This window comes from Gemmata algarum (assembly GCF_034097035.1).
Classification (GTDB): Bacteria; Planctomycetota; Planctomycetia; order Gemmatales; family Gemmataceae; genus Gemmata; species Gemmata algarum.
On sequence record NZ_JAXBLV010000213.1, the window covers coordinates 1 to 45,347 of the forward strand.

General features: G+C 69.4%; 28 protein-coding genes. 9 read left to right on the top strand and 19 right to left on the bottom strand.

Features of this window, described 5'->3' with window-relative positions; all coding sequences use genetic code 11:
- Window positions 1–920 precede the first annotated feature (920 nt).
- On the bottom strand, window positions 921–1,796 hold the full coding sequence (locus R5W23_RS25340; RefSeq protein ID WP_320688760.1) for a WD40 repeat domain-containing protein: 876 nt from the start codon (window positions 1,794–1,796) through the stop codon (window positions 921–923).
- Window positions 1,797–2,084: 288 nt separating this feature from the next.
- Here R5W23_RS25340 and R5W23_RS25345 point away from each other — a divergent pair, with 288 nt between their 5' ends.
- From R5W23_RS25345 to R5W23_RS25355, 3 genes are all read left to right on the top strand, one after another.
- On the top strand, window positions 2,085–6,251 hold the full coding sequence (locus R5W23_RS25345; protein ID WP_320688761.1) for a PAS domain S-box protein: 4,167 nt from the start codon (window positions 2,085–2,087) through the stop codon (window positions 6,249–6,251).
- 72 nt (window positions 6,252–6,323) lie between these two features.
- Window positions 6,324–6,962: a peroxiredoxin family protein gene (locus R5W23_RS25350; protein ID WP_261189704.1), complete on the top strand. Its 639-nt coding sequence runs from the start codon at window positions 6,324–6,326 to the stop codon at window positions 6,960–6,962.
- Between the two features lie 25 nt (window positions 6,963–6,987).
- Window positions 6,988–8,958 (top strand): protein kinase domain-containing protein, encoded by a 1,971-nt coding sequence (locus tag R5W23_RS25355; RefSeq protein ID WP_320688762.1) that lies wholly within the window; start codon window positions 6,988–6,990, stop codon window positions 8,956–8,958.
- Window positions 8,959–8,976: 18 nt separating this feature from the next.
- Here the strand turns inward: R5W23_RS25355 and R5W23_RS25360 are convergent, their stop codons facing one another.
- From R5W23_RS25360 to R5W23_RS25390, 7 genes are all read right to left on the bottom strand, one after another.
- A complete protein-coding gene (locus R5W23_RS25360) occupies window positions 8,977–9,984 on the bottom strand; it encodes a DUF3592 domain-containing protein (RefSeq protein ID WP_320688764.1) in 1,008 nt (335 codons plus the stop codon).
- Window positions 9,981–11,426 (bottom strand): sulfatase family protein, encoded by a 1,446-nt coding sequence (locus R5W23_RS25365; protein WP_320688766.1) that lies wholly within the window; start codon window positions 11,424–11,426, stop codon window positions 9,981–9,983. The genes R5W23_RS25360 and R5W23_RS25365 overlap by 4 nt, the downstream gene beginning before the upstream one ends.
- A gap of 71 nt (window positions 11,427–11,497) precedes the next feature.
- A complete protein-coding gene (locus R5W23_RS25370) occupies window positions 11,498–11,983 on the bottom strand; it encodes a hypothetical protein (RefSeq protein WP_261189708.1) in 486 nt (161 codons plus the stop codon).
- Window positions 11,980–12,519, bottom strand: a complete 540-nt coding sequence (locus R5W23_RS25375) for a PepSY-associated TM helix domain-containing protein (RefSeq protein ID WP_320688767.1) — start codon at window positions 12,517–12,519, stop codon at window positions 11,980–11,982. The genes R5W23_RS25370 and R5W23_RS25375 overlap by 4 nt, the downstream gene beginning before the upstream one ends.
- Before the next feature lie 15 nt (window positions 12,520–12,534).
- On the bottom strand, window positions 12,535–14,034 hold the full coding sequence (locus tag R5W23_RS25380; RefSeq protein ID WP_261189710.1) for a sulfatase family protein: 1,500 nt from the start codon (window positions 14,032–14,034) through the stop codon (window positions 12,535–12,537).
- Window positions 14,035–14,374: 340 nt separating this feature from the next.
- Window positions 14,375–19,027 carry a DUF4347 domain-containing protein gene (locus tag R5W23_RS25385; RefSeq protein ID WP_320688769.1) on the bottom strand — a complete coding sequence of 1,551 codons (4,653 nt, stop codon included), beginning with the start codon at window positions 19,025–19,027 and terminating at the stop codon, window positions 14,375–14,377.
- Between the two features lie 478 nt (window positions 19,028–19,505).
- The gene (locus tag R5W23_RS25390; protein WP_320688772.1) at window positions 19,506–22,028 is read right to left on the bottom strand and encodes a DUF1549 and DUF1553 domain-containing protein; all 2,523 of its coding nucleotides are present in this window, start codon (window positions 22,026–22,028) and stop codon (window positions 19,506–19,508) included.
- Between the two features lie 160 nt (window positions 22,029–22,188).
- Between R5W23_RS25390 and R5W23_RS25395 the strand changes: the two genes are divergently transcribed.
- Together R5W23_RS25395 and R5W23_RS25400 are read left to right on the top strand one after the other, a co-directional pair.
- Window positions 22,189–22,506 carry a hypothetical protein gene (locus tag R5W23_RS25395; RefSeq protein WP_261189713.1) on the top strand — a complete coding sequence of 106 codons (318 nt, stop codon included), beginning with the start codon at window positions 22,189–22,191 and terminating at the stop codon, window positions 22,504–22,506.
- An 86-nt stretch (window positions 22,507–22,592) separates the two neighbouring features.
- The gene (locus tag R5W23_RS25400) at window positions 22,593–24,695 is read left to right on the top strand and encodes a bifunctional serine/threonine-protein kinase/formylglycine-generating enzyme family protein (protein ID WP_320688773.1); all 2,103 of its coding nucleotides are present in this window, start codon (window positions 22,593–22,595) and stop codon (window positions 24,693–24,695) included.
- A gap of 14 nt (window positions 24,696–24,709) precedes the next feature.
- Here the strand turns inward: R5W23_RS25400 and R5W23_RS25405 are convergent, their stop codons facing one another.
- Window positions 24,710–26,170: a DMP19 family protein gene (locus R5W23_RS25405; RefSeq protein WP_320688775.1), complete on the bottom strand. Its 1,461-nt coding sequence runs from the start codon at window positions 26,168–26,170 to the stop codon at window positions 24,710–24,712.
- Between the two features lie 205 nt (window positions 26,171–26,375).
- Here R5W23_RS25405 and R5W23_RS25410 point away from each other — a divergent pair, with 205 nt between their 5' ends.
- Both R5W23_RS25410 and R5W23_RS25415 read left to right on the top strand, forming a co-directional pair.
- The gene (locus R5W23_RS25410; protein ID WP_320688776.1) at window positions 26,376–27,521 is read left to right on the top strand and encodes a serine/threonine-protein kinase; all 1,146 of its coding nucleotides are present in this window, start codon (window positions 26,376–26,378) and stop codon (window positions 27,519–27,521) included.
- A gap of 124 nt (window positions 27,522–27,645) precedes the next feature.
- Entirely contained in the window at window positions 27,646–29,124 is a 1,479-nt protein-coding gene (locus tag R5W23_RS25415) for a serine/threonine-protein kinase (protein WP_320688777.1), read from the top strand.
- 19 nt (window positions 29,125–29,143) lie between these two features.
- Here the strand turns inward: R5W23_RS25415 and R5W23_RS25420 are convergent, their stop codons facing one another.
- Window positions 29,144–31,036 carry a UbiD family decarboxylase gene (locus R5W23_RS25420; protein ID WP_320688778.1) on the bottom strand — a complete coding sequence of 631 codons (1,893 nt, stop codon included), beginning with the start codon at window positions 31,034–31,036 and terminating at the stop codon, window positions 29,144–29,146.
- Between the two features lie 318 nt (window positions 31,037–31,354).
- Between R5W23_RS25420 and R5W23_RS25425 the strand changes: the two genes are divergently transcribed.
- Window positions 31,355–34,252 (top strand): hybrid sensor histidine kinase/response regulator, encoded by a 2,898-nt coding sequence (locus R5W23_RS25425; RefSeq protein WP_320688779.1) that lies wholly within the window; start codon window positions 31,355–31,357, stop codon window positions 34,250–34,252.
- A gap of 13 nt (window positions 34,253–34,265) precedes the next feature.
- Here the strand turns inward: R5W23_RS25425 and R5W23_RS25430 are convergent, their stop codons facing one another.
- The 8 genes from R5W23_RS25430 to R5W23_RS25465 form a co-directional block, all read right to left on the bottom strand.
- The gene (locus tag R5W23_RS25430) at window positions 34,266–35,168 is read right to left on the bottom strand and encodes a glycosyltransferase family 2 protein (RefSeq protein WP_320688780.1); all 903 of its coding nucleotides are present in this window, start codon (window positions 35,166–35,168) and stop codon (window positions 34,266–34,268) included.
- Between the two features lie 64 nt (window positions 35,169–35,232).
- A complete protein-coding gene (locus R5W23_RS25435; RefSeq protein ID WP_320688781.1) occupies window positions 35,233–36,321 on the bottom strand; it encodes a glycosyltransferase family 2 protein in 1,089 nt (362 codons plus the stop codon).
- 148 nt (window positions 36,322–36,469) lie between these two features.
- Window positions 36,470–37,102 carry a Uma2 family endonuclease gene (locus R5W23_RS25440; RefSeq protein WP_320688782.1) on the bottom strand — a complete coding sequence of 211 codons (633 nt, stop codon included), beginning with the start codon at window positions 37,100–37,102 and terminating at the stop codon, window positions 36,470–36,472.
- 87 nt (window positions 37,103–37,189) lie between these two features.
- Complete coding sequence (locus tag R5W23_RS25445) at window positions 37,190–37,873, bottom strand: hypothetical protein (RefSeq protein WP_320688783.1); 684 nt, start codon at window positions 37,871–37,873, stop codon at window positions 37,190–37,192.
- Window positions 37,874–37,881: 8 nt separating this feature from the next.
- Window positions 37,882–38,601, bottom strand: a complete 720-nt coding sequence (locus tag R5W23_RS25450; protein WP_320688784.1) for a hypothetical protein — start codon at window positions 38,599–38,601, stop codon at window positions 37,882–37,884.
- A 124-nt stretch (window positions 38,602–38,725) separates the two neighbouring features.
- Window positions 38,726–39,844: a flotillin-like protein FloA gene (floA, locus tag R5W23_RS25455; protein ID WP_314733584.1), complete on the bottom strand. Its 1,119-nt coding sequence runs from the start codon at window positions 39,842–39,844 to the stop codon at window positions 38,726–38,728.
- An 81-nt stretch (window positions 39,845–39,925) separates the two neighbouring features.
- Window positions 39,926–40,561, bottom strand: a complete 636-nt coding sequence (locus R5W23_RS25460; protein WP_320688785.1) for an NfeD family protein — start codon at window positions 40,559–40,561, stop codon at window positions 39,926–39,928.
- Window positions 40,562–40,684: 123 nt separating this feature from the next.
- Entirely contained in the window at window positions 40,685–42,871 is a 2,187-nt protein-coding gene (locus tag R5W23_RS25465) for an NfeD family protein (RefSeq protein WP_320688786.1), read from the bottom strand.
- Between the two features lie 429 nt (window positions 42,872–43,300).
- On the opposite strand from R5W23_RS25465, the gene R5W23_RS25470 reads away from it, so the two are divergent.
- Window positions 43,301–44,593, top strand: a complete 1,293-nt coding sequence (locus tag R5W23_RS25470) for a beta-ketoacyl-[acyl-carrier-protein] synthase family protein (protein ID WP_261188998.1) — start codon at window positions 43,301–43,303, stop codon at window positions 44,591–44,593.
- Between the two features lie 227 nt (window positions 44,594–44,820).
- Here the strand turns inward: R5W23_RS25470 and R5W23_RS25475 are convergent, their stop codons facing one another.
- Window positions 44,821–45,093: a hypothetical protein gene (locus R5W23_RS25475; RefSeq protein ID WP_261188997.1), complete on the bottom strand. Its 273-nt coding sequence runs from the start codon at window positions 45,091–45,093 to the stop codon at window positions 44,821–44,823.
- Window positions 45,094–45,347 lie beyond the last annotated feature (254 nt).

A 45,347-nucleotide genomic window follows, 5' to 3' on the forward strand; every position in this document is an offset into this window, starting at 1 on the left:
AGTACAGGTCCTCGACCGGCACTTCACGAGCCCGACGTACACGCGGTTCTCGGTTCTGTTGGTCGGGGCGCGGGTGACTACCGGGCGGCGCACCGCGGCGAACCTGCTGCGCACGCTCCGACTTCTGGCACCGGGGCACCCCACCGAGTACCAGCGGGTGTACTCACTCGCGCCCGGGTCTGGGTCCGGGTGCGCGTTCGTGCGATTCGTGCTCGACCACCTGTCCCCCAATGGGCCGGTGATGCGGGTCGGTGATGACACGGTGGACGGGCACAACGGGCCACACGTGTACGGCCCGGCACCGGGACCCGGTGCGCACGTCTCACTCAGACACCGCGCTCCGATACGGCCACACGTGGGTCGTGTTGGCGGTGCTGGTGAAGTGCCCGTTCGGCACTCGCCCGTGGACCCGACCGGCGCTCATCGACTGGTACCGATCAGCGAGGACGACCAGAAGCGGAACCGATGGCATCGCACCCCGGCCCGGATCCTGTGCGGGCGGCTGCGCCGGCTGTTGATCCGGTTCCCGGACCGAACGTTCGTATTCGCCGGGGATTCGGGGTACGGAACCCACGAGGTCACGCGGTTCTGCTACCGCCACCGCGCGCGGCTGACGTTGGTCAGCACGTTGCACCCCGACGCCAACCGGTTCGAACCGCCCCCGCCGTGTGCGGCTACGGGGCGGCCTCGAGTGAAGAGGGCCGCCCGACCCCAGCCGCGCCACGCCGTCGCCACCGCCAAGACCTTCGACCGGTTGGAGGTCGGATGGTACGGGGAGCGGGAAGCGGACGGTTCCGGCCCCCGACGGCACTGGTCACGGGTACAAGACCAGTCGCGGGCGGGTGCCGCTGCGGTGGGTGTTCGTGCGATACACTACCGGTACCCATCGGGACGAGTACGTCTTCACCACCGACACGAGCCTAGGGCCGACGGCCGTGATCGGCCACGACCGCGGTCGTTGGAACATCGAGACCACGCCCCAAGAGAGGCGCGCGGAGCTGGGCCTGGAGCCCCCCGTGGTGGCGCGAGAAGACCGTGTTGCGGGCCGCCCCTGCCCCGCAGGCGGGGACCCTCTGTTCGGGTTGTACACCGTGGTGGCGACCCTGTTCCACGCACGGCCCGGGGCGAAACGAACCGGGAGCGTGGAATGGATCGGCAAAACCGTCACTACGTTCTCCGATGCGCGGGTGGCGGTCCGCCGGTGGCTCTGGGTCGAAGCACTTTTGCCACAGGCCGGAGCGGACGCGGCTCTCGATCAACTCCCGCCGCGCGTGCGAGAGCGACTGCTCACCACGCTCGCACCGGCCGCGTGATCGCGCAGAGAATCGGCACCAGTCGAGCTGAGCCCCACCGATCGCGAGCACCGAGCCGTCGGCCGAAAGAGCCGCGCTGCATTCGCGGCTGTGGGCACGCGCGGTGACCTTGGCCAGCACATTGCCGCTGCCGGCGTCCCACACGATGACCGCGTCGTGCGTCGCCTGGAGGCCGCGCTTCCCATCGGCGGAGAACGCGACGAATGTGCCGGGCGGCTGCTCCTGGAGCGTGCCGACGGTCGCGCCGGTGGCCGGGTCGAGGAGTCGGAATCTGCCGAGCGAACTGGCCAAGTAGAGGGTTTTGGCGTCCGAGGAGGGGACCGGGGCCGCGTACGAGTTGCTCCGGAGCCGAACCGTGCCGAGGCGGCCCGTCGCGCCGCGCGGCAGGGGATCGCCGTACCGATCCTCGTCCGCCGCGGGGCCGGTCAGGGCCGGGGCCAGTGAGAGCCGCGCGGCCGCGAATCTTGGAAAGTGCCTACTCATGGTGCTCCTGCGCGGTGAGGGACGGCGAGGTGGGGGGACCCGCGACGGGGTCGCGTCCACGCACGCGCGGCCCGCCCGGAACGTCGGCGCCCGTCGGCGTTGAGCGCCGGTGCGATCTTGGGAGCACCGGGCAGAGTTCGTCCTAGGATTCATGGCGGGCGCCGGCGCGCCCGGCCGCGCGAAGTGGGCCAGGGCTCGGAAGCGGCTTCCGCCCCGGACGGGTGGCGTCTAGGATAACTTATTGCGTGACCACTCCCTCCCCGGTCCGCACGCTTATGGAGGCCCGAGATGGGCCAAAACGCACCCCTTCGGACCGCTCACCGGGCGTCGCCCGCGCGCGTCGCGGGAGTGTACCTGCTGTTCGGCCTGCTGTGGGTCTGGCTGTCCGATCGCGTCCTCTTGGCCCTGGAGCCGGGGGCCGGTGACGTGTTTTGGGCCGCGGCGCTCAAGGGGACCGCGTTCATCGCGCTGTCGGCCGGGCTGATGTACTGGCTGGTCCGGCGCGAGGTGCGCACCCTCGCGCGCGCCCTGGACCTGCTCCGGGCCGTCGCCGACGGCACCACAGACGCGGTGTTCGTGAAGGACCGGACCGGCAAGTACCTGCTCATCAACCGGGCGGGGGCCGAGTGCTTCGGGCGCCCGGTCGCGGAGGTGGTCGGGCGCGACGACTTCGAGCTGCTCGACCGCCCCAGCGCCGAACTGCTGCGCGCCCGGGACGCGCTCGTCATGCAGGCCCGGCGCCCGCACACGGCCGAAGAGGAGGTGACCGCCGCCGGGGTGACCCGCACCTACCTGGCCAACAAGGCTCCGTATCGGGACGCGGGGGGGGCCGTGTGCGGGGTCGTCGGGGTGTCCCGCGACGTGACCGCCCGCAAGCGCGCCGAGGAGGCGCTGCGGGCGGGCCAGCAGCGGTACGAGCAACTGGTCGCCTCGGTCGGCGGCATCGTGTGGGAGGTGGACCCGCAGACGTTCCGCTTCACCTTCGTGAGCGAGTGGGCGGAGCGGCTCCTCGGGTACCCGGTCGCGCAGTGGTCCGAGCCCGACTTCTGGGTGCGCCACCTGCACCCGGACGACCGGGACTGGGCGACGGCCTTCTGCCTCGTGGCCACCCGCGAGCACCGGAGCCACGACTTCGAGTACCGGATTCTGGCGGCCGACGGGCGGGTGGTGTGGGTGCGCGACCTGGTGACGGTGGTGGTCGAGGGCGGGGTCGTCGCGAGCCTCCGCGGGGTGATGGTGGACGTGACCGCGCAGAAGCGGGCCGAAGCGTTCCTGGCGCGGCAGAACCGCGCGCTGGAGCGGATCGCCACCGCGAGCCCGTTGGCCGACGTGCTGGCCGAGGTGACAGCCCTGGTCGAACACGAGCTGACCGGAACGCTCGCCTCGGTGCTGCTGCTCGACCGCGACGGCACACGGCTCCGGCACGGGGCCGCCCCGCGCCTGCCGCCCGAGTACTGTGCGGCCATCGACGGCGTTGTCATCGGCCCGGCGGTCGGGTCGTGCGGCACCGCCGCGTTCACCCGCGAGCCCGCGCTGGTGGCCGACATCGCGACCGACCCGCGGTGGGCCGACTACAAGGAGCTGGCGCTGGCCCACGGGCTGCGGGCGTGTTGGTCCGTTCCGATCCTGGGCACCCAGCGGGGCACCGCGGCGCGGCCGGTGCTCGGCACGTTCGCGGTGTACGCCCGTGAGCCCGGCGTGTCGCCGGCCCGGCTCGCCGAGGTGGTGGCGCGGGCCGAGCAACTGGCCCGGGTGGCGATCGAGAGCGACCGCGCGGACCGCGAGCTGCGCGAGAGCGAGGGGCGGTACCGGGCGCTGGTGGAGTCCAGCAGCGACGGCATCGCCGTGAGCCGCGCCGGGCGCATCACTTTCGCCAACGCGGCGCTGGCCCGGATGCTCGGGGCCGGGTCCCCGGAGCGGCTCGTGGGGCTGGCCCCGTCCGACCTGATCCACCCGGGCCACCACGCGGCGTTCCGGGCCGCGCTGGACGAACTGGCCGCCGGCCGCCCGGTGCCCCTGTCCGAGCGCCGGTTCGTCCGGTTCGACGGGGGCGTGGTGGACACCGAGGTGAGCGCGGTCGCGTGCGAGGACCGGGGCGCGCCGGCGGTCCAGGTGACCGTGCGCGACGTGACGGACCGGGTGCGGGCCGCACAGGCGCTGCGGGAGCAGGCCGTGTTCATTCAAGCCGTCCTGGACTCGATGACCGCGTACATCGCCGTCCTCGACCGGTCCGGCACCATCGTCGCGGTCAACGCGGCGTGGCGCGCGATGGCCGAGGGGAACCGGCTGCCCGACGGCCGCGTCCCGGACGCCGGCGTCGGCACCAACTATTTGGACGTGTGCGGGCGGAGCGCGCCGGCGTGCCCGGACGCGGCCGCGGCGGCCGCCGCGATCCGACAGGTGTTCGAGGGGACCGCCGACCGGGTCAGCTTTGGGTATGCGTGCCACTCGCCGACGGAGCGGCGGTGGTTCCAGATGAACGTGACCCCGCTCCGCCGTGGCCGGGGCGAGGTGGTGGTGGCGCACACCAACATCACCGACCAGCGGTTGGTCGAGGAGAGCCTGCTGGAGAGCGAGGAGCGGTACCGGGAGACGGTGGAGGCCGCGCCGGACGCGATCGTCACGACGGACCGGCGGGGCACCATTCTGGGGTGGAACCGCGGGGCCGAGCGGCTCTTCGGGTGGACCGCCCGGGAGGCCGTCGGGCGCGACGTGGGGCTGGTGGTACCCGCGCGGCACGCGGGCGAGCACCGCAACGCCTTGGCCGCCTTCGACCCGGCGGCCCCGTCCCGCGTGCGGGGCCGGGTCATCGAGGCGCCGGGGGCGCGCAAGGACGGCGCCGAGGTCCCGGTCGAGATCGCGCTGGCCCACTGGGGGGACGGGGCGGACCGGCGGTTCACGGCCATCATCCGCGACGTGACCGCGCGGCACCGCGCGGAGCAGGAGCTGCGCGAGCGCGAGGGGCAGCTGCGGCTGTTCGTGGACCACGGGTGGGCCGCGGTCGCGCTGGTCGACCGGGACATGCGGTACGTACGCACCAGCCGCCGGTGGCTCACGGACTACAACCTCGGCGACCGGGACCTCACCGGGCTGAGCCACTACGACCTGTTCCCGGACACCCCGGAGCGGTTGCGGGAGGTCCACCGGCGGTGCCTGGCGGGGGGCGAGGGCCGGTGCGACGAGGACCGGTTCGACCGGGCCGACGGGACCGCGCAGTGGGTCCGCTGGGAGGTCCGCCCGTGGCGCCGGGCCGACGGCGCGGTCGCCGGGCTGGTCATGTACACCGAGGACGTGACCGCCCGCAAGCGGATGGAGGCCCACTACCAGCAGGCCCTCAAGATGGAGGCGGTGGGGCGGCTGGCGGGCGGCATCGCGCACGACTTCAACAACCTGCTCACCGTCATCAACGGGTTCAGCGACCTGCTCCTGCGGGACGTGCCGGCGGACGACCCGCGCCGCGGGCCGCTGGGCGAGATCGGCGCCGCCGGGGAGCGCGCCGCGCGGCTCACCCAGCAGCTCCTGGCGTACAGCCGCAAGGCGATGATCGAGCCGACCGTGTTCGACCTCAGCGAGCTGGTGGCCGAGACCGCCAAGCTGATCCGGCTGGTCGGCGAGGACGTGCTCGTCACCCAGCTCCTCGACCCGGAGCCGGCCCGGGTGCGGGCCGACCGCGGGCAGCTCGAACAGGTGCTCCTGAACCTGGTGGTGAACGCCCGCGACGCCATGCCCACCGGCGGCCGGCTCACGATCGAGACGCGGGCCGTGGCGCTCGGCCCGGACGAGCTGCCGGACGACCCGGACCTGCGCCCGGGGCGGTACGTGCGGCTCACGGTCGCGGATACCGGATGCGGGATGTCGGACGCGGTACAGGCCCGGCTGTTCGAGCCGTTCTTCACCACCAAGGGCGTGGGGAAGGGCACCGGCCTGGGGCTGGCCGTGGTCCACGGCGCAGTGAAGCAGAACGGGGGGCACATCAGCGTGACCAGCGCGGCCGGCGCCGGGAGCACGTTCACGCTGCTGTTCCCGGCGGCGGTCGGGCCGGCGGGGGCGGCGGCCGAGGCCCCGGTCCTGCCGGCCCGCGGCGCCGAGACGGTGCTGCTCGTCGAGGACGAGGACGCGGTCCGCGCGGTCACCCGGCGGGCGCTCGAGGGGTGCGGGTACACGGTCTTGGCGGCCGGCGGCGCGGAGGCCGCGTTGGCGCTGTCCGACCAGCACCCGGGTGGGATCGATCTGCTGGTGACCGACGTGGTGATGCCGCACACCGGGGGGCGGGAACTGGCCGACGCGCTCCGCGACCGGCGGCCCGGGCTCCGGGTCCTGTTCATCAGCGGGTACACCAACGAAGTGGTGCTGCGCCACGGCCTCTCCGACGCCGCCGACGCGTTCCTGCAGAAGCCGTACACGCCCGCCGTGCTGGCCCGCAAGGTGCGCGAGATGATGGACCGCGCGGAGTGAGCCGCGGGAATCCGCGGGGGACCGGCCGGCGTATAAACTAACCGGCACCGGACCGCTCTCGACGGAGCTCTCATGCGTCGCGTCCCCGCCGCCGGACTGTGTGCCCTCCTCGCCGCGCTCGCCGGGTGCGGGGCGTCGGCCCCCACGCCCCTACCGCAGGAACGCCTGGACGCGGTGGCCGCCGCGTTCCACGACCGGGAGGCGAACCGCGCCGTCGCCCCGGACCAGATCCCGCTCAAGTTCCTCGATATGGAAGGCAAAACGGTCGATCTGACCTCGTTCCGCGGGACGTCGAACGTTCTGCTAGTGGTGGTGAAGGGGCTGCCCAAGTTCCCGGGCGGGAGGTTCTGCCCCGGGTGCCTGGCGCAGGTGAACGCGCTGGCGGCGAACCACGCCGAGTTCAAGAGCCGGCAGACCGAGGTCGTGATGGTGTTCCCGGGGCCGGCGGACCGCGTGCCCGACTTCCTCGCCCAGGGGCGGGTGGGGGGCGCGTCGGGGACCGAGCGGCTCCCGTTCCCCCTGCTCCGCGACGCCGACCTGAAGGCGGTGACCGCGCTGGGGATCGCCGGGGACTGGGCCCGGCCGTCGACGTACATTTTGGACAAGAGCGGCAACGCGGTGTTCGCGTTCGTCGGGGAGGGCACCACGGACCGGCCCTCGGTCTCGTCGCTCCTGGCCCGGCTGGACAAGTTGAACGCGGCGGGGCCGTGACCGGGGACCGGCGGGTACGTCACACATGAGCCACCCAGAGGACACGGCCCGCGGGCCGGACGCGCACGCCACCCCACGCGACTGGTTCGTTCGGCCGGAGGCCGGTGAGCCAGAGGGGCCGCTCCCCGCGGCCGAACTCCGCGCCCGCGCCGCGGACGGGCGGCTCGGGCCGGCGGACCGCGTCAGCGCGGACGGCGCCCGCTGGGTTCCGGCCGCGTCCGTCGCGTGGCTCGCGTTCCCGGCCGTACCGGCGCGCCGGTTGGTCGAAACCGTGGCCGCCGTGAGCCCCGGCCTGTCGGACCCCGTGGCGTCTGTTCCGGCGCCCGGTGCGGTGCCGCCGTCCGCCTCGTTTTCGCCGCTTGAATCGGTCCCTGGGTACGAGCTGACCGGCGTCCTCGGCACCGGCGCGTGCGGGGTCGTGTTTCGCGCCATTCAGACCCGCCTCAATCGGGTCGTCGCGCTGAAGACCGTTCGGGTCGCGGACCGCACGGCCCCGGACACGCTCGCCCGGTTCGACCAGGAGGCGGTCGCCCTCGCCCGGCTCCAGCACCCGAACATCGTGACCGTGTACGACTGCGGGCACACCCGCGGGCGCGCGTTCTTCGCAATGGAGTTGCTCGACGGCGAGGACCTCGCCCAGCGGCTCCAGCGGGACGGGCCGCTTCCGGAGCGGGCCGCGTGGCTCCTGGCGCGGCAGACGGCCGCGGCGCTGGACCACGCGGCGCGGGCGGGCGTGATCCACCGCGACGTGAAGCCCGCGAACCTGTTTCTGGTGGCCCCGCCGACCGGGTTCCCGCTCCCGCCCGGCGTGCCGATGGTGAAGGTGACCGACTTCGGGCTGGCCCTCACGCTCCGCGGCCCGGGCGACACGGACCCGGCCCAGACCGCGGCCGGGGTGTTCCTGGGCACCCCAGTGTACATGGCGCCGGAGCAGTTCCGCGGCACCGTGGACCGCCGCGCCGACATCTACAGCCTCGGCGCGACGGTGTTCCAGGCGCTGACCGGCCGGTTCCCGTTCGGCGGCCGAACCGTTCCCGAGGTGATGCGCCAGAAGGCGGAGCCGCCGCGGCTCTCGCTGCCCTCTTCTACCGACACGGCCGACCTCGTGGCCGCGATGATGGCCGCGGACCCGGCCGACCGGCCGCAGGACTATGCCGAACTGATTGCCCGGATTGATGCCTTGCCGTGTCTGGCCGGAGCGTTCACGAGCGCCGGGCTGCCGCTCGCCGTGGAGCAACCCGTTCGGCCCGCGCCGGACGCGCCCGGCGACCGCACACCGGACCCGCAGGTGTTGGGGCTTGTGGCGTCGCGCCGGAGGCGGTGGGGGTACGCGCTCGCCGCGGCGGCGGTGGTTGCGCTGACGGTCGGTGCGGCCGCGCTCGGAGGTGCGTTCGGGCGCCCGACGCCGACGGCGCCATCGGTGCCGGTGAAGCCGACGGTGTACGTGGCCCGAACGCAGATCGGGCTGTTCGACGGCAAGAGCGTGTTGCCCTGGACCGGGCGCAACCTCGACTTGGCGCAGGACGACGAGAAGAAGCCGGTGCTGGTCGGGTGGGGCGTGCTCGCCCGGCGCCTGGACGCGCCGAAGCACTTTCGTGTGACCCTCGCCCTCGATTCGTACAAGGCGCTGAACGTCACGGCTGTTTTGGCAACGAGCGAACCTGTTGCTGGGAGCGCGCCGGAGTGGGTGGTGGAGCTGAATCGCGCCGCGGGAACCGCGACGTTCGGGAGACGCGCGACACCAGCGGCGGTGCCGGAGCCGTTGGGCTCACCGGTGCCGGTGCCGACCGCCGCGGCCCGCGCCGCCGAGGGCTTACCGCCGTACCTGGAACTGAGGTACGAGCGGGCCGGCGGAACGTTGTCGGTCTGGTTCAACCACCGCCCGCTCGGGAGCGCCCCGGATGCGGGGATGCGTACCGCCGAGGTGCGTCTGCTCACCGACGGAGCGGTTCGGATCGAGGCCGGGTTGCTCGAAGAACTGGTGCCGCACGAGTAGGCGCCCGAGGTCGCAAACTCATTTTGCCTTCGGCTGCTCGGGGTGCCCCACTTCGCCGCGGAGCCACATCGCCAACCCCTCGGCCGAAGCCGGCTCGTTGTAGGTCGCGATTCGTACCCACGAGTCTTCGTTCGTGTTGGTGTGTCGAAGCTCGCAGTGGTACTTGTGATCCTTTCCGTCTGCCGCATCGGAGTCGAGCGTCTCTTCGTGCAGGATTCGGATTTCCCGAACGGCCTCGAACGGAACTACGACCGGCTTCCGTCCGGTGACGATTTGCACCACGCGCTCAAGCTGGTTCACTTCGAGTACAGGGGTGACGTGACGGATCGCGACCCAGACCGCGAACGCGATCGCAGCGAGGTACCCGTACCCGCTGAGCAACAGCGGCGGGTTGAAACCGCACCCGCATCCCCACACAAAGGAACCGACGAAAGAGATTCCCAACAAGGTGCCCGCGAACGCGCCTGTGCGGTTCAGACCGGGCAGGCGCGTTCGCACGCCATTCGGTGTGACCGTGAACACATGTGGGCCGAACGCCGGTCGCTCACCTCGGGCCAGAATGAGCCAGCCGGCCAACATGACGATGTTGAACGGCGTGAAGAACCAGATCAGTACGGTGTGGGGCTCGAACAGTCCGGGGCGGAGGACGGCGTCTGACGGGTCCGCCGGATCGTACGCGACGAGTACGCGCGCACCGACCGGTAGTTCGTCACAGGCCCGCTGCCAGTTGGAAGAATTGGATACGCCCCCGTACCAGTACCGTGTACCGGTGTAGATTTGCCCGTTCACTTCGTACGAGTAGGCAATATTGAGCCGAGAGGACTCGCCCTGCTCGACGGTGCTCTGCGTGATCGTTCCCTCGGCACGCGGGAACCCCTCGGCGCGCGCCTGCCGGTAGAGTACGCGGCCGAATTTACCATCAGCCGTCAGAACCGTCCCGGTCCAGCAGAGTACGAAGACGACGAGGAAAACGTGGGCGCAGCCGCGGGGCAAGGGACTTTGTTCGCGGACTGGGGTGTCGGTCATGGCACCGGCGGGGTTTTCGGGTGGAGCTTCACGCGCTGGTCGTACTCGACCGCGAGCACGTCGCGCACGACGCCCCGTTTGATGAGTTCCTTTTCCGGTACTTCGCCCAGATCCTTCGTGTCTTTGATCCACCTGTCGAGCGCGGCCGACATCTCTTGGCGAACCGCCCGGAGTTCTGCGTTCGGGCTCCCGGCCAGATTCTTGATCTCGTGCGGGTCGGTTTCGAGGTCGTACAGCTCCTCCTTCGGCTTGGTGCGGCTCATGAACAGCTTTTGCGTGGGGTCGAGCTTGTCCTCAAAGGCCAGACGGCGCCACTCCCGCATGATCGGCATCTCGTCCATGTAGTTGCAGTACTGGAAGTACGGCAGGTCCGGCTCGAAGTTGCGGATGTACCGGTACCGCTCGCCGCGCACGGTGCGGATGCGGTCGTAGGTCTCGTCCATGCGGTCCCGTGCGCCGAACACGTACTTGGGGGCCTGCTGCGCCTTCTCGCCGAGCATCACCCGCCCCTGCATGCGCGCGGGCACTTCCGCCCCCGCGAGGGCCAGCACGGTGGGGGCGATGTCGAGGAAGCACACGAGGTCGTCGCGGACGCTGCCGGGCTTCACGCGCCCGGGCCATCGCACGATGAACGGCACGCGCAGCCCGCTGTCGTAGGGCCAGCGCTTGCCCCGGCTCAGCCCCCACCCGTGGTCGCCGTAGAACACGACGACCGTGTCGTCCGCGAGTTTCCGGTCCTCGAGCAGTTTGAGCACGTCGCCGGCCAGGTAATCCATTGCGGTGACGTTGTCGTGGTAGGTCGCCACGCAGTCCCGCACCGGGACCGTGTCGGGGTAGTACGGCGGGAACTGCACCTTCGCCGGGTCGCGGCGCTCGGCGGGCTTGAGCCGGGCGGTGTTCTTCGCGTACTGGAAGCGGGTCGCGCGGGCCTGGCTCTCGTGGGTGACGGTGATGTTGTACACTGCGAAGAACGGCGGCTTCAGCAGCTCGGGCCTCTTGGTCCAGTCGGCGGTCACATCGACCCAGCCCTTGGGCACGTCGAAGTTGAAGTCCGTTTTGCCGATCCCGCCGCCGCCCGCGGTGGGCCAGCACACGGTGTACCCGGCCTTCCGCAGGTCGTCCGTGAACAGCGGGGGCGTTCGGGTCAGTTTCGACCGCATGTGGTGCGAGCCGAGCGTCGTCGGGTACTGCCCGGTGATGATCCCGCTGCGGCTCGGCGCGCACACCGGGGCGTGGGTGAACGCGCGCGTGAACCGCGCGCCCTCTTTCGCGAGTCGATCGAGGTTGGGCGTGATCGCGTCCGGGTCGCCGTAGCAGCTCAGGTTGGGCGAGATGTCCTCGCAGGTGATGAACACGAAGTTCGGCCTCGCGGCGGCTGCGGCGCGTGAGGCGCACGTCCCTTGCGCCGTGAGCACAACGAGAGCGGAGAGGGTGAGGCGCACGGCTTGAACCCCGTTGGAATGGGACAAGTTGCTGACCGGATCAACCGGACCGGCCGGAGGAGGGAAGGGGCTCACGCCCTCGCTTCGGGCAGAACGCGCTCCGCGTCTTCCGCGCGCCACGCCCGGAGCGTGAGCCACGCGAACAGCAGGCACGCGGCCCACTGTACGGTACTGGTCCACAGGTACACGCGGTGCGTCGGGTAGAACGGCGGGATCACCATCACCGCCCGGCGGTCCGGGTCCATGTAGGATTCCAGCACCGCGTGCAGGTAAAAGAGGCCGCCCTGGCACACCGCGGCGAGCACCCACAGCGCCCACCGCGACAGCGCCCGGCGCCGGGACGGGTCGGAGGTCAGTAGCAGGTCCAGCGCCAGTGCGGCGAGCGCGACCACGCCGACCGCGTTGAGCGCGTCGGTGACGCGGGCGGTGATCGAGCCTTGCCCGACCTTTCCCAGGAGTTCGGTCCCCACCGGTACGACCGCCGACGTGTAGAACAGGAACCCGCCCTGCCACACCATCAGGAGCTGAACGACGACGAATCGGCGGAGTGAGGTCATTTCGGCCCCGGCGCGTCGGGCGCGGGTCTCTTGCGCCGCCAGCACACCGCGAGCGGCAGAACGAACAGGTACATCCCGGTGGCCCAGAGCGTCACGACCACCAGCGCCACCGGGAAGAACACGTACACCTTGAACGAGTCGTGAAAAAAGCTGCCGTCGTGCAAGCTCTCGATGAGGTCCGAGCGCCGGTACTCGACCTGGAGCACCTGGGCGGTCTGGAAATCGACCTGCACCTCGTACCGGTTCTTGCACTGCACCTTCACGACGCCGTCTTTGGGCCGCACGTCCATGCGCTCGATGTCGGCCCAGCCGTGCACGCGCGCTTCGGGCACACCTTTCACGGCCGTAAGGACGGCGTCGAAGGGTGCCGTCGGCTCGTTCCCGGTGCCTTTTTTGGTGGGCGGTTGGACCCACGCGATTTCCTTCTTGAGTTGTAGCAGGCAGCCCGTGACGAGGACGAGCAGGAAGGGCGCCGCCGCGACGACGGCGCCCCACCGGTGGACCTTGCGGAAGAAGACGCGGGGGTTCAACGGCATCGGGGCGCCTTCGGCTTACGGCCGGGAGGTCGGGTTCTCTTGAACCGACTTCAGCAGTGCGGCGAGTTCTTTCACCACCTCCGGCTTGTCGGCGGCGAGGTTCTTTTGTTCGGTCGGATCGGCGGCGAGGTTGAACAGCTCCGGCCCGACTTTCTTTTTCCCTTCGTTGGGGATGAGCTTCCACTCACCTTTGCGGATCGCGAGGGCGTTCGGGTTGCCGCTCTGGTGAATCAGTGTCGATCGGCACGGCTTCGTCGGCCGGTCGGCCGTGAGGGTCGGGAAGATGTCGACGCTGTCCGGCCCGGCACCGCTCGGGAGCGTCTTTCCGAGGATCCCTGCACAGGTCCTGAGGAGATCGACGTGACAGACCAGCCCGTCTGACACTTTCCCGGCCGCGACGTGCACGGGCCATTTCGCGATAAACGGAACGCGGTGCCCGCCCTCGTACAGCCCGCCCTTGAAGCCGCGTAGCGCCCCGTTACACGTGTGACCGCTCGTGTCGGTTGCGGTGCCGTCGACGTAGCCGTCATCCATGACGCCGCCGTTGTCGCTGGTGAAGACGACGAGCGTGTTGTCGGTGAGCTTGTGCTTGTCGAGCGCCGCGATGACCTCGCCGACGCACCAGTCGAGTTCCTCGATGCAGTCGCCGCGCAGCCCGTGCCCGCTCTTGCCTTTGAACCGCGGGTGCGGCACGCGGGGGACGTGCGCGTCGTGCGTGGCAAAGTACAGGAAGAACGGCTTGTCCTTGGATTTGCCGATGAACTCGACCGCTTTCTTGGTGATGTCGTCGGCGATGTCTTCGTCCTTCCAGCGGGCCGCTTTGCCGCCGGTCATCCAGCCGATGCGGCTGATCCCGTTCACGATGGTCATGTCGTGACCGAGGCTCGGCTTCTGGACGGTGAGGAGTTCCGGGTTCTCCTTCCCGGTCGGCTCGGTGCCCACCTTTTTCGTGTAGCTGACGGTGATCGGGTCTTTGGGGTCGTAGTTCACGACGCGCCCGTTCTCGACGAACACGCACGGCGTGCGGTCGCCGGTCGCGGGGATGAGGAACGAGTAATCGAACCCGACCTCGCGCGCCCCCGGCTTGATCTCGCCGTTGTAATCCGTTTCCTTGTCGCCCAGGCCCAGGTGCCACTTTCCGACTGCGGCAGTGGTGTAGCCGTTTTGTTTCAGGAACGCGGGTACGGTGAGCGTGTCGGGCTTGATGCTGAGCGGGGCGACGCCGCTGAGGATGCGCGACCCGGGCGCGTGGCGCCACGCGTACTGACCCGTGAGGAGCGCGTACCGGGTGGGCGTGCAGACGGCGGCGGGGCTGTGCGCGTCGGTGAGCCGCGTGCCCTGCTTCGCGAGGGTGTCGAGGTTCGGCGTGCGCACCTTGGTGGAGCCGTAGCACCCGAGGTCGCCGTACCCGACATCGTCGGCGAGGATGAACACGATGTTCGGGGGCTTCGGATCGGCCGCCGCGCCAGGAAGCGCGAGTGCAGCAACCGCAACGAACGCGGAGAGGGAACGCATACGATCCTCCGGAAGCGACAGCGGTGATTGTCGGTGCGGAACGTCCACAGGTCAACGTTCGCGCCGCAGGATCGCAGTGGACGGCACCGGTTGATTTTCCGCATAACGCAGTTCACTGTGCGGCCGGCCCTGCAAGCGGGCGTTGACCGCACCTCGTGGACGAGCATCGGTGAGATCGTAAAGACGTGCGATCAGCGTGAGGGGCGACTCGGAGAACGCGCCTACCGGCTTGCCAAACACGTGCTCGGGCAGTCGAGGTCGGGTTGCGAGCGCGCGGGCCGCTCGCAACAGCGTGAATGGTTTACCGGGTACCACCTCCGTGCGGTGAGCGCGTCCCTACTCATGAGGAAAAGTAACTCTGGATGATTTCGCCCGTCAGCGTGTCGAAGGCTTTTACGTGGGTGCGGCCGGTGACGGTGGCTTCCGTTATGATGTCCGGCAACCCGTCCGCGTTGACATCGCGAATCGAGACCCGGACGCCGCCGAAGAAGTTCCTGTCGTACGCGAAGAAGCTCATCAGCTCCTCGCCGAACCGGCCCGAGAACACTTTGACGTGGGGCGCGGTGCCCGGCCCGGCGGCCGTAACGATGTCTGCAAACCCGTCGCGCGTCACGTCTCCGACCGCGACCGACACGCCGCCCCGGAACCGGCTGTCGTAGGCGAAGAAACTGGCCCGCTCGGCCCCGGTCACGCCGTCGAACACCTTCACGTGCGGGCCGGCACCGGGGCCGGCGCCGATGATGAAGTCGGCGACGCCGTCTCCCGTCACGTCCCCGCAGGCCACCGAAACCCCTCCGATGAACCTGGCGGAGAACGGAGACCACGTGAGCAACTCGGCGCCGGTCGCGCCGTCGAAGATCCCGACACGGGAGCCGATCCCCGATCCCGCCCCGACGAGCAGGTCGTCGATCCCGTCGCCGTTACGGTCCGGCACGATCGCGACCTGGAACGAGCCGTAACCGGCCGGCGGGGCGACCGTGCGAACCAGTTGCCCGGCCGAGTTCTGGAAGCCGATTCGTCCGTCGGCGAACCGTACGGGGGTTAGCCCGTTCCGCGGCACCGCCCGGTCGGCGCCGCCCACCTCAACTCCCAAACTGATCGTCTGATCGCGGGCGGTGCCGTTTGAACCTGTGGTGCGCACGATCAGGTTGTACGCTCCCGGGTTCTGGCTGCCGAACACCGCTCCGGGCGCGACGGTGATCCGGCCGCTCGAATCGATCGTAAACAGCCCGTTGGCGCTGCTCACCAGGGCGTACCCGACCGTGGCCCCCGCGTCGGCGATCGGAGCGGCCACCTGGCCCACGACCGTCCCGGCTACGGCGTTCAGCGGGACCGTGCCCCCGGCAACGAGAACGGCTGCCCCGGGGGCGTCGGCGGCCCCCTGGATCGTGACGGTCACCTGGGCGGTCACGGTGAGCCCACCCAGGTCGGCCGCGGTGTACGTGAACGTGTCCGTTACGGAATCACCGGCCCGCAGGGCCTGAACGGACGCGCTGGCGTTATCGACCGTGTAGACGAACGTGCCATCCGCGCGGACCGTGAGCGAGCCGTACGCGCCGGCCACCGGTGAGCCGACCGCGCCCGCCGCCGAACCCGCGACGCCGGCGGCGACCCCGGTGACGGTGAAGGTGTCGCCGCTGTCTACGTCCGAAATGTTCGTGAACACGGTGCCGGTCGGGTTCAGGCCGGGAGTCAGGTTGTCGAGCCCACCGGCTTCGGCCGCGGTCGCCGCGACCGCGCCACCGGTCGGGGTGTCGTTGGCGCCGTGGATGCTGACCGTCAGTTGTGCGGTGCTCGTGAGCCCGCCCCCGTCGGTGAGGGTGTACGTGAACGTGTCGGTCAGTGTGTCGCTCGACGTGCGGAGTGCCTGAACGGCCGCGTTGGCGTTGTTGACGGTGTAGGTGAACGAGCCGCCCTCGTTAATCACGACGGAACCGTAGGTGCCAGCTACGGCTACGCCCACGCTGCCCGACGCGCTGCCCGCGTCGCCCGCCACCACTCCGGAGACGACCTTCGTATCGCCGGGGTCCGGGTCCGTGTCGTTGGTGAGGACGTTGCCCTGCGGGTTGGTCCCCGGGGTGCCGTTGCTCGATCCGCCCGCTTCGACCGCGGTCGCGCTGTCCGCGACCGCCACGGGCGCACCATTGACGGCGCGGTTCGTGCCGAATTCGGACGTGTTGCCGCTCCCGTCGGTGGCGGTCGCCGTGAGGCTGTCGGCGGCCGTCAGGCCGAGCCCGGCCACGCTCAGGGACCCGCTGAAGTTGCCGCTCGCGTCGGTCGTCAGGAAGCCGATGTACGTCCGGCCGCTTCCGTTGGCGGAACTGGTGTCGCTGATGAACACCTCGACACGGTTGTTCGAGAAGGTTGCCTGCCCGGCCGCACTGCCGACGTAACCGGCGACGGTGAGCGTGCTCCCGACCAAATTCGCGGTGGTGAATACCGGGAAATCGGTGAGCAGGTTCGGCTGCCCAGCGGACACCGCGCCGTCGTTCGTCACAGTGTTGCCAAGATTGATGCCCAGGGAGGTGTTGCCATAAATACTGTTTTGGAGGATCGATTGCCCCGATCCCGATTCGATGATGACCCCGCTGCCGTTGTTGAAGGCAATCACGTTGCCGGCCCCGGGCGCCGCACCACCGACCGTGTTGTTCGTGCCGTTCAACCAGACCCCGTGGCTCCCGTTGCCGAAGCCCGGGGCGGACGAGCCGGCGCCGTCCGTGCCGATGTAGTTGCCCTGAATGACGTTACCGGACGTAGTCGCGCTGAACACGCGGAACCCCTCGTTGAGGTTCCCGCTGATGACGTTTCGTGCGAGGGCCGTGGTCCCGCCGATGGTGTTGTTCGACGCGCTCGCGAGTATGATGCCGCCCCCGTTGGGCAACGTGGCGGTGCCGGCGGCGTTCAGACCGATGATGTTACCCGCGATGAGGGTGTTGTCGGCTTGCAACAGTATGGCGCTGGAGGTGTTGCCTGAGATGAGGTTCCCGGCACCGGCGGTGGTGCCGCCGATTGTGAGTCCGGTCGACCGCGCGCCGGAAGACGTGTCGATGCTGATTCCCATTCCCACGTTACCGACTGCGGCGTTGCCCGCAGCGTTGGTGCCGATGTAGTTGCCCTGAATGCGCGTGCCCGACACCCCGTCACCGTCGGAGCCGATCCCGTTCTGCGAGTTTCCGCTGATGACGTTCCCTTCTCCGGCGGCGGAGCCGCCGATGACGGTGTTGGGAGCGTTGATTAACGTGACCCCTTGCGAGTTGGGCAGTGCGACTGTTCCCGAACCGTCTAAGCCGATGATGTTTCCGAGTAACGTGTTGCCGGCGGCGCCGTTCAGGTCCACCCCCGTGTCCAAGTTACCGGAGATGACGTTACCCGCCCCGGCGGCCGCCCCGCCCAGTGTGTTACCCGACGCGCCGTTGCTCAAGCGGATGCCGAGGATGTTACCGAACCCGGTGGCCGCGGAACCGAGCGTGTCGGTTCCGATGTAGTTGCCCAAAAGCACGTTCCCGGTTGCCCCGCTGGTTTGCAGGTGGACGCCGGCACCGCCGTTCCCGCTGATGACGTTCCGCGCGGCCGTCCCGCCGATGGTGTTGTTCGCCGACGAGACGAGAACGCCACCAATGTGGTTACCCGAGGTCGCCGAGACGCTCCCGTCCCCGAAGAGGCCGATTACGTTGCCCTTGACGGTCGTGTTGTCCGCCTCGATCCGGACCCCGTACTCCGCGTTACCGGAAATGAGGTTGCCCGCCCCGGGGGCGGTCCCGCCGACCGTTGTGCCCGTCGCGCCGTTTGTTGTGAGGACGCCGCTGTAGCTGTTACCGATCGCCGTTACGCCGGCGGGATCGAGCCCGATGTAGTTGCCCAGGATCGTGTTTCCGGTTGCCATCGCGCCCGAAACGGAAACGCCATCCTCCCCGTTACCGGAAATCACGTTCCGGTCTGCCGCGGTGGCGCCGCCCACTGTGTTCCCACTGGCGTTGTCCAGTAACACTCCGGTCGTGTTGGCCGCCGCGGCTGTTCCGCTGGCGTTCAACCCGATCCAGTTGCCCTGGACGAAGTTGTTCGCGCTGGCGATGTGAACGCCCGCGCCGGAAAAGCCGTTGATGACGAGGCCCCGAACTGTACTGCCGGAGGAACCGATCCCCAGATCGATGCCGTTGCTGTTGATGCCGCTGCCGTTCACGACGACGAGCGGTGCCCCGGCGTAACCGGTCTGTGTGCGTCCGTCGATCGTCACCTGTTCGGTGACCACATCCAGCGCCGAAGCGAGCGTGATCGTCCACTTGCCGGTCATGGCGTTGAAATTGGGATCGGCATTGGACAAGTTGAACTCGATTGTGTCCGCCTCGTCGGCCGCGTTGGCGTCCGCAATCGCCTGTCGCAACGAGCCGGCGCCGCTGTCGCCGGTGTTCGTCACTGTGAACGTGGCAAACGTCCCCGCGTACGCGCCTTGCTCCGCGGCGGTAAGAGGTGAGCCGGTTTCGATCGCACCGCGCTGGTACTCGAGCACCCAGTCCCCGCCGAGCGCGGCGGCCCCGGTGACGTTCGTACTCGCGGCCACGTCCGCACCGGTCCACGCGCGGAAGTCGTCCAGAAGAGACCGCCCCGCGCTCCCGCCGGCGAGACCGCACTCATAAAAGAGCAGGTCCGCACCCGAGGCGAGGGACCCGCGCCACTGCCGGACCTCGTCCGCGTACGACCCGATCCGGGCGCGGTCGATTTGCGATCCGCCGAGCTGGAACCCGTCGGCGCTACCGTGCGAGAAGAAGTGAACCCCGGTCCAATCTGAGCCGGCCGCCAGCGCGGCGCCCACCTGGGCGATGCCGTCTTGTTCGGCGTTCAGAACGAGAACCGTGCGCCCTTGGGCCTTCGCGCTGGCGGCCAGAAACTGCCAGTCGGCAACGTGGGGATCGACCACCACCAGTTCGTGCCGGGTAGCAACACGTTCCGAAGGGGCCGGCGCGAAGTGCGAGGTGATGCCGCCGGCGTGGCTCAAAACCGTTCGGGCCTCGAGCACCTCGATGCGAGACGAGAGAAGGGGGACGCTTTGCGACCGCGACGACCCGCCCCCGTGGGCGCATGCGCGAACCAAAGACGTCAGCCCCCGCAGCCACAATCGTTGTTTCGACACGGTTAGCGCCCTTATGTCAGGATCTCGTTCGCGCATCAAAAAACGGTCCGCTCCTGTAAAGGATCGCTACCACTTAACACTTTTTGCGTGCTCGCTTTGCGTCGCGATGATGTGGTCTCAATTCGGCTTGCTGATTGCTTGCGGACTTGTGCGTGACTGAACGTGCGGTTCGTGTATCGGTTACGGTTTTGTGGCGGGACCGCAAAAGGTAGCGGCATATTCATCAGTTGTTTGGCGGAATGTTGCGGCAACGTTCCGTTTCATGCAGCTCGTGCGGGCGAAACGAAAATGCCCGCGGGTTTCGGCCCGCGGGCACAATGAGGGCTCGACAACGCTCCGGGCACTACTGGTTGAACCAGAACTCCTTGGTGTTCACCAGCGCCCAGAGGATGTTCTCGTAAGCGGTCTTCTTGCCGGCCGCTCCGCTCTTCGCCTCCAACTTCTTGATGTGCTCGATCGCCGTCGCGAGGTCGTCCGCCGTTGGCTTCCGTGAGAACGCCGACAGGAACAGTTCCGTCACCTTCTCCTCGTCGAGGCGCTTGTCATCGGCCTTCGCGAGCCGGTCCGCGCGACCGCCGCCGCGGCTGATCTTGCCCTGCACCTCGTCGCTGTTGAGCATGTGCAGCACGGCCGCTAGGTTCGCCTCGCTCACCCGCTCGCACTCGCACGCGCTGATCCGCTGCGGGCGTCCGTTCACGTCCAAGAAGTACGACTGGAACGACTCGTCCGGCAGCATGATCGCGCGGTTCGGGGCGTTCTTGTCGGCCGGCAGCCCGTTGTACCGCGACGGGCTGTCGGTCACTTGGCACAGCGCGTCCAGCAGCACTTCCGCCTGGAGCCGCCGCGGGTAGTACCGGGCGTAGGCCTGCTTGTCGTGCTTGTTGAACTCGTTCGGCGCGCTCGACAACTGGTACGTCCGGCTCTTGCAGATCGTCTTGATGAGCGCCTTCAGGCTGTACTTGTTGTCGATCACGCTCTGCGTGAGTGCGTCGAGCAGCTCCGGGTTGCTCGGCGGGTTGGTGATCCGCATGTCGTCGAGCGGGTCCACGATGCCCCGGCCGAAGAAGTGCGCCCAGTACCGGTTCGCGACTGTCTTCGCGAAGAACGGGTTCTTGGGAGACACCATCCAGTCCACCAGCTTCTGGCGCGGGTCCTCGTCCACGGGGATGGTCATCGGGTCGCCGTCGAGCGGCTTCGCCTCGGCCGGCTTCTGGGTCCGCTTGTTGGTCACGTTCCCTATGGTGCGGATGTAGACCGTCTGAACGCGGTTGTCTTGTCGGTTCGGGTCCGCGCTCGGGAGCCGCGCCTCTTTCCGCCCCACGCGGGCGTAGAACGCCGCCAGACTCCAGTAATCGTCCTGCGACCACTTCTCGTAGGGGTGGTGGTGGCAGTTCGCGCACGACAGCCGCTGGCCCAGGAACACTTGGCTCACGTCGTCCACGAACTGCTCGGCCTTGTCGATTTCCTTGTACCACACGGTCGGCGGGGACTTCCGCTCGTCGCCGGTGCTGGCGACGATGGCCCGGACGAACTCGCTGTACGGCGTGTCCGCGGCGACCTGCTCGCGGATCCACTCGTGGAACGCGAACGTGCCCTGCGCCCGGTTTAGCTCCTGGCGCCGCTTCACGCGGAGGATGTCGGCCCACTTGTTCGCGAAGTAGTACGCGTACTCCGGGGTCTCCACCAGCGCGTCCACGAGCTTGTCACGCTTCGCCGGGTCCTTGTCCGCAACGAAGTCGGTGACCTGCTTCGCCGTGGGGAACGTCCCCGTGATGTCGATGAACACGCGGCGGATGAACTGCTCGTCGCTGCACAGGTCCGACGGCACCAGCCCGAGTTCGCGCCACTTCTTGGCGGTGAACTTGTCAACGATGGTCTTTTCGGCGAACTCCCACGCGGGCGTTTTCACCCCCAGCGGGACCGTGGCGCGGAACACCGCGACCATGCCCTGATACCGCGCCATGATGGCCGCCTCGCCGCTCATCCCGAGCGTGCGGACCTGCGCCCGCTCATCGACGGTCGCGATCTCGGTGTCGTTGCTCTCGTACTGCGCCCGGCGGGTGATGTCCTCGACGGCGCCGTCGGTGTAGTGCGCGTACACCGCGAACTGCTGCTTGCCGTGTCGGCTCAGCACCCGGTGTTCGGGGTAGACGCTGATCCGCGTGACCTTCGGGTCCTTCTCCTCGCCCCACGGCATCCCGGCGGCGATCCAGCGCCGCACCAGCTTGTACTCGTCGCTGTCGGGCTCCATCTTCTTGCCGCCGCCGTGCGGGGCGCGCCCCGTGGCCTTCGTCAGGAAGAGGGATGCGTCCGGGCTGGCCGGGAACAGGCGCCGGCCGCGGGCTTCCTTTACGAGGGTGGCGTAATCGAGGTCCGGCTCGAACCCGAGGAGCGAGAGCCGGAAACCGTTCTGCCCGGCGAGCTTCCCGTGGCACCCGCCCGAGTTGCACCCGAGCTTCGTGAACACCGGCACGACCTGGTTCGTGAAGTTGAGCGGCAGGTTCTCGCCCACGCTTTTCACGCTCAGCGGGACCCGCGCGGCCCGGCCGCCGAAAGTGATCGCGATGTCCGTGGTGCCCTCGGCCTTGGGCACGAGGCGCCCGGCGGTCACCGTGGCCGATTTGCCGTCCGCCACGAAGTACTGCGATTCGGCGGTGAGGTCCACCGTTTGCCCGCTCGCAAGCGTTCCGGTCACAATCAGTTGCGCCGCGTCGTCGGCGCCGATGAGCGTCACCTTCGCGGGGTAAACGGCGATGCTCTTTACGTCGGCGGAGTTGATCTCGGCGGCGTCGGTTCGGGAGGCAAGGGCGCAAGGAGCAACCAGTGCGGCGACAAATAGCGACCAGAGGCGGGATCGCGTCTGCATGGAAGAGACCCTCTGATAGGGTTAGCTCGGCGGGGCGGGCGGATCAGCAGCGAGAGTTTCGGCAGGTGGTGTGATTGTCGCTCACGCCCGACCGAAGTGCAAGGGGGAGCAATACAAACAGTGGTGAGGGCGCCCGCCATCTCACCCGGGGACCTGAGCGATGACCGAATACCTGTGCCTGACGCTGCTCGCCAACGCCGACGAACCGGAACCGGCGTTCAAGTCGCGCCTGACGGCGTTCTGGTCGCACCTGCTTCGCACGCAACCCGACACCTACGAAGCACTTTACGCCGAGGCGGTGACGTTCGAGCTCGTGGGCGGGCGGGTGTCGCGTCAGTACATGGTGGAGGTCGCGGCGGCCGAACCGCTGGCCGATGCCCTTCGCGCGGGTGGCGTTGAAGTGGCGCCCGTTGATCCTGACGACACGTACACCAAGTACGAGGCCAGCGGGAGCGAGTGGTTTCAGGTCGAACACTAACTTTGAGATTCGACCCGGTTCGCGCGTGGGCGGTCGATCGCGTTCTAGATGATGCTTGTGTGGTTACGCCCTCACCCGAGCGGCCCATGAGCAGCACGTTCGAAAACACCACCCGCGCGCGCACCCCCGCCGATGCGCACCGATCACCGCCCGGTGCGCCCCCGGTGTTCGCCAGCGGCAGCGCGGTTCCGGGGCTCAACAGTTGGGTGTTGGAGCAGAAACTCGGCGGCGGCGGGTTCGGTGAGGTGTGGCTGGCCCGGCACGCCTGGGACGCCGAACAGCCACCGCGGGCGGTCAAGTTCTGCACCGACCCCGGCGCGCGGCACCAACTCGTGACGCACGAGCAAAACGTCGTGCGCCGGGTGATGAAGTACGCCGGTAAGCACCCGAACATCGTGCCCCTGCTGGAGTGCAATCTCGACGGCGACGTGCCGTGGCTGATGTACGAGTTCGTGCCGGGCGGTACCCTCGCGGGCACGCTCGCGAAGTGGCGCCGGATGTCGCCCCGCCGGCGCATCGACCTCGCGGTTCAGACGCTCTACGAGCTGGCGGCCGCGCTGGGCGCGTGCCACCGGTTCGACCCGCCGCTGGTCCACCGCGACATGAAGCCGCACAACGTGCTGATGGCCGGTGGTAAGGTGCCGCGGATCACCGATTTCGGCATCGGCGGCATCGCGCTGCACCCGTCGAGCGAGACCGATTTCGGCTCCTCCACGGCCGGGGCGGCGCGCCTGCCGTCGGAACTGCGGGCGGCGGGGACGCGCATCTACGCTCCGCAGGAACAGTTGCTCGGCAGCGAGCCCCACCCGCGCGACGACGTGTACGCGCTCGGGATCATCGCGTACCAGCTCGTGACGGCCGACATCAACACGGCGCCGGGTACGGACGCGGCCTACGAACTCCGAAAGCTGCACGCGCCCGAAGTGCTCGTCGAGCTGGTTTTGCGCAGCGCGTCGATCAACCCCGAAAGCCGCCCGCACAGCGCGACGGAGTGGGAAGATGCGCTCGGGGGCCTGCTGTGCAAAACACACCCCGACATTGAACAGGACGATCCGCCGGCCCCCGAAACGGTTGACGTGCCCCCGTCAACCGCCACGTTGGCCGCGCGCACGGAAGCGTTTCAGGCGTCTTCTCTGCCGGAATCGCCCGCACCGCTGCCGGAACCGTCCGTACCGTCGAAACGGACCGATACGCCCCGAATCAAAGCGAACTGGCGCGTGGGGCCGACCGTTTCTTCGGGCCGCGGCCGTGTCCGTCAGGTGACGAACGCCTGGGTGGCGGTCGCGGCGCTCTTGGTGTTCGGGGTGCTGGTGGCGGGCGTTGTGTACGTCGTTTCGGGCGGCCCCGGGCGGTTCCGCGGTACCGCGGGCACGTACCCCGGCGAGGTGCGCGCGGTGCCGCTGCCGGGTGGGGCGGAAATGACGTTCTGCTGGGTGCCACCCGGCGAACGCCAGCTCGGTTCCCCCGCGTCCGAGCGCGAGGCCGTTCTCAAGCAGTTCAGCCAGAGCCCGCTGCGCATCAGTGCTGAGGCCGAAGACACGCGGGGCCGGTTCCGCACCCCGGGATTCTGGCTGGGGCGGTACGAGGTGACGCAGGCGGAATGGGGGGCGGTGATGGCCGACACGCCGTTCGCACACCCGAGCCACTTCCGGCCCGGCGGGAGCCACGCGGACAAACTCGGCTCGAGCGCCGATACGATTCGGTTCCCGGTCGAAGGGGTGACGTGGAACGAGTGCCAGGAGTTCGTTGCGCGGCTCAACGGGATCGCCGCGCGGGCGGGCGCCCGGGGCCGGTTCGCCCTCCCGACCGAGGACATGTGGGAGTACGCGTGTCGCGGCACCGATTCCGGTTCGCAGCCGTTTCACTTCGGTCGCGAGCTGAACGGCACGCAGGCGAACGTGGACGGCACCGCGCCCTTCGGCACCGCGTCCAAGGGGCCGAACCTGGACCGTCCGGCTGTGGTCGGCAGCTACGCGGGCCAGCACCCGCACCCGTGGGGCCTGTGCGACATGCACGGGAACGTGTGGGAGTGGTGCGAGAACAAGTACGACGGGACGATCGCGCGGGTGGTGCGCGGCGGCTCGTGGTTCAACCAGCCGCACGACGCCCGGTCCGCGAACCGCAACTGGCACTCGCCCGAGGCCCGGCGCCCGGACATCGGGGTTCGTGTGTGCTGGATACCCGAGTAACGCGGCACAGACCGCTAGCGCTCCCGGGCCGCGCGGAGCCGGGCGAAGAGTTCCCGGTGACGCAACATGAACCGGAGCCGCGGGGCGCGCGACCAGAACAGTGGGCTCAATTCGTCCAGGCGCTTTTCCTGGCGCTCCGAGAGGGCGGCGTATTGAGCGATGCGTGTGCCGCGGTCGGTACTCGCGCCGTCCGGGTGGACCACCCGTGCCGCTTCTTCGAGGGCAGCCGCCCCCGTCTCGAACCCGATCGCTCGCAGTGCCGCGACGTGCCGGCGCCAATCGCCCCCGGCGAAGTTGAAGAAGTACTGGCTGAGCCCGCCGTTGCAGATCTCACCGTAGAGATTTATGCAATCGGTCAGATGGCCCAGCACCGTCCGCTCGTCCTCGGTCAGTTCCATCCCGGCCGGCGGCTTGATGTCGTAAGGCTCTGGCAGCCCGGCCGTTTCTTGGATGAATCGGGCTGCGTCGCTGTGGTGGGGATCGTCGGGGCGATTAAGGTACTCTTCGGCCATGCGGAGGGCGGCTTCCGGCTCCGTGGCCGCCAGCGCTCGCAACGCCGGGCCGAACGTGCAGTTCCAGGGCCAGATGCCCGTGTGGGTGAGTGCGGCATCGAGCAGCGGGCGCACCACTTTCGCGTCGAGCCTTACGCCGTGTTCGTTCAGTTGCTTGAGCGCCGCGTGAACGGTTCGGTTGTTCGCAACCGACAGTACCTGCGGGCTGCTAAGGGCTTCGAGAGCGGCCGCCCCGCCGTGTCGGGCGTAGAACCCGACCGCCCAGTACGAGAACGGCAGCGCGGGATCGAGGGCGGTTCGCTCGGCCCATACCCTTATCCCGTCGAGGAACTCCGGTTCCGCCCAGCCCTGCTCGATGGCCAGTTCGACCCCCTCTTGTGCCGGTTGGGACTGCTTGGCGAGTTGCTCCAGCACAAAAGGGAGTTGGTCAGTGCGGCCCAGTGCGGTGCGTGCCTTGATCGCGGGATCGGAGACGGACCATTCGGGGCGACCGACCAGGTGCCCGATGCGGTCGCCCAGTGCCCGCGAGGGGAGTTTTGCGAGCAATCCGACCACCCGCTGGGCCGGGGCGGTCGGGACTCCCTGGCTCTCGTCCTGGTCCCAGGTAGCTCGCGGGTCGTCGATGGCCGCGAGCAAGTGCGGCTCTGCCGCCGCCAGTACCTTTTTGATGCGAATCTCGGCCGCATCGTGACGGATCGGGTCCGTGTCCAGCAGCTCGGCGATCGCGGCGGGCAGTTCCGCCGGAGTGAGCAACGGTGCGGCTTCGGCGGCGCTCCGGGCCGCCATCCGGTGCGCGTAACGCCGTTCGTACTCTTCGTCGAGTTCCCGGTGAACGTCCGGGTCCGCGACGAGCGAGCGGGCGTACTGCTTCATGGCGCGTGCTTTGGGGCGGACCCGTTTCCAGACGGTCCAGACGGCCCAGACGGTTGCCAGTGTGGCCGCGACGAGGACGGATTGAAGCAACGGTCGGCCCTTCCTTGTGCCGAGGTCAGAAGTGCGGGCGCGCGTGTGCCCCAGAGGAATATACGGGCTGTCGTGCCGCCCGACGGGTGGATGCGCGCGGTCCCGGGGAGCGAAAGTCGCGCTCCCGAACGGTCGGGTCAGGGGATACAATTCAGGCGTTCCCCGTTCACATCGAGTCGCGGTCCCGCCCCGAGATCGAGCTTTCATGAGCGAGCGTGCCGAAGGCGTTCCCCAGCAAACTTCGAACGGTGCCGCTGCTCCCCTCACGGCCGGAGCACCGGTTCCCGGGTTGAGCAGTTGGGTGCTGGAGCGCCGGCTCGGGGCCGGTGGGTTCGGCGAGGTGTGGCTGGCCCGGCACGCCTGGAGCGCGAAGGAGCCGCCCCGGGCGGTCAAGTTCTGCACCGACCCCGGCGCGCGCCTCCGGCTCGTCACCCACGAAAAGAACGTGGTGCTCCGCGTGATGCGCTACGCCGGCGCGCACCCGAACATCGTTCCGCTGCTGGAGTGCAACCTGGACGGCGACGTGCCGTGGCTGATGTACGAGTACGTCGAGGGCGGCACCCTCGCGAGCGCCCTTGCCCAGTGGCGCTCCCTGCCGCTCACGAAGCGCATGGGGCGGGCCGTGCGCACGCTCTACGCCCTCGCAAGCGCCCTCGCGGTGTTCCACCGGCTGCAGCCCCCGTTGATTCATCGTGATTTGAAGCCGCACAACGTGCTGATGGCCGGCGGGAAGGTGCCGCGGATCATTGACTTCGGCATCGGCGGGGTCGCCGTGCCCCGGGACGTGGAAGCGGCCGGCACCGCGCTCGCCGCCCGCGTTCCGACCGGGCTTCAGGCCGCGGGTAGCGCCAATTACGCCCCGGTTGAGCAGCGGCTCGGTAGCCCTCCGGACCCGCGCGACGACGTTCACGCGCTCGGGGTGATTGCGTATCAGGCCCTTGTCTGTGACGTAACCGTTGCCCCCGGCCCCGATGTCAAGGACGAACTGCGTCAGTTGCGCGTGCCGGGTGAACTGGTCACCCTGATCGCGAGCAGCGTGGCGACGAACCCGGACCGGCGCCCGAAGGACGCGGGCGAGTGGGAGGCCGCTCTGGCGGAACTGATGCAACGGGCACAGAGGCCCTCCGAAGCGGTTCCGCTGAGCGTGTCCGAACTCGGTACGGTGCCGGTCGTGCCGCCGGCCCCGGAGCGGGAACTGGTCGCGGCGGACGAGTCGGCGCTCACTACCGCTCTGCGCGCCCACCACTTCACGGGCGGGTGGTGGTGGGCGCAACCCCTGTTGGGGCTGCTCCTGATGATGCTCCTGCTGGCGAGCGCGCTCCTGTACCTTGCTACGGTCGGGCGCGGGTGACGCGCGTTCCGACGTTTCTTTCTGGGGAGAGGGGTTCAGTGGGGCGCGCCCACACAGGCTCCCAGACGCCGTTCCAATTCTTGTCCTGCGGCGGTATCCTAACCACCATCTTCCGGGAACCGTCATGGGCGACAGCGACCACGAACACACGCAAGCACAGTCGCGGGGCGACATCTCGCGCCAGACCCCGCCCCCGAAGTTCGCGCCCGGCGATCAGCTCCCGAACCTCGAAATGTGGACCCTGGAGCGCCGGCTCGGCGGCGGCGGGTTCGGCGAGGTGTGGCTCGCCCGGCACGAGCGCAAGGGGGCCGCTGCGGTCAAGTTCTGCACCGACCCTGTTGCGAAGCACCAACTGGTCCACCACGAACGGGCGGTGGTCGCGCGCGTCATGAAGTACGGGGGCGACCACCCGAACATCGTGCCGCTGTTGGAGTGCAACCTGAGCGGCGACATCCCGTGGCTGATGTACGAGTACGTCGAGGGCGGGACGCTGGCTGAGGCGGTCGCGCAGTGGGCGGCGCTGCCGCCCCCGCGGCGGCTCGGGCGCGCGGTCCGGGTGCTGCACGCGGTCACCAGCGCGCTCGCGCAATTTCACCACCTGCGGCCGCCGCTGGTTCACCGGGACCTGAAACCCCAGAACGTGCTGATGGCCGGGACCGTGCCGCGGATCACGGACTTCGGCATCGGCGGGATGGCGGTCGAGGCCGGGCGCGCCGACAAGTCCGCGGAGCTGTCCGGCTCGGGCCTCAACGTCCGCGTGCCGACCATGCTCCGATCGGTCGGCAGCGCGCGGTACGCGCCGCAGGAACAGTTCCTGGGCAGCCCGCCGGACCCGCGCGACGACGTGTACGCGATCGGCGTGCTGGCGTACCAGATGATGTTCGGCGACCTGAACGTGCTGCCCGGCCCGGACGTGCTGGACGCGCTCCGCGCGCTGAAGGTTCCGTCCGAATTGGCGGCTCTGACGGCTCGAAGTGTGGCCCTGGACCCGGCCCGCCGGCCCCGCGACGCCGGCGCGTGGGAGCGGGCACTCGGCGCGCTGCTCAGCAAGAAGACCGTGCCGCAGACATCGGTTCTGAAGGCCGCGGAGGACTCGCGCGACGAGCCGACCGAGACGATGGACGCCCTCGGGTCGTCGGTTTCCGCGTCCGCCGCGCTCGTCACGCAAACGCTGGACATCGGGGCGCGCGGGCGGTGGTACTCGCGCACGACCACCCGGGGCGCCGAGTGGCGGCTCGTCGCGGCGACGCCGGGCGAGGTGCGGGTGGTGCCGGGCGAGTTGTACCGGTTCTCGATCAACTCCGCCGCCACCGAGGAGGACGTCCGCGCCTTGGGCCGGCTCGCCGGGCTCGACGCACTGGTTTACCTGAACCTCTCGTACTGTGAGGGCGTTACCGACGCGGGCGTGGCGCTGCTCAAGGGCTTCCGGGGCGTGCGACACCTGTACCTGCGGGCGTGCCCGCGGCTCACCGACCGCGGGCTGACTCACCTGCGCGGCCTCGCGTCTCTGCGCGTCCTGGAACTGACCGGCTCCGGCGGCGTAACCGATGCGGCGGTCGCCGCCCTTCAGCAGGCGCTGCCGGCGTGCAAGATCGTTCGCTGAGCCGCACCGTCGCACTCGATCACTTTTCAACACCCGCCAGCGGCCCGCCCTTCGCGAACAGTGCGTCCACTTTCCGCGTCACCTCCGGCGGCACTTCGAGCGGCGGCGGCATGTGCGGCTTCAAACGCGCGTCGATCACCACCGGCCCGCGGCAGCCCCAGTGCTTTCGGTGAGTGAACGACCCCACCCCGTACACGTCGTTCGCCGGGTCCGACCGTGTGAACACCGCCCACAGGAAGTTGTTCAGCGTGCGCGCCACGAACTCGCTGTCGTCAACAACCACGACCAGCGGGAAGCCGGCGAGTTGCGGTTCCTGTTGCGCGAGCTGCGAACAGAGCCACGTCACGTCCGCGTCGTCGATCTGGAACCGCGAACCCGATTTCCGAACCGGCGGCCCTTTCAGCGCGAGCACCCCCGGCAGCACGACACGCGGGTCGGCGAAACCGTCCGGCAGCGTCAGCCCCGGCGGTGTCGCGGTTGCCAGCTCGCGCCGCTTAGGACCCGCGGCGGCCAGCACGAGCTTTGACCCCGCGTTGAGCCCCAGCCCCGGCGAGTAGTCGAGCGTGTCCACCGTGGTGCGGGTTTGAAAGTGCAGGTCGCTTTCCGGGTCGAACCGCTCCAACAGGTGCCGCAGGAACGCGCGGATGTCGTGGATGTCGAGGCCGGGGGCGTCCTCTTTTGCCACGATGAACAGGTACTTCGCCAGCGAGAGCTGTCCCTGGCCCAGAACCGCGTTCGCGAGCATGAGTAGCTCCTGCGGCCGTCGGGTTTCGGCGTACGGAACGTAGCGCTCCGACCCGATCGCCAGGAGCAGGGGGTGAACCCCGGCGGCGTCTACGGCGTGGACCGCGTGCAGACCCGGCACCACCGTCGGGATCACCGGGCCGGTCAGCTCGTGGATCAGCTCGCCGAACGTCGTGTCCTCCTGGGGCGGGCGGCCGACCACCGTGAACGGCCAGATGGCGCCGGGGCGGTGGTACACCGTTTCCACCGTCATCACCGGGAAGTCGTGGGTGAGACTGTAGTAGCCGAGGTGATCGCCGAACGGCCCCTCCGGCTTCGTGCGCGTCGGGTCGATCCAGCCCGAGAGGACGAAATCCGCTTCCGCGGGCATCGGCAGGCCGACCGCCCCCGGTTTTTCCCCTGCGGCGGGGGCCGGTTTGCCGCGCACCAGCTCCAGCCGTCTGCCGCCGAGCGCGGCGGCGAACGCGAGTTCCGGCAGGCCCTCGGGGAGCGGCATCACCGCCGCCACCGCCAGCGCCGGCGGCCCGCCCACGATCACGTTCACCCGCAGCCGCTCCCCGCGCCGCACCGCCGCCGCGTGGTGGACCCCGATCCCGCGGTGGATCTGGTAGTGCAGCCCCGCTTCGCGGTCCGGGACGTACTCGTTCCCGCCGAACTGCACCCGGTACATCCCCAGGTTCGATTTCATCCACCCGGGCGCGTCCGGGTGCTCGGTGTACACCTGCGGGAGCGTCACGAACGGCCCGCCGTCGAGCGGCCAGCACTTCAGTTGAGGGAGTTGCGAAAGACGTGTCGTGTGCCTTAAAATAGGTCCGCTGTGCATGAACTTGGGGCGCAGCCGCCACCCGAGGACCGGGAGGTTCCAGTACCGCCAAGGGCGCTTGCGGATGGCCGCCGGGTCGGTTTTCAGCTCCACGAGTTTGCGCACGTCTTCCAGCGCGTCGCGGAATAGAAACTTCGCCCGGTCCAGTGTGCCGAACACGTTCGACACCATCGGGAACGGGCTGCCCTTCACCCGGGCGAACAGCAGGGCCGGGCCGCCGGCTTGGTACGCGCGCCGGTGCACCTCGGCCGCTTCGAGGTGCGGATCGACTTCCGGCTCGATGCGAACGAGCCGGCCCGCGCGTTCGAGGTCGGCGACGGCGGCGGCGAGGTTGCGGTGGCCCATGAGTGAGTTCAGCCGTGTTCGGGTTCAGGCCGGTTTTTGAAGAAACCGTGTCGGGGCCGCGCGGGACAACCGCGACCGGTTCGCGCGCCGCGCGGATATTCGGGGCTGCCGCGAATCGGTTCGCACCGCTCCCGAAACTTCGAGCCCCGGCGTCAAACCGGCGGGCGGCATTCTCGGCGGTGCGTTTGGAACCGTCCGGGATCGGGTTTATGGTAGCTTGGGAGCCCCCGAACGGTGGCCCCGCCCCGGCGGCCCGTGCCGCCGGTCCTCGTTGGATCGCTTGTGACACACGCACCTCAGAAACCACCGTTCCCGTGGATGTCGGCCGCCCTCGCGGTCGCCGGGGCCGGGGCCGCGGCCGCGGTCACCGTCGCCGCCCCGGCGCCGGCGGCGGCGCCGCTGGTGGCCGTGCTGGTTCTGGGGGCGGCGGTCGTCGGGTGGCGCGCCCGCCCCACCGCCCCGGCGCGCCCGGCGCCGCGCGCCGCCACGGAGGACTCGCTCCCGGAGTCCGACGTGCGGCTCCGGCTGCTCGAGTCGGCCGTGATCCACGCGCACGACGCGGTCGCCATCGTCGAGGCGGTGCCCGGCCCGGTGCGCCCCGGCCGGTCCGTGATGTACGTGAACGACGCCTTCTGCCGGCTCACCGGGTACTCGCGCGCCGACGTCATCGGGCGGTCGCTGTACATGCTCCGCGGGGCCAGCACCGACCCCGAGACGCTGGCCCGGCTCGGGGCGGCGATGGACGCCGGCGCGTCCCTGCGGGTGGAGCTGCGCAACTACCGGAAGGACGGCACCCCGTTCTGGGTGGACCTCAGCGCGGTGCCGGTCCCGGACCCGGACGGCACGCTGTCGCACTGGGTGCTGATCCAGCGGGACATCGACCGCCGCAAGTCGGCCGAGCGCCGCGCGCGCCAGACCGGGCAGCTGCTCCGCGCCATCATCGACGCGTTCCCGGGGCCGATCAGCGCCAAGGACCGCGACGGCCGGTACCTCGTGATGAACCAGTTCCAGGCCGAGCTGCTCGGGGTCACCCCGGAGGCCGCGGTCGGGCGCACGGCGGCCGAGCTGGTCGGCCCGGCGCACGGCGCGAAGACCGCCGAGCGGGACCGCGAGGTGATGGCCACCTGCCGCCCGACCCAGTTCGAGACCCGGTACCCGTCCCCGAACGGGGACGCGCGCCCGTGGCTGGCCAGCAAGGCCCCGCTGTGGATGCCCGACGGGATCGACAGCGAGCCGGCCGGCGCCCGCGGGGTGGTGACCGTGGCCCTGGACATCTCCGCGCTGAAGGCCGCCGAGGACGCGCTGCGCAAGAGCGAGGAGCGGTACCGGCAGCTGTTCCGCGCGGTCCCGCACCCGGTGTTCGTGTACGACACGCAGACGCTCCGCATCCTGGCCATCAACGAGGCGGCGCTGCGCAAGTACGGGTACACGCGGGACGAGTTCCTGACGCTCACCGTGTCCGACATCCGGGTGCTGGACGCGGAGCCGCCGCTGGCCCCCGGCGACAGCAGCCGCCCCGACGGCCCGCCGGCGCTGCGCCGGCACCGCACCCGCCGCGGCGACCTCCTGGACGTGGAGGTGTCGTCGTTCGCCCTCAGCCTGGAGGGCCGCGGGGTGAAGCTGGCGCTGGTCAACGACGTGACCGAGCGGCGCAAGGCCGAGGAGGAGCTGCGCCGCAGCGAGGGGATGTTCCGCGGCATCTTCGAGAGCACCTCGGCCGGGGTGTCGCTGACCAACGCGGCCGGGCTGTTCGTGTCGTGCAACCCGGCGTTCGCCGCGATGCTCGGGCGCTCGGTCGAGGAGGTGCTCCAGCTCACCCCGGCGAGCGTCACGCACCCCGAGGACCTGGCCGCGCAGCAGGCGCTGATGGACGAGGTGCGGGCCGGCGCCCGCGACCGGTTCGCGTACGCCCTGCGGTACCTGCGGCCCGACGGCCAGGTGGTGTGGGCCGAGCTGTCGTTCGCGGCCATCCGCGACGCCCGGGGGGCCTACGAGTACGGCCTGGGGGTGTCGGTCAACGTGACCGAGCGGCGGCTGCTCGAGGACCAGCTGCGGCAGGCGCACAAGATGGAGGCCATCGGGCAGATGGCCGGCGGGGTGGCGCACGACTTCAACAACCTGCTCACCGCGGTGCTGGGCAACCTGTCGCTGGTGCGGCTCGACCCCGGCGACCCGAACGGGGACCTGGTGTGCGCGGCCGAGCAGGCCGCGACCCGGGCCGCCGACCTGACCCGCAAGCTGCTCGGGTACGCGCGCCGCAACCAGCTCGTGTTCGCGCCGGTCGAGCCGCTGGAGGCGCTCAACGAGGTGGTCGGGCTGATGCGGTGTACGGTGGGGCCGCGGGTCGGGCTGACGGTGGACGTGCGGCCCGACTGCCCGCCGGTCCACGCGGATCCGACGCTGCTGGTGCAGGCGATCATGAACCTCGGGCTGAACGCCCGCGACGCGATGCCCGACGGCGGGGTGGTGGTGTTCACCGCCCAGCCGGTGGACCTGCGGGCCGACGACCCGGTGCCGGCCGGGTGGGACGACGTGCCGCCCGGCCGGTACGTGCGGTTCACGGTGGCGGACGCCGGGTGCGGGATGTCCGACGAGGTGAAGGCGCGGCTGTTCGAGCCGTTCTTCACCACCAAAGGCATCGGCAAAGGCACCGGCCTGGGGCTGGCGATGGTTCACGGGATCGTGAAGCAGCACCACGGGTGGATCGAGGTGCACTCGGCGCCCGGGGCCGGCACCCGGATGGAGCTGAACCTGCCGGTGTCGGAGCTGACCGCGACGCCGTCGCGGTCGCAGGCCCCGACCCCGCTGCCGGTGCCGTTCCCGGCCCCGCACAACCACACCCCGACCACGATCCTGTTGGTGGACGACGAGCAGATGATCCGCGACCTCGGGTTCGCGGTGCTCACGCGGGCCGGGTACCACGTCCTGCTGGCCGAGGACGGGCAGGAGGCGGTCGAGGTGTTCGCCCGGGAGTGGCAGGACATCGCGCTGGTGATCCTGGACGTGACGATGCCGCGGATGTCGGGCAGCGAGGCGTCGCGGCACATGATCCGCATCGACCCGAGCGTGCGGGTGCTGTTCTCGACCGGGTACGCGGCCGACGACCTGAGCGAGCTGGACGGGTCGCAGGGGCTGCTGAGCAAGCCGTACCGGCCGCAGGAGCTGGTGACCGCGGTGCGGGCCGCGCTGACCATCACGCCACAACCGGTGGGGTGACGGGCGGCGCGCCCTACGAGACCGCCGTTACCGCCGCCCGCACCCGCCCCAAGAACCACGGGAGCAGCGCGCCCTCCTGCCAGCGCCGCAGCGCCTTGCCCGCGAGCACGGCGGCGTGCCGCGGCAGGTGCCGCGCCAGCTCGCGGCCGCGCACGTTGCGCCAGAACACCCGCTCTTCGTTACAGGACTGGCGCTCCAGCGTGCGGCGCGACGGCCGGCGGCCGTAACTGCCCGAGACGCGGTGCCACACGACCGATCCCGGCTCGAACACGATTTCGCCACCGCCGCGGCGGAGCCGGAACGACAGGTCCACGTCCTCGAAGTACGCCCCGAAGTCTTCCGGGAACCCGCCCGCGGCCCGCAGCGCGTCCGCGCGGTAAAACGCCGCGCACGCGCTGGCGCCCCAGACCGGGTGAGGCGCCTGGGGCGAGCCGGTCGGCCGCTCGCCGCTCGCGTCCCACGTCGTCCCGTGCCCGCGCTTCCGCGCGAACCCGCCCATGTCGTACTCGTCGCCGGCCGTGTCGATCAACGGCGGGAGCCCCCGCCCGCGCCGCGCGGGGTCGTTTTGCAGCACCAGCGGCGCCACCGCGCTGAGCCGCGGGTCCGCGAACCACCGCAACGCGGCGTCTGCCCAGCCGGTGGTCACTTCCGCGTCGTCGTTGAGTAACTCGATAACCGTTCCGCTCGCCGCCGCGATGCCCGCGTTGGCCGCGACACAGAACCCGCCCGCCCGCGGCCGGCGCACCACCTTCACCCCCGCGAACGCCCCCGCCGCGTGCGACACCGCCGCGTCGCGGGAGCCGTCGTCCACCACGATCACTTCCGTTCCGGGGGGGGCGCAGTCGCGCACGCTGGCGAGGCACAGCGTGAGGAGGTCGGGGCGTGAGTGCGAGGGGATGACGATCGAGAGTTCCAAGTTCCGGGTTCCCCGTTCCAAGTGCGAAGACGGAAGCCCGGGCTCTGCACCTCGGAACCCGGAACTAACGGGTGCGCCCGTCCTGTTCGGCCGCGATCGGGTGCAGGAACGCCGCCGCGTACCGGATGCGTGCCGCCGCCTCGCGCGTCCGGCCGGCGGCGATGTCGCCGACGAGGCGACGGAGCTGGCCGAAGCACCGGGCGGCCTCGGGTTCGCCCCGTACCGCCGCTGCCAGCTCACGCGCCCCGGCCTCGAGCCACACCGCGCCGGAGAGCACGTTCGCCTGCCACGCGGCCCAGTGCCGGCGGGCGTAGGTCAGGAGCGCGTGCCGCGTGACCAGCCTCAGCGGCGGCGGCACCCGCCGCGCGTGCAGCGGCCAGTGGTGCGTCACCTCGAGCGCCGGGTCGAACCACACCCGCCACCCGCGGTCCGCGGCGCGGCGGCAAAAATCGACATCCTCGTAGTAGAGGAAGAACGACTCGTCCAACCCGCTGAGCTGCTCGAGGCACTCGCGCCGCACCAGGAAGCACCCCCCGGTGGCCCACTCGACCGCCCGCTTATCGCTCCCCGGGTTGAGGTCGCACTTGCGCCGGGCGCGCGCCAGGAACAGCCCCGCAACCGTTCGGCCGAACGACGGAAACGACCCGGCCGAGGGCTGAGGGGTGCCGTCCCGGTTCAGCAGCCGGAACCCGATCACGCCCACGTCCGCCGGCAGGTCGTTGCGGGCCGCCAGAGCGAGCACGTCGTCGAGGAACCCGTCGGCGACGGTGGTGTCGGGGTTGAGCAGCAGCACCCACGGGCCGGTGGTCAGCTTGCACCCGCGGTTGACGGCCGCGGCGAACCCGAGGTTGGCGTTGACCTTGCGGACCGTGACGCCGCGCATCCGGGCGAGCCGGTTGGCGAGCGGGTGGGACGGCGACCCGTTGTCCACGACCTGGATCGTTGCGACCCCGGTCTTGACCGCCGCGGAGCGGCGGAGCTGTTGGACCAGTCGTGCCGTGTTGCGCCACTGGCAGAAGTTGACGACGACGACCGCCAGTCGCGCCGCCGGCGCGGAGGCACGCCGGGGGGCGAGTGCGAGTTCGTGCCCGCGGCTGATTGCGGCGGCGGGCGCGTGCGGCGGGGTGCCGTCTGGCGGGATAGCCAGGGCCATGCGGGTTCCTTCCCAGTGCCGGCCGCGGGTCCGCCCGCGGTCGCGAGATGATACGCACAGAACGAAACCCGATGCAAGCGGAACCTTCGGACGGATTTTCCGGGGGCACTGGTTCTGGCGCCGCGTCGGACGATATCGGCGGGCGCTCTTACGGCAGCAGGTCGGCGACCGCAACCGATGCGCTCGGTGCCGCCAGCGGCGAAACGGTGTCACTCGGACCGAGAGCGAGGTGCGTTTGGTAAGCCGTGGCACTCAACCCGGCCGGAAGGGGCTGCGGGTCGCGGAACACGAGCAACCGCCGGTTCGACAGGTCAAGCACCCAGTATTCGGGTACCGCGGCGGTGGCATACAGTTCGGCCTTTGTCGTGGTGTCGAAAAAAAGTGTCGAGTCTGCGACCTCCACGAGCAGGGCCGCTTGTATTGGATGAGCGGTGGCGCTGCGGCGGGGGCCGGCAACGACCGTAACATCAGGTTGCGGTTCCGATCCCGGCGCCGAACCTGGAACCGAGAACGGTTGCTGCACGTTGAGGTGGTAACCGATGGCGAAGATCACTGTGAGGGCGTCCGTGACCAACCCGACCGCGTTCGCGTGGGCCACACTGATCGGGCTCATCTCGACGATCTCTCCGCGCACCAACTCCACGCGCTTTCCGGCGAAAAACCCTTTCGCACCGAGTTCGTAATACTGCTCGACGGTCCAGCGCCAGGGTTTCGGGCCGGTGGGTGGCGGTGTGGTCGTGTCGGCAGGCGCGGAAGGCATTGGGGTTGAAATGGCTGACATGGGTTCACCTCCGTTGCACCCAGCGTAGCGTCATGCTTTCCCGAGAACGAGGTCGATCACCCAGCACCCGCGGACGTGTTCGCCCGGTTAGCGACAGTGGTTGAGGATGTCGTCGGAGGTGCAACCGGCATCCCGAAGCGCGTCCGCCAGGATGGGCATCGCACTGAAATCGCGCGATTCATACATCTGGTGGGCGAGGGCAATAGATGTGTTGGTGCGCCACCCGGGAATGAAAATGGCTGCACGGAAGGGGTTGCCGAGGACGCAACGATAAAGGTGAGCAATGGCTCGCTTTTCCGCATGCACCTTGGCTTCGTCTTCTCCGAATACCTTTGGGGCGTCGCTTAAAGCGGACAGCGTCTCTTCGGCATCGCCGTGGTTCTGGCGGATATCGTGCCGCAGCCTGGACGCTACAAGTGCTGCCCAGAAACGTGGATCAGATGCCGGCCAGCGGTCGTACACTTGCGCCGCTGCGCTCGCTTTATAAAGTTGGTCGGCCGTGATATGCCCCTCTGCGTAATCCTCGGCGGCTTGAACCGCAACCCGCGATTCAGGAACCTCAAGAAGGTGCCAAAGGCGTCGAACGCACGCTGCACCCGCAAGAAAGAATTTGCGTTGAGTTGCGGTGCCCTGCTGATTGGCGTAATCGACGAGTGAGCCCGGGTTCGGACAAGAAAGCCAATCGGCCTCGGTGATTACTTGGCGGTGTTCATGAAACCACTGCCAATCGTCGGTTTCCCAGGGTTCGAGCGGCGGGCTGCCAGCGTACATGGTCCACCTCACCGGCCGCGTGCCTTCGCCTTCGGCGGGCCAAGGATCTCCTGGAGCACCACCGCCATCGCCACCCCCTGGCCGCTCCCGAGCAGCGCGGTCAGGTTCTTGCCGAAGTTGGTTTTCGCAACGGGCCGCGGGCGCCGCGCGAGCCGTGTCACCTTCGTCGCGGGGGCGCCGGTGGACGAACTCGTCTTCAGCACCTGTGCGACCGGCAACTCCTCGATCTGCGCCGCCACCGGGGCGGCACGTGTCGGAGCTTGTGGGGTAATACTGAACCCGCCGCCCGCCGCCGTCGGGTCGGCCAGTTCTGCGACGACGCGCGGGCGCGGCTTCTCGGCCGCCGGTTTGATCGGCTGGACCACCGGGGTAACCGGCGGGGACGAACCGGGGGCGGGCGGGGCCGGGTCGGGGCTCATCGCGGCCTTGCGGCGCAGCCGATCGATCTCCGCCAGGAACCGGTCCATGTCCGACGCGGCCGGCTTCACCGAGGTGCTGCTGCTGGTTTCGGTGGTCTGGGTCGCGCGCACCGGGCGGGCGGTGGGCCGCTCGGCCCGCTCGTCGTCGCGCTCGGCCCGTCGGCGCCGGTCGCGCTCGGCCCGTTCGTACCGCTCCCGCTCCAGCCGGCGCTGGTTGGCGGTTTCCTGCAAGTTGTTCAGGAACTTCGCCACCGCGCCCACGACGGTCGAGATGATAACTAGCGTGATGATGATCCACAAGGCGCCCATAGCGAACCCCGGAGGGCGGAAGTCGGATGAAACCGCGGACAGAAGTCGGAGAGGGCAGACGGCGGAGGGGCCGGAGGGAGCCCCCTGTTCCGATCGCGGCCGGCTTCTGCCCTCAATCGACCGGCTACCGGCCCGAGCCGCTCTGCCCCTCGGCGCCGCCGGTCATGGTGGCGATGTTGTTCCGCATCAGCGTGTCGGACTGGACGTTCTTCATGTTGTAGAAGTCCATCACCCCCAGGTTCCCCTTTTGAAACGCGTCCGCGATGGCCTGCGGCACCTGCGCTTCCGCTTCCACCACCTTCGCGCGGTTCTCCTCGACCAGCGCGCGCATCTCCTGCTCGCGCGCGACCGCCGCCGCGCGGCGCTTCTCGGCCTCGGCCTGCGCGACCCGGAGGTCGGCGGCGGCCTGGTCGGCCTGGAGCTTGGCGCCGATGTTCTCGCCGACTTCGATGTGCGCGATGTCGATCGAGACGATCTCGAACGCGGTCTGGGCGTCGAGCGCGTTGTGCAGCACGGTCTGGGAGATCATGCCGGGGTTGGCCAGCACTTCCTTGTGGTCGTGGGCCGAGCCGATCGCCTTCACGATGCCCTCGCCGACGCGGGCGATAATGGTCTCTTCCGTCGCCCCGCCGACCAGCCGCTCGAGCTTCGTGCGCACCGTCACGCGGGCCTTCGCGAGCAACTGGATGCCGTTGCGGCACACCGCGTCGAGGAACTGCTTGCCCTTCGCCGGGTCCGGGCAATCGATCACCTTCGGGTTCACGCTCGTGCGGACCGCCTCTAGCACGTCGCGGCCGGCGAGGTCGATGGCCGCGGCCGTGCGCCACGGCAGGTCGAGGACCGCCTTGTGCGCCGCGATCACCGCCGTGGCGGTCTTGGGTACGTTGCCGCGGGCCAGGAAGTGCGACTCGAGCTCGCCGGTGGTGACCCGCACGCCGGCCTGCACCAGCGCGATCTTCTGGCGCACGATCATCGCGTAGTCGACGTTCCGCAGCTTCATCCCGACGAGGCTCCCGATGCTGATGTCGGCCTTGGTGAGCAGCGCCTGGATCCAGAGCCGGATGAAGCTAAAGAACAGGAACAGGAACACCACGAAGATGAGGGCCGCGACCAGCGCCACCACGATGATGATGATGCTGGCGGTGCTGATGTTGTTCGCGCCGGACCCGTCCTTGCCAACCTCTTTCAGGCCCGCTTGGGCGAGCAGGGGGAGGGCGGTCGCGAGCGTCGTCAAGAGCGTCACGGGTGCTGGTCCTTTCGGTTTGTCGGGCCGGTCCCGGACCGGCCCACCTGGGCCTGTGTACGGTCGCGGGCGCGCCGCGGTTCAAATCTTATCGAGGCCGAGGTCGAAGTCGTCGAAGTCGTCGAAGTCGTCGCGCGGGCGCTTCGGCGCCTCGTTCCGGGGCACTTCCGCCCGCGGTTGTTCGCCCGCCGGCCGTGCCGGTTTCGCCGGCGCTTCGGCCGCCCCTTCCAGGTCCGACACGTCCGGCACCGACTCCAGGGCGCGGACGACGACCTTGCCGCCCTTTACGTCCACGCACCGCACCCACACGCCCGCGTCGAGCATCATGCCTTCGGTCATGGCGTCCACGCGCTTGCCGTCGAACTCGACCGAGCCCGAGGGGCGCATGGGGGAAACGGTTTTGCCGGTCCTGCCTTTCAGCACGGGTTCGGCTGCCGCTGCGGCTTCCGCGTGCGCGCCATCTAGGGTGTTGTCGAGCGACATCCGGCGCCACGCCGCGACCGCCACGAACCCCGCGGCCGGCAGCCCGACCGACAGGCCCCCGAGCGCCACGACCGCTTCAATCGTGGTGCCATAGTACAGGATGGCGCCGACCGCGAGCGCGAAGAAAACCAGCGCCCCGACCACCAAGACGCCGCCGGTGGGGACCAGGATCTCGGCGAGCAGCAGGGCCGCGCCGAGGGCCATCAGGACGAGTGCGATGGTCAGATAATCCATGACTTCGAGTGCGCTTCGGGGGTGCGGGACGCGGAACCGTAACGGCCGCGGAACGCGAAGGCAACGCGGAACCACTCCCGTTCTGGGTTGTATTCCGCGTTCCGCGTTCCGCGCCCCGAATTCTCAGACTTCCTTGACCACGATCCGGGTGCCCTCCACGGCGATCACCTGGACGCGGGCGCCGCCGGGGACGAACCCGCCGTCGGACACCACGTCCACGAACTTCTCCCCGAACCGGACCACGCCGGCCGGGCGCAGGGCGGTGCTCGTGGTGCCGATCGCGCCCATCAGTTCGGCGGCCTCGCTGGCCCCGGGCAGTTGCACTTCGGTGGCGTCGGCCGCGTCGCTCGGCGGGCTCAGCATCATCCGGTTGGCGTACGGCACCTGCGGCAGGAACCGGCCGATCAGCAGCGCCGCCACCATCGCGCCCATCATCGCGAACAGGTAGGTCGAGATCCGCACGCCCAGGTTCACCCACTCGGCGCTGTTCTGCGGCACCCGGTCGATGGTGACGAGGCCCAGGCCGGCGAGCATGAAGAGTATGCCGCTGATCCCGCACACACCGAACCCCGGTAGCACGAAGATCTCCAGCCCGACCAGCACGAGCCCGAGCAGGAACAGCAGCAGCGCCAGGACGAACATTTCCCCGCTGAACCGGGACTGCGACCAGAACACCAGGATGAAGCACAGCGCGGCGACGATTCCGGGGACCGTGAGGCCCGGCACCTTCAGTTCCAGGATGAGCCCGATAAAGCCGATCATCACCAGGATGATGGTCACCGCCGGGGTGCGCAGGAACTCGGCCAGCCGGTCCAGAATGCCCGGGTCCGGGCTCTTCGCCTCCCCGACGCCGTACAGCGCGCACACATCTTTTACGCTGGTGGTCGGCACCAGGAACCGGGCCACGCCCAGCTCGGCCGCGAGCGTTGCGGTCAGCTTCAGCGGCACGGCTCGCGGTTTGACGACTTTGTCCTCGTCCCACGCACCGGCCTTCTTCTCGGTCTCAAACTGCTCCCGGGTGAACAGGCGGGTCTTGTTGCGGTCGTTCCCTTTGCCCTTGGCTCGTACGATCTCGATCTCGCGGTCGAGGAGCCCCTGGATCAGTACCGGCGAGTAGCCGCGCTGGGTGGCCAGGGCCATCAGGCTCTGCGCCTGAGCGGCCCTGGTCGAGGGTTTTACGGTCCGAAGGTACTGCTCGAAGTTGCCGAACTCGGCTTCCTGCGTCTCGGCGTCCGTCGGCTTGGTCATCACGATCTCGGAGCACCCGAGTGCGACCACCGCCGCCGCGTCCGGGGCCGCCTCGGGGACGAACGCGACGATCTGGAGCGGGTCCTCACCGGTCTGGGCCGCGGCTAGGTCCTCGGCCAGCGCGCGGGCGACATCAAGGTCGGTGCCGCCGCACCGCAGCACCAGCACCAGGAAGTTGCCCTTCTTCTTGCGGACATCGCGGACGACGCGGTTGACCGACTCCCGCATCGCGCCGTCCACATCGCCCATCAGGGTCCACTGGTACGGATCAGGGACGCGCCCGCCGAGCGGGTCGCCGTTGATGACCGCGGGCGGCAGGTTGTACAGCTCGGCGACCTCCGCGCGCGACTCCGCGGTGCCGTCGGCCAGCCCGACCGATTTCGCGGCGTCGGTCGGGTAGGTCGCCAGTTGGCCGTCCTGAACCTTCGTTATTTGCTCGACTCCGACCACCTGTTTGAGTGACGCTTCGTCGTTGCGGTCGGCGTAGCGGGTGGCGCCGGTCTTCGCGTCCTTGCCGCGTACCAGCGACACCTTCGGGTCGAACATCTTCTGCACCACCGGCCAGCGGTCGTCGCGGTTGAACCGGGTCTTGTACGCGATCTGTTCGGACGCGTCGAGCGGCGGCACCCCTTCTAAGGCCACCGGTCCGATGGCCGCGCCCTTCGCCATCAGCACCTCTTTGCAAGTGATGACCGGGAGTACGGTGTGCCCGCTAACGGTTCCGCGGACGAACGCCACGGTCCGCACGCCGGCCAGCCGCGGGGTGCTGAGGAATTTGGCCAGGTCGGCACACGGGCCAAAGTTGGGGGTGAGTGCGGCCTTCCCGTCGGGATTGAAGTCGAGCACCAGCGTCGAGATCCGTCGCTCCTCGTTCTTCTCGTTCACCCGTGCCGCCACTTGGTTCTCAATGCGGGCGACCGTGTCGCTGGTGATCGGGGTCGGGACCGTCACGAACATCGCATCGCGAACCGCCTCTTGCGCGACCGCCGCGGGGGCGGTCAGCAGCAGCCCGACGAGGGCGAGGACCCGGAGCCCCGTGCAGCGGTGCAGAGATGCGCGCATCGTTCGTCGTTCCTTCTGGTGCGCGTAAAAGGCGCGCCACCCAGGCAGATTATAACGCCCCTACGGCAGCACGCCAAAGAACGTTCCGGCGCCATTCCGCGCAACCGCGGGGCCGCGGCGCGCCCTTCGCACAAACGCACGCCGACATTACCTGATTCACCCAGAGAACCTGTTCCTCCGCCGCGCCGGACCGATTGTGCCGAGTTTAGCGAGTTAATATGCGCAGTCTGAGATGAATAGTTTGATTCCGCGTCTGCGCGGGGATTGCGGGAACAGAACAGTGGTATTAGGTTTATGGAAGATGGCGAAGATGGGCTGTTAGGGTGTGCGGACGGGATCGGCGGTGCGTGTTCGGAGCTGACCCGGGGTGGCGTGACGTGTCGTTTCTCCTCACGGACGGGGGCGGGAGCGGCCGATTGGGGTGGCGTCATGCGCAGGGTGGTAATTTCGGGCTTGGGCGTCGTGGCTCCGAACGGGGTCGGTAAAGACGCGTTTTGGCAAGCTTGCGTGGACGGGCACAGCGGCATCGGGCCGATCCGCTCGTTCGACGCCTCCAACCACCCGATCGGGGTGGCCGGTGAGGTATTGGACTTCGATCCCGAGCCGTTCATCCCCGACAAATTCCGCAAATCCGTCAAGGTAATGGGACGGGCGGCGCGGTTCGGGATCGGCGCGGCGGGTCTGGCCGTTGCGGACAGCGGACTCGATCTCACGACCATCAATCCGGAGCGGCTCGGGGTGGTGATGGGCACCGGGCTGGTGCCGATGGACCTGGGCGAGCTCGCGCCGCTGCTGGCGCGGGCCTGTCAGGAGGACGGCGAGTTCGACGCGACCAAGCTCCCGGACCCGAACCGGCCGGACTCGCCGCTGTTCCCGCTGTGGCTGCTGAAGTACCTGCCGAACATGGCGGCGGCGCACATTTCGATGGCGTTCAACTGCCAGGGGCCGAACAACACGGTCGTGACCGCGTGCGTCGCGGGCACCCAGGCCGTGGGGGAGGGGTTCCGGCTGATCGCCCGCGGCGACGCGGACGTGATGCTGTGCGGCGGCGCCGACAGCCGCATCGACCCGCTGATGCTGCTGGCGTACACCTCGCTCGGGACGCTGAGCAAGTCGAACGGCCGCGCCCCGGAGGAGCGGTCGCGGCCGTTCGACCGGCTCCGCGACGGGTTCGTGATTAGCGAGGGCGCCGCGGTTCTCGTGCTCGAAGACTACGAGCGGGCGAAGGCCCGCAACGCCACGATCTACGCCGAGGTGAAGGGGTGGGGCAGCACCTTCGACGCATACTCCGTTACGAAGCCCGACCCGGAAGGGCGCGGGGGCGCGCGCGCGATCCAGGCCGCGCTGACGGAAGCGGAAGTCGACTTCCGCGATGTCGGGTACATCAACGCGCACGGCACCAGCACGAAGCTGAACGACCTGATGGAAACGGCGGCCGTGAAGCGGGTGTTCGGGGACCACGCGCGTGAGGTGCAGCTGTCGTCGATCAAGTCGATGATCGGGCACTCGATCGGCGCGAGCGGCGCCATCGAAGCGGCGGCGCTCGCGATGAGCCTGAAGACGCAGGTGTACCCGCCGACGATCAACCTGAAGAACCCGGACCCGGGGTGCGACCTGGACTACATCCCGAACACGGCGCGCGAGGCGCGGGTGCGGTACGGGCTCTCCACCAGCTTCGGGTTCGGCGGCCAGAACGGCGCGCTGGTGATGGCCGCGGTGTGAGCGATTCTGCTAAGAAGCTGCTGCCTCTAAGCAGGGCTACGCAGAGATTGAAGGTGGGTTCTCCAACAGGTTGAGTGCGCGGTCGGGGAACGCGGCCATTTTGCGGATGGCGGCCGGAACGCTCGGGTGGTTGGTATTCCGCAACAGGTATAGAGCCACGTTCCGCAGGCTGGCGAGCACCCGCGGTGCGTTCCCGCGCCCCACCCGACATCGGTCCTCACCGAACGTCACATCGCGGGTGTAGTGCAGCCCGTTCTCGATCCCCCAGTGCTACCGCTACTGCCCGAGTAGCCGCGCCGCACATAATCCCCATGCCCTTCCACGATCCCCTGGCACACGTCGGCGTGCGTGAGCATGGCGTCGGCGGTGACCACCGCCCCGGCCAGGGGCAACACGCCGAGCAACCGCAGGGCCGCCTTGTGCTCGTTGGTGGTGGACACGACCGTCATCTGGGCGATCACCGCCGGCGCCTGCGGGGCGTACGCGGCCAGCAGGTGCACCCCGGCACCTCCCCGTCCCGGCTCTCGCGCACCGTCTTGCCGTCTAACGCGATGTGCTCCACGCCGTAGGCACGGCGGTCCGCCAGCCCCAGCAAGGGCACCAGTGGATACTGCCGCCCCTTTTGGCCTACGGGTTCTTGCTCCTGGAGCTGTACTAGTGCTTTGCCCAAGCTAAATTTTCGGGTAGAGCCGTTTCAGCTTGACCCGAGCTTTAGCGACGGTGAATTGCCAATCGACGGCTCGTTGCTTGGCGT

Bases quoted from the DNA above. Each gene is read 5' to 3' on its own strand.
- R5W23_RS25340 (WP_320688760.1), bottom strand. From the start codon at position 1,796: ATGAGTAGGCACTTTCCAAGATTCGCGGCCGCGCGGCTCTCACTGGCC.
- R5W23_RS25345 (WP_320688761.1), top strand. From the start codon at position 2,085: ATGGGCCAAAACGCACCCCTTCGGACCGCTCACCGGGCGTCGCCCGCG.
- R5W23_RS25350 (WP_261189704.1), top strand. From the start codon at position 6,324: ATGCGTCGCGTCCCCGCCGCCGGACTGTGTGCCCTCCTCGCCGCGCTC.
- R5W23_RS25355 (WP_320688762.1), top strand. From the start codon at position 6,988: ATGAGCCACCCAGAGGACACGGCCCGCGGGCCGGACGCGCACGCCACC.
- R5W23_RS25360 (WP_320688764.1), bottom strand. From the start codon at position 9,984: ATGACCGACACCCCAGTCCGCGAACAAAGTCCCTTGCCCCGCGGCTGC.
- R5W23_RS25370 (WP_261189708.1), bottom strand. From the start codon at position 11,983: ATGACCTCACTCCGCCGATTCGTCGTCGTTCAGCTCCTGATGGTGTGG.
- R5W23_RS25375 (WP_320688767.1), bottom strand. From the start codon at position 12,519: ATGCCGTTGAACCCCCGCGTCTTCTTCCGCAAGGTCCACCGGTGGGGC.
- R5W23_RS25380 (WP_261189710.1), bottom strand. From the start codon at position 14,034: ATGCGTTCCCTCTCCGCGTTCGTTGCGGTTGCTGCACTCGCGCTTCCT.
- R5W23_RS25390 (WP_320688772.1), bottom strand. From the start codon at position 22,028: ATGCAGACGCGATCCCGCCTCTGGTCGCTATTTGTCGCCGCACTGGTT.
- R5W23_RS25395 (WP_261189713.1), top strand. From the start codon at position 22,189: ATGACCGAATACCTGTGCCTGACGCTGCTCGCCAACGCCGACGAACCG.
- R5W23_RS25400 (WP_320688773.1), top strand. From the start codon at position 22,593: ATGAGCAGCACGTTCGAAAACACCACCCGCGCGCGCACCCCCGCCGAT.
- R5W23_RS25410 (WP_320688776.1), top strand. From the start codon at position 26,376: ATGAGCGAGCGTGCCGAAGGCGTTCCCCAGCAAACTTCGAACGGTGCC.
- R5W23_RS25415 (WP_320688777.1), top strand. From the start codon at position 27,646: ATGGGCGACAGCGACCACGAACACACGCAAGCACAGTCGCGGGGCGAC.
- R5W23_RS25420 (WP_320688778.1), bottom strand. From the start codon at position 31,036: ATGGGCCACCGCAACCTCGCCGCCGCCGTCGCCGACCTCGAACGCGCG.
- R5W23_RS25425 (WP_320688779.1), top strand. From the start codon at position 31,355: ATGTCGGCCGCCCTCGCGGTCGCCGGGGCCGGGGCCGCGGCCGCGGTC.
- R5W23_RS25435 (WP_320688781.1), bottom strand. From the start codon at position 36,321: ATGGCCCTGGCTATCCCGCCAGACGGCACCCCGCCGCACGCGCCCGCC.
- R5W23_RS25440 (WP_320688782.1), bottom strand. From the start codon at position 37,102: ATGTCAGCCATTTCAACCCCAATGCCTTCCGCGCCTGCCGACACGACC.
- R5W23_RS25445 (WP_320688783.1), bottom strand. From the start codon at position 37,873: ATGTACGCTGGCAGCCCGCCGCTCGAACCCTGGGAAACCGACGATTGG.
- R5W23_RS25450 (WP_320688784.1), bottom strand. From the start codon at position 38,601: ATGGGCGCCTTGTGGATCATCATCACGCTAGTTATCATCTCGACCGTC.
- R5W23_RS25460 (WP_320688785.1), bottom strand. From the start codon at position 40,561: ATGGATTATCTGACCATCGCACTCGTCCTGATGGCCCTCGGCGCGGCC.
- R5W23_RS25465 (WP_320688786.1), bottom strand. From the start codon at position 42,871: ATGCGCGCATCTCTGCACCGCTGCACGGGGCTCCGGGTCCTCGCCCTC.
- R5W23_RS25470 (WP_261188998.1), top strand. From the start codon at position 43,301: ATGCGCAGGGTGGTAATTTCGGGCTTGGGCGTCGTGGCTCCGAACGGG.